Below are 46,737 nucleotides of genomic sequence, written 5' to 3' on the forward strand. Positions count from 1 at the left end.
ATATCTTTGTCCAGGTTAACCAGACGGCATTTATCGACGATCGTGTTGACGATCTGTACGCCGCGGCCGCTATCTTTCAGGGTTTGGTAGGAACCGATCAACTCGCTCAGTTCCTTTAACCCTTTATATAGCCCCGCGTTTTCCGCCGGGGGGGTGAGGTAGGAGATCGTTTCCGCGTAACTGCGGCGTTTGGCGATCGTCGCCTCGCTGGGGTTATTGGCGGCGTAGTAGTACAGGTTCGGGATCATGCCGATCAGGTTGTCGGGATAGCATTCCCCGGACATTCCCATCTGTTTACCCGGCATGAATTCTAGCGATCCGTGGGTTCCGAAGTGGAGGACGGCATCGGCTTTCCACACCTGGTTTAAATAGGTGTAGTACGCGGCGAAACCGTGGTGGGGACTGGCCGATCGGGAGAAGAGCAAGCGCATGGGGTCGCCCTCGTACCCGAAGGTGGGTTGTATCCCGATGAAGACGTTTCCGAAGGATTTCCCGTAGATTAAAAGGTTCTGTCCGTCGCTGTTTAAATGTCCCGGCGGCGGCCCCCAGTTTTCCTCTAAACGGGTGGAATAGGGCGTTAAACGCTCGTATTCTTCCACCGACATCCGATAGGCGATATTTAACTCGGGGCTGTGATACTGGGCCTGCGCGTCGTGGATGACGGCTTCCATGAGTTCTTTCGGGGTTTCGGGGAGGTCTTCCACCTCGTAGCCGTTGCCCTGTAAGGCTTTCATGACCTCGTGGATCGAGCCGAACACGTCGAGATAGGCGGCGGTTCCCACGTTGCCCTTGTCGGGGGGGAAACTGAAAACGGTGATGGCGACTTTTTTATTTAATTTCGGTTTTTTTCTTAAATTCGCCCATTTTAAGGCGCGTTGGGCGATCGCTTCCACGCGATCCTGGAGGGCGATCGCTTTCCCGGTCGCGCCGTCCCGTCCGGAGAGGATAATCGGTTCGATCGCCCCGTCGAGTTCGGGAATAGCGATCTGTAGCGCGACCTGGATCGGGTGCAGGCCGAGATCGCTTTCCTCCCATTCCTTGGTGGTTTGGAAAACGAGGGGAAGCGCGCACATATAGGGACGGTTGAGGCGTTTGAGGGCTTCGATCGCTTTCGGGTGATCCTGCCGCGCGGGGCCGCCGACGAGGGCGAATCCGGTTAGAGATACCACGGTATCGACGATCGGGACGGCTTCCACGCCTTTAATACTTTTATCCTGGAAATACGCGTCCACCGGTTTGGAGAAATCCAATCCGCCGGCGAACACGGGAATCACCCGAGCGCCCATCGCCTCGAATTCCTGCACGAGAGCGACATAGTGCGCGTCATCGCCGGTAACGAGGTGGGTTCTCTGTAAAATCAAACCCACGCAGGGCGCGAGGGGATCTTTGATGTCTTCGGGGATATCGGCGCGGCTGTTGTACCACGCGAAGTATTCTTTGGTATCCTCGAACATTTTCATCGATAACGGATGCCAGATGCCCATATCGGGATAAACGACGGGTTCTTTGTACACCACGCTGTCGTTTTTGTCGCCGAAGACGTATTTATCGGAGAGCATCAGCAGGAAGTTCTCTAGATTCTCCGAGGAACCGCCGAGCCAGTATTGAAAACTGAGCATGAAGTTCCGCGCGTCCTGGGCTTTTTCGATCGGCAGGAACTTCAGCACCTGGGGCAGGGTTCGCAGGAGTTTGAGCATCGCGTCCTGGAATCCCGCGCCGGAATTTTCCTTGCGCTTTTTCATGAACTGGGCGATCGCGCTCTTCGATTGTCCCAATTGCGCCATCGAGAAACTGCCCAGTTTGTTAAGGCGCATCACCTGCGGCATCGAGGGGAAGACGATCGCCGCGTCCAGTCGATCCCGATGGGGTTGCACCGCGGCGACGACTTTATCGGCGAGATCTTCGATAAAAATGAGCGAGGCGATGAAAATATTGGCCTCCGCCACGTCTTCCTGAAAATTGCGGTAGTTTTCGGGATCGCGGAGTTCCTCGATGAGATAGCCGCTGATCTCGATCGCCAGTTTCGGATTGTTGGCGTTGATCGCTTTTACGGCGGTACTCAGCGCGCTCTGGTACTGGGGTTCTAGCACGACATAGACCACCTTCACGAGCGATCGCCCATTCACCGAGTCCGGAACTATATGGCGGATGGTGGACTTGACGTGAGTGAACATATATTGCGTTTCTCCTTAAAATTGCTGGGTCTGTTATCGGTTTTTAAGTCCCGATCTCGACGTTGAACGAGTCAAGGCCGGTATGAATATCCCTTTTGTTTTGTATCAGAAAACGTTACCCGAATGAGCGTTCGCTCGTCGATCTGACACAATTCGATAAATATCTTGCAATCTCTTGTAACAAATGTTAAGAGATTGATTTAGCGATCGCTCAGGTATTTGTTTATAAAAATTAATATAAAAATATATTTATATATTGCCAAAAATATGATATATGGACTTGAGTTGTAGATCGATCGAGCGGAATCGACCTCTGTCCGAATTCATTTTCGGCGATCGCGAGGCTCGAACGTCAGGCTTTTCAGAATATAAATAGCTTTTTTATGGGGAATTTAGATAATTTACGCTTTATAGTTCGTTCCAGCTTCTAGAGCCGCGATATCTCTCGTTTTACAGGAGGCGGGAACTCGTGGAAAGCGGGGTGACGCTATCGGAACCCGATCGAAACAGGGAGCATTCACTAGCGATCCCGATCTCGACACTGGTTTCCGCGTTGGCTAACCGGTAGCCCCGATCGAGACAGGCAACGGAATCGGGGACGAGATCGAGGGGCAATCGGGTGACTCGGAAGGGTTTTATAGCGATGAGTACGGCGTGGCGATCGGGTTCGCGCTGGATGCCGAAGAGTCGATCGGGAAGGTCGGGATGGAGGGTTAGGTTGTGTAGGATGAAGGGGAACGTTACCCCGCGATAGAGATGTCCCCGACGGTTGACGATCGCTAGACGGGTGAAACGATTCGATCGGAAAACGGCTATGCCGTAGCGTCGATCGAGCGGGAAAATCTCGTTAGGGGCGAATTTTTCCGCGACTTTCCGCCATCTTTCATCCTCGTGGGTATCGATCGATTGTTCCCGCTCGATTTTCCCGGTACAGATAACGTGAGGGTGGTTAGAAAAACGGGATTTTTCGGGTAAATCCGCCATCGCTTCCAGTAAAGCTTGCCGCATTTCCCCCGCGGTCTCGAAACGCCGCTGGGGCAGTTTCCGAAGGGAGATCTCGACGATCGATCGCAGGGATTCGGGAATGGTGTCGGGGATCGTCACCGCTTTACTTAAATGCGCGCTCATCAACTCACCGGGTAAACCCGAAAACGGACGCTTTCCGGTGATCAACTCGAAAAGAATAATTCCCACGGCGTAAATATCCGAAGCGGGCGAGTATCTGCCGTAAAATCGCTCCGGGGCCATATACGCGGGCGATCCGGTATAGCCACCGCTCTGCCGTCGGTTTTCCGCTTCCGACATCAAGCGGGAGATCCCGAAATCGGAAACTTTCGCGCTACAGCCCTTCGCGGAGAAGTTCAGGAGAATATTTTCCGGTTTAATATCACAATGGACGATCCCCCGATCGTGCGCGTGAGCGAGCGCGTCTAGGGTCTCGACGATAAACTGGAGTCCCTGCCGTAGATCGGCGATCCCTCCCGATTCCAGGAGATCCCGCAAGGTTCCCCCGTTACAGTAGTCGAGAACGAGATAACGGCTCGATTTATGGTGTTCAAACCCTTGAAAAGAGACGATATTCGGGTGCTGTAAAGTGACGAGATAGGTGATCTCGCGCAAGAATTTGTTCGTCGGGTAACGCGAGAGTTCGAGATCTTTGAGCGCTACTAGAATGCCCCTCGATCGATCGATCCCGCAGAATACCCGTCCGAATTGACCTTGACCTACTTGCCCGAGAAGACGGTATCGAGAGTGGTGCATAGTTTTAGGGGAGCGATCGAATTCCCGAACATAAGCCCTGACAAACTCCCGCGAGAAAATCAAGGTCTAACGTGTCGATCGTGTCTCTAACACTATGATAGTGCGGATTTCGCATATTTGCCGTATCCGTGACCATTATCGCCCGATAGCCGCGACTCCAGAACGGAGAATGGTCACTGCGTCGGGCATCGGGGACGAGGTAGCCTTGGAGGGGAACGGGCAAAAACTCGCATTTTCCGTTATTTTCCAGCATTTTTCGATGGAGATGGCGGAGATCGCCCCACGTTCGCGGGGTTCCGATCAGCGCGATAAAATCACCCGTCGAGGGATAGAAATACTTGAGGAAAGCGGGATATTTCTGAGAATCGGGAGTTTTATCACAGTAACCGAGCATTTCTAGGGAAAGCATCAGTCTTAAATCCTGTTTCCGTTGTTTTAATTCTCTCGCGTAAGCGCTACTGCCCGAGAGTCCGTATTCTTCCAGATCGAAGGCGACCAGACGGATCGGGTAATTGGCACTTTCTCGGCTGAAATATCGTCCTAGTTCCAATAAAACCGCCAAAGCGGAGCCATTATCGTCCGCTCCCGGCGATCCGGGGACGGTATCGTAATGAGCGCCGATGAGGATCGGGGGTTTCTCGGCAAGTTCCCCGGACGCGGGAAGATCGAGAATTAGATTCTCGAACTGTTTACCTTTGAACTCGAAAAAATGGCTCGTTACTTCTCCGTATTGTTGGAATTCTTGGCGTAAATATTCCCGGACATAAAAGTGTCCCCCGGAGGAGAAAAAGGGATTTCTCTCCCGGACGATCTGTTCGAGGTGACGGGTTAATCGATCGAGCGGTGATTCAGCCATATTCGAGATTAAGAACGAGGGGAGCGTAAAGCCTGACCGAGACGGATTAACCCTTTCGAGCAGTCAAAGCGATCGAGATGGATTTCGAGTAAAGAAACCCGATCGAGATTGCCGATCGCCGTGTCGAGAGCCTTCTCTAATTCTCCCTCGGTTCGTACCTCGCGACTCCAGGTATTTTCACCGAACACCGCGGGCAGTTGATGGTATTTCCACGGTTGCAGGTCGTTGTATATATTATCTTTAATCACCCGCTCGATCGTGTAGCCATCGTTGTTAATCAGGAAAATAATCGGGTTCAGTTGATGACGGATAATCGTCGAGAGTTCTACCGCGGTCATTTGAAACGCGCCATCGCCCACGAAAACGATCGGGCGGGTATTCGGCGAGGCTTTTCCCACTCCTAAACAAGCGGGTATCGAATAGCCGATCGATAGGTAAAACGCCTGGCCGATAAAATCCGTTTCCTCGGGCATCAACAGATCGATCGTGGCGACGATCGAATCCCCGGTATCGGAAATGACGAAGAATTCCCCGGCGATAAAATGATTCATCCGCTCGTAAAAACGGGCGTTGGTTAACGGGCGATCGGGAACGGGTTGATATTCTAGGGTTTTCAGATAGGAAGCCGGTTGAATATCTAGGGCGCTCTCCGGTTTATGGCTCAATCGATCGATCAGACCGTCGATAAAACTCCCGAGAAAGATCGGTTTGTAGAAATGATGTTTGATTTTGACCTGATCGGAGTTAGCATTAATTAACTTATTCGGATCTAATTTAGCGGTGAATATCCCTAAATTCATGTCGGACATAATCGCGCCCAAACAGAGTACCCGATCGGCCGTTTCCACCCGTCGCGTCACGTATTCCCGACCGATCGCGCCCACGTAAGTCCCGATAAATCGCGGGTGCATTTCCGAAATACAGGACTTGCCGAGGAGGGTCGTGGCGATCGGGTAGCCGGTGACATCGAGCAATTTTAAGAGCTTATCTTGCAAGTGAAAGCGATCGAATTCGACTCCCGCTAGAATGACCGGTTTTTCGGAATTTTCTAATAGCGTGACGGCTTCCTCTACCGCTTCGGTTAACGCGTCGCGATCGGTCAGGTTAACCGGATCGTACAGCCTAATCCCGATCGGGGTACAGGGTTGATTGACGAGATCGCGGGGGATCTCGATGTAGACGGGGCGTTTATAGTAGAGACAGGCGGCGATGGTTCGAGCGATCTGATGCGGTGCTTGTTCCGCGTCGGTGAGGATAACCGCGGCCACGGTCGCTTTTTCCAGGATCGAGTATTGCAGGTTATAGTCGCCGGTGGTGTGGTGTAATAGGAGATGGTTCCGTCGCGCCGAGCGATCGAACGCGCCACTGATAACCACCAGCGGGACTCTCTCCGCGTAAGCGCCGACGACCGCGTTGACGAGGCTGAATCCTCCCACCCCGTAGGTCACGCAAACCGCACCCAACCCTTTTACCCGCGCGTAGGCATCGGCCGCGTATCCGGCGTTGAGTTCGTTACAGGTGCAGACCAATTCGATCGAACTATCGACGAACACATCCATTAAGTCGAGAACGTAATCTCCAGGCACTCCAAAGATGTGATCGACTCCGAATTCTTTGAGACAATGGACTAAATATTCACCTACGGTTATCATGGCGTTTTACCTCCGTTTTCGGGAAAGACGCTCATAACGATCCTAACAATTTTTTTTGCCGGAGCGCTAGGATTAAACGGTCTAGATTCTGTAGAACGAGGGAAAATGAGCCGGATTCTGACCTTACAAGTGAGCGATCGGGTCTATCGCGCCTTACAACAAAAAGCGGAGACCACCGGGATCTCGATCGTTGAATTAGCCGTGAATTTTTTGGAAGAGCGAGCCGATAACGGGAGCGATCGGGACAATCGATCGGAAACGGAAAAAGAAGCGGCTAGAAAACGCTTCCGTTCCCATATCGGCGCGATAAAGGGTTATCCACCTGGATCGGATAATGAAAGTATTGACGCGGGTTTAGCGCGCGAGTACGCCAACGATCACGAGGAGATAGAAAATCCGTGATACTTCTCGATACTTCCGGTCTACTCTGCTATGTCCATGAAAACGAACCCCAACATCGAGAAGCGGTTCAAATTTTGGACAATACGGGTCGGAGTTTGACGCGTAGTTATGTTTTATCGGAGTTTGTCGCTCTCGCTCAAGCGCGACATTATCCCCGCTTCCACTCGTTGAATTTTATTATCGCTCTACTAGAAAATCCCGATATCGATACCGTTTGGGTCGATGAATCATTGCATCGAGAGGCGATGGATCTATTACTCGCGAGACCGGATAAAACCTATTCGCTATGTGACGCGGTGAGTTTCGTGCTAATGCGTCAACGGGGGCTCGATGAAGCGTTGACTACCGATCGCCATTTCGAGCGAGAGGGATTTCGGCGTTTACTTTTTCCCGTATAATTAAAATTCTCTTCAGATTGAATCGTAATGATTTTCACCGAATTAATCCTCCAGAATTTCGGACCCTACGCGGGTAGCCACAAGATCGATCTCCGTCCGGGAACGGGAGAAAATGCCGCTCCGATCATCCTTTTCGGTGGGATGAACGGGGGAGGGAAAACCACGTTAATGGACGCGATTCGTCTGGCTTTATACGGGCAACGCGCGCGCTGTTCCACGCGCGGGAATTTCAGTTACGCTGAATTCCTCACCCAAGCGGTTAATAATCAAACATCGCCTATCGATTCGACGAGAATCGAACTCGCTTTCGAGCGGATCGTTGACGATCGCTGGCAACAATACCGCATCGTTCGTTATTGGACGAGAAATCCCAAGGATGGGAAAGATACGCTAGGAATTCTGGTAGAGGATTGGCCGGACACTTCTCTAGCGAGTACGTGGGATGAATATATCGAAACGATTTTACCGCAGGGAATTTCTAATCTCTTTTTATTCGACGGCGAACAGGTAAAAGAGTTAGCGGAACAGGATAACCCTCCGCCGGGAGTGGTCGAGGCGATTCAGTCTTTATTAGGATTGGAACTCGCGGAAAGATTACTGATCGATCTCGATATTCTCGCGGGTCGAAAACGGAAAGTTCTCGCCAAGGAAAATCAGTTAGAAAATCTGGAAGCGATCGAGAAAAGATTACAGCGGTATACCGCGGATTTGGAAGCGATGCGAGGGGAGATGGAAACCCTCCAAAAAGAAAAAGAAATCGCTAGAGAGAATTACGAGGTAGCGTCCGATCGATTTCGAGTGGAGGGAGGAAAGATCGCCTCGGAAAGAAGCGAGTTAGAGAAACGAAAAAAGGGAATCGAAGGCTCGATCGACGGGCAGAGAGAGTCTTTACAAAAGCTGGCGAGCGAGATGTTACCGTTAGTGGCGATCGTCCCCCTTCTCGAAGAAGCGAGAGTTCAAGGAGAGCGAGAATTACAAGCGGTTTCGACGAAAGTATCCCGCTCGGTTTTAGAACAGAGAGATCGAAAATTATTGGCATATTTACCGAATATATCTTTGACAGAAGAACAGATTCGTGAAATAGAAAAATTTCTATTTCAAGAGAATCAATCACTCGTGGAGGAAATGAACTCGCTCGCCGGAGGCGCGCCCTTGGCGACCGAGAGTTACTATCTCGACATGAACGAGGAAACGCTCAAACAATTAACCGCGGTACTCGAACACCATCTCCCCGCGCAAATCACCCTTTTGAATCAAATTCTCGAACGATTAAAAGGTTTAGAGAACGATCTGGATAATCTCGATCGGGAGTTAGCCGTGGCCGCGTCCCCGGAAGAGTACGAGGAGTTAAATAAAAATCTACAGAGCGCGCGAAAAACGTTTCTCGATCGGGAAGCGGCTTACGAACAGGGAAGAAAGAAATACGAGGAGATCAAGAAATCGATCGAGAAGACGAAAAAGGAACTAGCCACCTACAGCGAAAAGGCTCTAGAGTATCATGACGATGAACATATCGTGAGATCGATCGTCAAAGCGCAAGACACCTTACGACTGTTTAAAGAACGTTTAACTTTGAAAAAATTGACGAAATTAGAGGGAGAAGTGACCGAATGTTTTCGCTATCTCCTGCACAAATCCGATCTCGTCCATCGCGTGGCGATCGAGACGCGTAACTTTAGCCTTTCCCTTTACGGGCCGGACGGTCAGAGCGTGCCGAAACATCGTCTCTCCGCGGGAGAAAAACAACTCCTCTCGATCGCTTTTTTGTGGGGATTGGCGCGGGTATCGGGACGGGATTTACCGATAGCGATCGATACCCCGTTAGGGCGCTTGGATTCGTCCCACCGTCAGAATTTAGTCGAGCGTTATTTTCCCTCCGCTTCCCATCAGGTGATCCTTCTCTCCACCGATACCGAGATCGGCCAAAACGAGTTAAACTTATTGAAAGAACAGGGAGCGATCGCCAGAGAATATTTATTGCAATACGATTCGAGTAAACGTCAGACCACCGTACACCCCGATCGCTATTTCTGGTAAAGGCTCGAACTATTGTCGATCGATAATGATTTTCTCGCTCGTTTACTGGAGGCGAAACGATAAGTTATGGAATCCCCGATCGAACGCTTTAAACTCTCTCAAACCGGGAAAGATAATCTCGTAAAACTCAAACGTCAAACCAAGATCGATCAGTGGAATATCCTCTGTCGCTGGGGTTTCTGTCGGTCTCTCGCCGAACCGACGATTCCCTCTCCCGTCCCCATTCCCGCGGATAGTAATGTCGAGCTATCGTGGAAAATATTCGGCGGAGAGATGGCCGATATTTTACTCATCGCTCTCAAACAACGCTGTCAGAAAGATGGATTGGGAACCGATAAAGAAACCCTAACCCAACAATTCCGCCTCCACCTTCACCGCGGCATCGCCTATCTCGCCGGCGATCCCAAGTTAAAAAAAATCGAGGATCTGATCGAGTTAGGACTCAAAAAGCCCGGTCAGGATACGGAAGGTAAAATTTAACGTTTGTCGCTCCCGATAAGTCCGCTCGAATGAACGGGGAGGTTATCGCGATTCGAGGTACGGGGGGTGAAATCGCGATCGAACCGCGGGCGATCGATGGCTATTCCCCGGATAACCAAGCCCGCAAATCTTCTAAACCGGCGAAGTCTAATAGACTATCTCCGAGTTCATCCAATCGTGAAATCGGAAGGGATCGAATTCGATCGACAATATCAAGAGACAGCGCGCCGAAACGTCGGGTAAGAAGTCGGATAATCAGGGAGGCTTCCCCCTGTCGCGCTCCCTGTTGCAGACCTTCCGCGAGGATTTCTTGATACCACGGCGATTCTCGTAAAACGGTCATATCCCACCTCATGATTTCTTGAACGATCGGTATTTCCAGTACGAAGGACGCGAAGAAGGAAAGGAGGGGTTCTAGGTCTTGGAGTTGTTCGTCGGCTCTCAGTTCCCGTAGAGCGGCGCGAACTACTCCTTCTTCTCCCCCTCCTCTCAGTATAGGAACGAAGGGCAGAAGCGTGGAGATCCGTTCTCGAAAAACGAGATCGGCTTCTACTTCCGATAGATTAATGACGCGGTAATCTTGGGTCGCCTGTAGTCCCATGAAATTTGATTCGTAGCGGGTTGGAATCGAAATTCCGCCGCGAACGGGTAGGATATTGACGAGGACGGGGTAAACAGGGAGGTGGTAACGTTCTTCGGCGAGCGCGGCATAAGCCCGAATCCGTCGCGGCATTCGATCGCTGTAGCGTAATTGGATCTCGTTGAGAAGGAGAAAATGCCCGTATCGCGAGCTGTAGACTTTGAGAAGTACGTCGTTAGAACGGCTCACCCACTGGAATTCGGAAGAGAGGAATTCCTGTACGGACACGTCGGCCTGTCCGGTCAGCCACCGCGCCCAATTGTCGGGAGCGAGGCCGATCAAGCGTTTACTACCGATATCGGCTTTTTTCGTCATGGAATCCGGGAGGGCTTTTGTGATTTTATTGTCGATATCCTCGTGATCTATTCGGAGAGAGCGGCGCGAGCGTTTAACACATGGATGAAGTGATCTATCTAAATTTCATAGCATATCTGGTTAAAAACTGGAAAACTTTTGACGGAATCGCTAGAATGACTAAGCTTGACAATTGAAATCTTCCTAACCCAATACATTCTTTTAATTCTTTGGAATATTGTTTAATTTCTTTTCGATTATCGTTCCATTTACTATTCAAGAGAAAAATCTCGTAAGCTCGATAGGACAATTCTAGTTCTTGATAGACAGAAAAATAGGTTTCGGCGATCCTTACCCATGAAGCGGGTGTTACTTGGCGACTGTTAGATCCTAAATATTTACGCCAGATATAAATCGTATCCGAAATATAAAAATATTTACAGCCTGAAGCGAGCGCTCTAATCCAGAATTCCACGTCATGTAAATCATCGCTCTTGAAAGCGGGATCGTATCCATTGATAGATTTCCAAAGAGAACGTCGTAAGGGGGTAGTTCCTAATAACTTCCAATTGCTACTAAGAGACAATTTCTTGGCTTTCAACATGGAAGTTAGGGAAACGTCGCCGGGGTTGACTATCGTTCCTTTGCTATCGGGTTTATCCTGACGGCAATAGTTCCCGTAAACGAATCCCGCGTCGGGATATTTTTGAAAGGTATTACCGATCAAGTCCAAGGCATCGATCGGTAAAATATCGTCCGCGTCCAAGGGAACGATAATCTCTCCCGAGGCCCTTTCGATACCGTCGTTTCTGGCGATCGAGGGACCACCGTTTCTCTCTCTCCAAATTACTGTAATCATCGGATCTCGTTCTAGTTCGCGACAAACTTCGTTCGTGGAACGATCGATCGAGGCATCGTTAACCAGAATGATCTCTCTCGGTTGTCGGGTTTGATTTTTCACGCTCTCGATCGCTTCATAGATCAGCGCGCCTTCTCGAAAACAGGTAATCACCACCGTAATCCCTTCGTCTCTCATCGGTTTTCTCCTAAGAATCGCTTTTGATGTTTCTGAATTTCTTCCAGCATGGTTGCCGCTAATTTTTCCCTCGTGTATCGCTGGAGAACATTGCGATCGGGGTTGTAATCGGGGCGGATACCTTTTACTAAATCTCTCAAAAAATCGGCGATCGCTTTCGAGGAATTTCCTAAACAAACTCCGATTCCCGCTTCTTGAATCAATTGACTAGCGACAGTCCCTCGATCGGAGCCGAGCGCTAGAACTGGAACTCCAGAATACATATACTCGAAAATCTTGCCAGTTAAAATCCCTTCCGTGGTCGGGTCATTCCAATCTAGAAATAGTAAAAGATCGACCGTTTTTTGAATTTGTAGACAATCGATTCTATTGATAAAGCTATTAATTTGAACAACTCCGTGTAAATTGTACCGAGAGATTAAAGAATTTAGATAGTCGGATTCAAAAGTATAAAATAAAATCTCTAGACGATTTTTTTCGGTGCCTAGTTCTTGAATCGCCTGGAATAAAGGGGAAGGATCTTGTTTACCCGGATAGATAGATCCCGTGTAGGCTACTCTAATTTTACCGTTGTCGGGAAAAAGGTATCTCTCTTCGGGGAGTTCTTCTAGATCGAAACCGTTCTCGATCGAGCGGATCGGCTGTCGGAAACGTCGGGCTAGTTGAGCCGCTAAGGGTTCGGAAACCGTGGTAATCAAATCGGCTTTTCCAACATAGTAATTCTCCAGCCTATCTTCTATCCAAGCGAAAGGAAATTTAGCGCGAGTGTACGCGTTATCGTGCCAGAGATCTCGATAATCGGCTACCCAAAAAATATCGAATTTTCTTTTCAAAATTCCCGCGACGATCGGGGATGCGGGAGGACTATAGGTACTCACAACGACATCGAAGGGCTGTTGACGATGGAGTTCGATCGCTTTCCCAAGAGCGTTAAAAATCCATAAGTTACTACCGTAAAGTAGGGAACCCGCCCCTAAATTTTTCTGGAGAGCTATCAATCGCTCTCTTAGGTTCCCACGTTTAGCTTTTTTTTCAGTAGATAGATCTTTTTCTCCGGATAAGTTCTTCGCTCTCAGCACTGGCAGAGGGACTTCCTCGATGTGAACATTCGTCCAGGGATGCTTTTCTACTTCATCCCGATTTTTGGGAGTGGTTAGAATACAGATTTCATGTCCCGATCGATGCCAGTATTTCGCCCAGCTATACGGACGGAGAGAGGCCATTGTTGCGTAAGTTTCTGGGGGAAAATAATAAGCGATAATTAAAATTCGCATTTTTCCATTGCCTCCAAAAAACGAGAAACTACCGCCGCTTTAATAAATTGAGGTTTTACCTCGACAATCGTGATATATTTCATAACCGATCCACTTTTTAACTAAAATCGATCTGGTACTGTCGCGCCCATTGAATTAAATTCAGCCAACGCCAAACTCGGAAATTAAAAACCCCCCTCCCCTCTAAAAGCTCTTGCCATTCCTGTTGGATAACTTCTAAGTTAATCACCGGGATCTCGCGGGCGTACTCGCTATTGAGAACTTCTTGAACCCACGGATTTAGCAGGGTTAACCAATCGCGTTCGGGAGTCGCGAAACCGATTTTATCCCGTCGATCGAGAATCGGATCGGGAACGATCCCGCGCATGGCTTGGCGGAATACGGCCTTGGTCGTGCTTTGTCGATCGACGATATATTGTTCGGGCAAAGAAAAGAGAAAATTCACAAACTTGGGTGTTAGAAAAGGAACCCGGCTCTCGATCGAGTAAGCCATAGAGTTTCGATCCTCGTAACGCAGTAAGCCTAATAAACTGGTCTCTAAACTTTGTAGAAGTTGTTCTTTCAGCAGTTCGGTTCCCTGAAGTCGGGGGATGGAACTATTGTGAACCCCTCGATCGAGAAACCACTCTCGATTTAACCACGCAGGAAAAACCGGTTTACCGAAATAAGTTTTCACCCGCGCTTTCAGATCGATGGGTAAGAAAAGAGCTACGGCTTGTTTAAAGAAAGGATATTGACTCGCGCTGGGAAATTGACGGATTCGCTCGAAAAATTGTCGGGCTTGAATCCATTTGCCCTGACGGATTAACGAGGCTAGTCTCCCGGCTAGATAGGGATAATATCCCGCGAGAAGTTCATCGGCTCCCTGTCCGTCGAGCATGACTTTAATCCCGTGATCTCTAGCCAGTTGGAATACCCGATATTGCGCGTAAATACTGGTACTTCCAAAGGGTTCATCTTGGGTATAAACCAGTCGATCCAAGTCCCGAATCAGATCTCGCGGATCGGGTCGGGTTTTATGGGAGATGGCACCGGTCGCGGTCACGACGATATCGATCCAGGATTCCTCGTTAATCGCGGGATCTTCGGCGGCATAACTGAAGCTATGCAGTTCTAAGCTCGGGTTTAGATAACGCATCGCGGCGGCGATACTGGAAGAATCCACGCCACCGGAAAGCGCGACTCCCACGGGAACATCACTGCGTAAATGTAAACGGATATTGTCTAAAAATAGTTCTTGTAGGGTTCGGGCGGCATCGGTGAAGGAAAGATCTAGGGAAGGTTCTGGAGTGACTTGCCAGTATCTTCGAGGTTCGAGAGGGGGATCGGTTTCTAAAGGAATTTTCAGGGAATGGGCGGCGCGAAGTTGCCGGATGGATTTGAGAAGGGTGACATCGCCGCTATCGGTTAAACCGGAGGTTAAAAAATCGTAGAGTCTTTGGGAATCGAGTTGTCGATCGATCTCCGGGAGTTGTAATAAGGTTTTAATCTCGGAAGCGAAGGCGAACCCTCCTTCCCATCGGGTGTAATAGAGAGGTTTGATACCGAAAAAATCTCTCGCGAGAAAGATTTCTTGTTTTCGGGTATCAAGAATCGCGAAGGCGAACATCCCGACAAGACGCGTCAACATCGCTTGCCCCCAATGACGATAAGCGGTTAGTAAAACTTCCGTATCGGAATGGGAGTGAAAAGAGTAGCCGAGTTGTTTGAGTTCCTGTTGTAATTCTAGATAATTGTAGATTTCGCCGTTAAAGGTGATGGCGTAATTTCCGTCGGAACTAACCATCGGTTGCCATCCCGCTTCACTGAGATCGAGAATGGCGAGACGACGATGGATCAAGCCGATATGACCGGTGGGTAATCGATCGGGGTCGCGGGAGACGGTCAGAGGAGCGTCGGGGGAATACAGAAGAAAGCCCAGATCGTCCGGACCGCGATGGGAAAGTGTCTGGCTGAGAGTCTCTAGTAAACGGGGAGAGACCAGCCGGCGATCGAAGTGAATAATTCCAGCGATTCCACACATGAAAAATTCTCGACTACAACATAGATCGATCGCTCAAGCCACGCCGTTCCGCTAAAATAAGCTCGTATTCATGTTTCAGCCAAGAGGCTATTTTTCGCGGATCGTGCCATTTTTCCACATAAGCTCTGCTCTGATTTCCCCACTCGGTTAATCGAACCCGATCGAGTGTCAGGCATCGTTTGAGAATTTCATAGAGCGTGATGGGTGTGGCTCGAATTATCGGTAAATCCACGGCCATAGAGGGCGGGATAAATCGCAAGTCCTCTTCTCGAATATAACAGATAACGGGTTTACCCAAGGCCATCAGTTCCACGGCTAATCCACCGTACCAACCGGCAAGAAGTTGATCGATCAAGATGTCGGCTTTCTCGTACAACCGGCGCGCTTCCGCGTTCGGTAAGCCTTCGACTAACATAAATTCAAAATCGATCCCTTCCTCTCGTAAGCGATCGATCGCGTTCAAAACATGGCGGGTTCCTTTCGCTCCTTGATGGCTCGGCGCGTGAAGAACGACTGGTTTTCGATCTAAATTCGGTTGCCGAACCACTCGCCAATCATCGAGATCGATATGAGAATACGGAAGAAAACGCGTTCGAGAAGGTAGAACGTAACCTAAATCGGGGTTTAACGTGAAGATCCGATCCGCGTGGCGATCGACTTTCGCGATTCTCTTTCGTTTCATCCGATCGGAATCGGCGGAATAATATCCTGGTTCCACTTCCCGAGCGATACTAATCTCAAAATTCTGTAAACAATAATCTCCTTGTCTAGCATCATCACCTTGGTAGGTAAAGACAATTCCTTTACCACTTTTTTTGAGAAGAGGTAAATCGATAAGTTCTAAGAATCGAGCGTATTTGTGATAAAGTATACCGACCCACCTCGCGTATTTTCGAGCGTTACTAGAATTGTCCAAGACAAAATCTTGAGGCATAATTGAACGTCCGAAGTTAAAATGAATGATATCGAAGTCTTTGATCACCCTAGCTAAAAATCTCCAGCGTTTCAGTTCTAATTCTAATCGATTCTTAGAAGATTCTAATAAAACTTCATCGGTATCGTATTGAAACTCATTTAGCTCGAAAACGATCGCGTGACTCGCCAATCCTAATTGACGTTCGGCTCTCGCCAGACCTTGCGGGTTGCCACCGATCCCGCAGGGACAATGTAATACCCTAATTGGTTTCCGATCGGACGACATCTTTAATTCCTTCTAAAAAATTAATTTCGGGATCGTGCAGTAACTTTTTCATTCGGGAATTATCTCCAAGAATATTTTGTGGGGTCTTATCCATTTGTACCTCGAAAATAGGTTCTTTCTTGACTGTGGTAGCGATCGTTTCCCCGATTTGACGTAGGCTCAAGATTTCCGATCCCGCGATATTAATTGTATAAGATCCCTTCAAACTTAGGGAACGAACAATCGCTTTTGCCGCGTCGGAAACATGAATCGGATTGACTCGAATGCCATCCGAACCCTGTAAAATAATTGGTTGCTCCTGTAAAACGGATCTCACGAGACGAGGGATTAACATCGTTTTTCTTTGCCCTCGACCGTAGACAAAGAAAAAGCGTAAGATAACAATATCTATCAAGCTCTTATAATTGTTTACGAGAATTTCAGAACAGAGTTTCGTACTCGCATAAAAACCGAGATTACTAGCGGAGTTAATCGACGTATCTTCTCCGAAAGGTTCGTCACCAAAACCGTATACTCCTCCGGTGGAAGCCAGGACGAATACTTTGGCGTTAGCCTGTATCGCGCGATCGATCAGTTGGAGAGTGGTCGAGGTATTTACTTGAAAAATATGCTCGGATTTTTGAGGGAATTCTCGAAAATGCTCGGATTGGGCTAAATGAATAACCGCATCGATTTTTTCGGGTAAAATGTCACGACTCCAAGGTTTAGACAGATCGATATCTATCGTTTTAACCGTGGGATAGCTAGGGATAGAATTCCTCGAAAGAGCGACAATAGACCAATTTTGATTTAGGTATTCTAGCAGTTGAGAACCGATCAATCCAGTCGCTCCTGTAATTAGACATTTTTTCATGGTATTCCCCCTTTGATTCCGCTAAAGATTCGGCGGTGATAAACTCGGAAAAATTTCTATAGATCGGTTAATCGAGGAAAATACTTTACCGATCGATTCTAAAGAATGATGGGTGAGAACAAATTCTCTAGAACGTTTCTTAATCGCGGATAATCGTTCGGGATGGTTAATCAAATTGCGGATCTGTTCTTTAACGGTTAGGGGAGCACAATTAATAATCGGAATCTCGTCCGGTTTCACCAAACCCGCCGTGATATACAGTTCTTTCAAGTCATCCCGTAAATAGCAGAGAACCGGTTTTTCCATCGCCATCGCTTCCAACGCGAACATCGCGTACCATCCGACCACGAGTTGATCCGCGACTACATCCACCGTGGCCATCATTTTTTGAATCTCCTGATTGGGAACCTTTTCCATCAAAATCAACTCTACGTTGAATCCTTCGGCTTGAAGTTGCTCGACGGCATCGATAAAATATCGCGTTCCCTTAATCGCTCGATGATTGGGCGCGTGGAGAATTTTAAAGGTTTTAGAGCCGGTTTCGATTTCGGGGGTAGGTATCGGCCGCCATCTCTCGGTATCGATCGAAAAATGAGCTAACATCAAGGTATCCCAATGATACATATAATCTACCCACTCGCAACCGGAAATAACATGATCCGCGTATCTTGTCCAGAGATCGATTTTTCGAGCGATTTTCTGGCGAAGTCGTCCGTGCAAGGGATAATCGATTCCCATGACGTGTTTGAACAACAAATTCGGGGATCTCGACATATCTTGCACGTCGCCACCATAGGCCATAACGACAATTTTAACTCCCGCTAACTTGTATAACAAGGGTTCGATCGACCACAAAAAGCGAGTTCTTCCTAATGCTCCCCCGTTAAAGTAGATATAAATTACTTTATATTTAAAAATTGACATTACAAATAAATAATAGTTTTTGAAAAATCGAAAAGGTCGTTGAAATATTAAATCCCCTCTAATATCGAATTCGTCCGTTATAAAATAAACCTCATCCACAAAAGTTTCCGCGCGATATCCCTGTAATGATAAAGCCTTTTTATGATAAATGTTATTGATAAGAGGGTCGGGCCCGATCCCGATATCGAACGCTTTTCTCGTAAATCTTGAAACCAAGCATAAAAGCAATAAGATTGGAAAAAATACTAGGTCTAACACGATAGACAGAAAATAGTTTTTGAAACGAATCAGAATTTGTTTTAACATAAATAAATCTTTGTTTGTTTTTAGAAGAAATCATATCACACAAGAGAGGACGCGTGCAAGATCATTTTATTTTTTCGATAATTGCGCTCGCTCGCGACCATAAAAAATTAACATCTTCATTCTTAATTCCCTGGAATAAAATAATTAGAATAACATAAATCAGGCAGTAAATAGATTTTATGATTAGATTTATAATAAAAGAAGAATCGGGCAAAAACGGAATCATTACAGTCCCTATCACCGTAATCACTGTTATTTTCAATAATTGAGAAGTTTCGTATTGTATTTTAATCAAATTTTTGGATTTTATTCCATAACATATAGTTAAGAAAATATAAGAAAAAGCAGTAGCCCAACTCGCTCCTAACATACCGAAAGAAGGAACTAGCAAAATATTTAACGCTAAATTCAAAAGCGCAGAAATCCACGAAAAAAGAACGAAATAATAAGTTTGATTACTCAAGGTAATTCCGAGGGCGGTAACTTGAGTGGAAGCGAAAGCGACAAACCCTAAAGAGAGCGGGCCGACCGCTATCGCGGCGGGATAAAAATCGACGGTAGACAGGATTTTAATTAAATCCAGAGAGAAAGTAGACAACCCCAAACACAATAGCCCGAAAAATGCTACGATATACGTGAGACACTTTCCTAGTAATAAACCTGAAGTTTCTCTATTTTCCTCGTGGTGTTTGATCGCGTATGGTGAAAAGGCTTGTCCTAAAGCACTATTTAAAAAGCCTAAAATATTGCTAATATTATTAGCAACAGAATAAAGACCTAACTGATCGAAGGTTGAAAGCTTGCCGATAATCAGGCGATCGGAACTAACAAATACCCAATAAGCTATAGACATGGGAATCAAAGGAATTCCATACACCATCAGCGACTTCAATATCTGCCAACTCCAAAATAGAATAATCGATTCTTTTATCAGCCAGTATCGGATCGGTATCATGCCAATATTAACGACTAAATTCGCCAGAAAAAAACCGAGAATACCTTGTTTATAAACTAAAATAAAAAGAAGAGATAGACCGATCCCCAAAAACGAGCTTGTTGTATTTAATATTGCGAATAATTTCGCTTTAAATTGATTTCTCAAGATCTGGCTGGTAAAACCATTGATTAAGGCGAGAGAGGTCGCGAACAAGGATAGGATTAATAAAGGATTATATTTTTCTGTTTGAAAAAACCATCGAGAGAATATTCCCGCAAAAGGAATCATACAACCAGCGGCAACGATCGACCAAATTGTAATAAAAAACAAAGCGGTTGATGTCACTTTCTGTCGCTCGTACAACGACTCGGCTTGAAAATAAAATCGAGCGAAAGCCGAATTGATACCTAGTTCTATGACTTGAGAAAATAAAGCGGAGAAAGTTACTATTGACGTAAGAATCCCAAAATCTTCCGGGGAAAAAATTCGCGTGTATATCGGTAGGGTGATAATGCTAAACATTTTTAGCAGAACGTCACCCAAACCATAGATCGCCATGTCTTTGAAGAGGCTAGAAAATTTCATGCTCGGATCATTTTTGTCGGTATTATTGATGGAAAATTGAGAATTTATCCCTCGATCGAGGGAACGATGATTAGAGAAATTGTTCGCACCAATTTTCTACGTTTAACAGCGACCAAATGAGTAATCGTTTATTTTGCTTGCCCTCTAAATGTTCTTGAACTAGATTTTGGATCGTTTGTCGATCGAGAAAATCATAGATCTTGGCATCTCGCTTCAATAATAGCCTTCGCACGTAATCGATACTCTCCCCTTTAAACCAACTGGCATCCGGTCCGGAAAAACCTTGCTTGATTCCTTCGGCGATTTCTTCGGGAATGTACTTTTTCATCATTTTCCTGAGCGCGAGTTTGCCATCCCGTGTTTTTTCAAAATATTTTAACGATTTCGGTCCCGGCTCGTTTTCGTTGAGTCTTACTATCTCCCCGAGATTCCCTAATTTCAGTCGAACGGGTAAAGTCATCGCGAAATCGACTAGATCGTTATCGAGAAAAGGGACTCTCGTTTCTAATCCATGCGCCATACTTAATTTATCCTCGACGATTAACAGGCCGTGCAAAAACGTTTTCGCTTCTAAATAGAGGGAGTGATTAATATAATCTTCGGGTCGATTTAACCTCGATCGCTTGACCCTAAATACGTCTCGAAAAATGTCCCTAGTCCACACCCCCTCGATCTCCGATCGAATGGGTTGAAAAACCTGCCGGATCGATTGATTCGGTAGGAGACGTTGCCAGAAAGTATAGTATTTATCGATGTACTGCTCGAAATCGGTATTAATAACCGCTCGATAATAACGCCAGGGATACCCCCCGAATAATTCATCGCCTCCCGTTCCCGCTAACACGACTTTCACGAATTTACTCGCGAGTTGTGCCATATAGTAATTGGGATAGCTTTGTCCGACTCTAGGTTCTTCTAAATGCCAGGTTAATTTCGGTAAAACCCGTTCCATATCCCCCGATTTTAAAATCATCTCGTAATGTTCTGTCTTGAACAAATACGACATATATTCCGCTTTTTCTCGCTCATCGTAGTTCACTTCTATCCCGGATGCCGAACGCAGATCGAAACCGCAGGTAAAACTTTTTAAATACGGTAAGGAAGTGGCGGCGATCGCGGTTATCGAACCGGAATCCATGCCACCACTCAGGTAAGTTCCTAAATCCACATCACAGAGCAATTGACGGTTTACCGCCTGTCGGAATAACCGATCGAGTTCTTCGAGATACTCGCTCTCGTCTCGCGGATGTTCCGGTTCGGTAAACTGATAATCCCAGTATCGCTCGATCGAGAAGTTCGCGGGAGAGTCGATCGTCACGCGCGCGTAACTTCCCGCGGGAAATAATTTCACTCCCTCGAACAAAGTTCGATCGGTAAAAAAGTTCTGGAAAGTAAAATACTCGACTAGCGCTTCTTTATCCATCCTCGCGCGGTAATCGGGATGCTGGAGAATCGCTTTGATTTCCGAGGCGAAATAGAAATTTTCCCCGCGTTGTAGGTAGTAAAGCGGTTTGATGCCATAACGATCTCTCGCTAAAAACAAAACGCGCTCCACGCGATCCCAGATAGCGAAAGCGAACATTCCGTTCAATCTTTCCAGCACCCCTACTCCCCACTCCGCGTACCCGTACAGTAATACCTCGGTATCGGTTCCCGATCGAAAAGTGTAGCCGAGAGATAGTAAAAGCGCGCGTAATTCTTGAAAATTATAGATCTCCCCGTTAAACGTCAAAATGTATCGCTCGTCTTGACTGAGCATCGGTTGGTGTCCGGCGGAGGAAAGATCGACGATCGCCAAGCGTCGATGTCCTAACCCGACCGCGCCATCGATATAAATTCCCTCGCCGTCCGGGCCGCGATGGGCGATCGAGTCGATCATCGATCGCAAAATCACCGCGGATACCGGGTCGTGATTCCCGTTGACAATACCAGCAATCCCACACATAGCTCTCTCGATCGTGAACGATACCGGTCGATTTATCGATTCTCCGCTTTTTGCCGAGATAACTCGACAATTTCTTGATGTTGTTTCCGCCAATAGATCAGCTTTTCTAAGCCATCCCTTAAATTTACCCGCGCCTGAAAACTAAGCTCGCGTTCCGCCTTCCGGGGGCAACCGACCCGGTTTTTGACAAACGTTTGACCGCCTTTCTCGTACTGAATTTCCTGATTCGATCCCGTGATCTCTAGGATTAGTTCGACCAATTCTCGCAGGGTCGTTTTTACTCCCGTACCTACATTGTAGAAAGCGTCGGTCGCTTCGGCTTGCATCGCCCGAACATTCGCCAGAGCGCAATCCCCGACATACACGAAATCATAAGCTTGGGAACCATCGCCATAGATCACGGGAGGTAATCCCCGATCTAATCGATCGAGAATTTTCATAATTACCGCGATATACGCTCCTTGATAATCTTGCCTCGGCCCGTAAACATTCATGTAACGCAAACCCACGTAATCGAACGCCCGATCGGTTGACTTGTAACGGTGATAGAGCGATCGACACATATGTTCGCCCGCGATTTTCGTCGCCCCGTAAAAGGTAAGATTATTATACGGGTGATCTTCGGTCATCGGTTCCTCGATCGCGTCGCCGTATACGGAAGCCGAAGAAGAATAGACCAAGCGTTTCACACCCTGATTAATACAGGCTTCTAAAACATTAAAAGTTCCCGCTGTATTGACCTCGAAGGCGGAACGGGGATAGTCATGACAATGGAGTAACCATAACGCGGCGAAGTGGAAAACTCCATCGATTCCTTCCATCGCTTTATTCAAGATATCCCGATGTAATAACTCTCCTCCCAGGGGGAAAATATTGACTCGGGGATCTTTTAATGCGAGTGCTAGATTATCCCGCGTTCCCCGGCTAAAATTGTCGTAAATACGAATTTCGGCTACCTCTTCTCGTAAGAGTTCGTCAACCGTGTGAGACCCGATCAATCCCGCTCCACCGATCACTAGAAAACGCTTGCCTCGAATATCCATGAATCCCTCTCGCTTGTCGCTACTCTATTCTTCAGTATTCCCCTATCCATCCCTTTTTATAGCACCCCAAAATCGATCCGTGATTAGTAAAATTTATAGCATGGGCGATCGAACATAAACTATTCTCTCGATATAAAGCAAGGTCATGATTGTAGGAAAAACTATTGTCTCGATCGCTCTATTTCTACGGCGACATTGGAGTTTTACGAAATTATATCACCGGATCGCCTCACACCGAGAACGCTAAAAAATTCTCTTTTTCTAGACGACCTACTTTATCGGATCGAAACCATTTTCAATCGTAGCGAAAAATTAAAATAAATAACGATCGCTTGACATTTTGTAGCCGAGAAATATCCCGACGGTAGTGAATCAATTTTCGGCCGAGTCACGATCGAATTCAAAACTCGGCATCCCATCAATTCTGGAGATTCACGATACGATCGAGAGATTTTTCCTTCCGCTCCAAGATATTCCCTCTAGAGAATTCCGAAAAGTCAAGTGGTATCGATCGAACCTAGCTTAGTATGCCCCCGATTCCCGCGATCCTATCATCCCGGAAAAATCTCGGGCGGTTGCTCGTTTCGCGGGCGGGAGTGGGCAAGCTAGGGATAACAGCGACTCTGTTCGCGCGACCCCCGCGCCATCGGGAGTTGGCGAACTCACTACAGGGGCTTACAGCTATGCTCGAATCAGCTAAAGAGAGCGAACCCGTCGCTCTCCGAGAATTGGAAGACAAGATCGCCCGACGCGCCGCGGTCGTGGGCGTGATCGGTCTCGGCTACGTGGGGCTACCCTTCGCCGTCGAGAAAGGCAAAGTCGGTTTCAAAGTCATCGGCATCGAACAGAACCCCGTCCGGGCCGAGAAAATTAACCGGGGGATCAACTATATTCCCGATGTCAACGACGAAGAGTTAAGCCACCTCGTCGCGACCGGCCATCTAGAAGCGGTCACGAACTTCGATCGGGTCCCGGAGATGGATGTCCTGGTCATCTGTGTCCCCACCCCCCTGACGGAAAATCTCACCCCCGATCTCAGTTACGTCCAGAGTGTCACCGAGGCGATCGCCCGCCATCTCCGGCCGGGCCAGTTGATCAGTCTGGAATCGACCACCTATCCGGGAACGACCGATGACGTGATGCGACCGATCCTCGAAAACGTTAGCGGTCTCGAACAGGGAAAAGACTTCTTTCTCGCCCACTCTCCCGAACGCGTCGATCCGGGAAACCAACGCTATACCACCAAAAACACCAATAAAGTCGTCGGTGCTTCCGATCCCGCCTCCCTGCGAGTCGCCACCTTCTTCTATCAACAGACGATCGATCACGTCGTCCCCGTCAGTAGCGCGAAAGCGGCCGAACTGGTCAAAGTTTTCGAGAACACCTTCCGCGCGGTCAATATCGCCCTCGTCAACGAATTAACCCTGCTGTGCGATCGCATGGGGCTGAATATCTGGGAGGTTCTCGACGCGGCGAACACCAAACCCTTCGGGATCATGCCCTTCTATCCGGGGCCCGGAGTGGGGGGTCACTGTATCCCGATCGATCCCCACTACCTCGAATGGAAAGCGAAAGAATATAACTTCGAGACCCACTTTATCTCGCTCGCGGGGGAAGTCAACCGCCGGATGCCGGAATTCGTGGTCGGAAAAGCGCGGCGAGTCCTCAATCAACTCGGCATCGCCCCCTCCCGCGCGCGGATTCTCGTTTTAGGAGTCGCTTACAAAAAAGATCTCGGCGACTGTCGCGAATCTCCCGCCCTCACCATCCTGAAACAGTTCCTAGCCGATGGGGTCAAACTGTCTTACCACGATCCCCACGTTCCCCAGATCGCGATCGATCGCTCTCTCTTCTCCTCCATCCCCCTAACCGATGAAGCCATCCGAGAAGCCGATCTCGTCGTCATCACCACCGACCATAGCCATATCGATTACCGTAACGTGGTCGAACAGGCCAAGGCCGTTTTAGACACGCGGGGAATCACCCGTCATCTCGACTGTAACCAGGAAAAGGTAACTTTATTGTGAATCAGGTAATTGTGGTCGGCGCGGGCAATTGGGGGCAGAATCTCGCGCGTCAGTTCGATCGATTAGAGGCCCTCGCCGGCGTGGTCGAGATCGATCCCGAAAAACGGGAAGCTATCCACCAACTTTACCCGAATATCCCCGTCTATTCCCAATACGAGGAGGCTTTAGCCACCGAGGGAACGGCGATCGCCATCGCCACCCCCCCCTTCTCCCACTACTCCCTCGCCAAAAGCGCCTTGAGCGCCGGGAAAGACGTATTTATCGAGAAACCGATGACCGTCAGCGTCACGGAAGCGCGGGAATTAGCCGTTTACGCCGACGAACACTCGCGAATTCTCATGGTGGGGCATCTGCTGTTATACCAACCCGCGATCCGCTGGATGGCGGACTATATCGCGCGCGGCGAGATCGGCCGGGTGTATCACGTTTCCACCACCCGCGTCAAACTCGGCAAAGCGCGACGGGAGGAAGATGTCTGGTGGTCTTTCGCCCCCCACGATATTTCCGTGATTCTCGACCTACTCGGCAATCCTTCCCTACAATCCGTCCAGGCGATCGGTCAGGCGATTTTACAGCCCGATATCGTCGATAATATTCATGTCGATCTCGTGTTTCCCGAGGGGAAAACCGCTCACGTTCACTGTTCCTGGTTCTGGCCGGTTTTACAGCGCGAAACGATCGTCCTCGGCGAGAAACAGATGCTCGTGTACGACGAGGCCCGAAAAACCGTCACCGTTCACGATAAAGGCATCGACGGGAATTTAAATAATCGCGTCGGCGAAAGCTGGCAACCGGTTCTCGACGAGACCGAACCATTGGCGATCGAGTGCCGGCACTTTCTCGATCGATTGCTCGATCGACAACCACCCCTCTCCAACGGATGGAACGGGGTCGCGGTCGTCGAAATTCTAGAAAAAGCGCGAGAGGTACTGAATGCGGGATTATTTCGTTCATGAATCCGCCTACGTGGACGACGGGGCGATCGTCGGTAAAGACACGAAAATCTGGCACTTCTGCCATATTAGCGGCGGGGCGACGATCGGCGATCGCTGTTCCTTCGGGCAGAACGTTTTCGTCGCCAACCGGGTCATCATCGGCAACGGCTGTAAAATTCAAAACAACGTCTCTCTTTACGAGGGAGTGATTCTAGAAGACTACGTTTTCTGCGGGCCGAGCATGGTTTTCACCAATATCAAAACCCCCCGTTGCGAGTTCCCCCGCAATACCAGCGATGACTATTTGAAAACCCTCGTCAAACGTGGGGCGAGTATCGGGGCCAACGCCACCATCGTCTGCGGCATCACCCTACACGAACACGCTTTCGTCGCCGCCGGAGCAGTCGTTACCAAAGATGTCCCCGCCTATAACATGGTCGCCGGAGTCCCCGCGCGCTCGATCGGTTGGATGAGCGCCTACGGGGATATCCTGCACTTCGACGCGGACGGGTACGCGACCGACTCCACCGGAGCCACCTACCGCCAGATCTCCCCCGAGGAAGTCATCCGTATTCACTAATTCCCCTTACCCTCGCGACATCACGATGGATACCATTCCCATTCTCGACCTGAAACCCCAATACGAGCGGATCAAAGACGAAATTCAAGCCGCCATCCAAGAAGTGCTAGATTCCGGCGCTTTTATCATGGGAGCGGCGGTTAAAGAGTTCGAGCGGGAGGTGGCGGCGTATTTAGGCGTAAAACACGCGATCGGGGTCAATTCCGGCACGGATGCCCTAGTGATCGGCTTGCGCGCTCTCGGGATCGGGCCGGGGGACGAGGTGATCACCACTCCCTTTTCTTTTTTCGCGACCGCGGAATCGATCGGTAATGTCGGCGCGACCCCCGTTTTCGCCGATATCCACGCCGATACCTACAATATCGACCCGTTAGCGATCGCCGCGAAAATTACCCCCCGCACGAAAGCGATCCTACCGGTTCACCTGTACGGGCGACCGGCCGCGATGGCCCGAATTCTCGATCTCGCGCGCGCTCACGGATTAAAAATTATCGAGGATTGCGCGCAATCTTTCGGGGCTAGATATTACGGGAACTGTCGCGAATGCGGCGACGGATGTTCGGATTCCTCCCGTCCGTCGATCGAGGGAAAATTCACGGGATCGATCGGCGATGTCGGCGCGTTTTCTTTCTTTCCCTCGAAAAATTTAGGCGCTTACGGGGACGGGGGATTAATCGTCACCGATAATGACGAAATAGCCGAACTCGCGCGAATGTTACGGGTACACGGCGCGCGGAAAAAATACTATAACGAGGTTTTAGGGTACAATTCCCGACTAGATACCATACAAGCGGCGATTTTACGGGTTAAATTGAAATATATCGAGGATTGGAATCAAAAACGACGCGAGGTAGCCAAGACCTATAACGATTTCTTCGCGGGTACCGAGACGGTGATCGCGCCGGGATCGATCGAGGGTCACGTTTTCCATCAATACACCATCCGGATTACCGATGGTCGTCGGGACGAACTCGTGAAACAGTTAAGCGCCAGAGGCATCAACACGGTCGTCTACTATCCGGTTCCCCAGGATAGATTACCCGTCTACCAAGAAAAATATCCCCCCAATCCGGTCAGCGATCTGATGTCCACCCAAGTGGTCAGTCTACCGATCTGGCCGGAAATGGAATTTTCTCTCATCGAGAGAGTCGCCACGGAAATCAAGGGTTTTTTGGGGTCGAATTGACCGATAAGGTTTCAAAATAGCCTATTCTGTCAGCCAAGGCTCGAAGGGTAAAAGAATAGGAGGGGACGGAAAAAGGTTAGGACACCGGCGAAGTTGTCAACGACGCTTCTTTTCTGTCCGTCTTCGGTCTTTCGCTCTCTTCCAGATAAAGCTCGTTACACAATGTTACAACAGCCCGCGGGAGTGTAAAGTTTTTTTCGTCCCCGGCCTCGGGTTTCCTCGATCGTGATACCTTCTATAAAAGTTACGCGAATCGTCCCGCATCAGTCTAAGAGGACATTTCTAGATAGCCTATGTCTTACGCGACCCGAACCGAAACCCGTGAAGATATCCGCGAGTACGTGGCCCAACTACAGCTTCACATGACGTTACAAGCTCGGAAACTCGTTCCTGACCTCGCCATCGCCAACGACAGCCGCGAGAAATTCCTCCAGGATACCCAAGCGACGATCGAGAAAATCGTGTCGAGAAATTTTTAACGATTTCAGGATTTGAACCGGCGAAAGCTTTCCGTAAGATGGGGGTCGATCGAATAGTCGGGCCGATCCGGGAGATTTTCCCCTCTTTTGCCGATCGAAAGAGTCTACGGTGCCAGCCTAACTGCCTTGACCCTCGAATAATCGATAGCCGCTCGGGATCGTGGCGATTTTGCCAGAATCCGAGCGGTTATCGAGCTTTTGACGGGGTGAAGCCCTCGCGCCCCGTCTCCTTGTAAAAGACTTTATCTAGCTCGCTCCCGATTAATCTTCTCTAATTGGTCAGTAGCCGAAACCAATGGTTCAGGCGATCGCCCAGGGTATTTCGGGTATAAAAATTATACGCGTTACTATGATAATTTTTGATAAACGATCGATGAATATAAAAATGATCCAGGCCCGGGACTACTTTCACACAAAGATAACCGTTCGTTTGAAGAACTTCTTGTAACTCCGGGCTAGGTAGCTCGACCGTCATACAGGTAAATTGATATTCATCGAAGGGGAAATCGCCCAAAATCCTAGTCTCCGCTCCTTCCACATCGATCGATAAATAATCGATAACCCGAGGAGCGTTCGCTTGCTTCAGTAAATCGACTAGGGGGATAGCCTCTAGCGAGATCGTCCGTTCGGCGAGCGCTCGTGTTTGTCCGGATACACTTTGATTATAATGATGGGATTCTAAAATTCCCCCGTGCAGTTTATCCAAGACAAATTCAACTTTACCGAAATCTCGATCCACACAAACATTAAAACAAGTCGCGGTTCTAACTTTTTGTAAAAGAGCGAAATATTCGGGATTCGGCTCCACACAAATTCCCGTCCAGCCGTAAACTTTTTCTAAAAGATAGGTATTGTTAATCGAGATACCATCCGCGGAACCTATTTCAACAAAATATCCATTTCTCTTACCGTGAAAAACCTCATTAATCACCCAATAATCCTGTCCTTGCTGTGACAAGCTTTTTTGAGTGAACAGATCGTACTTATGGTAGATTTCGTAAAAAGGAGTTTTTTTAAGAAAGTTCAGTAACATCGCGGTAGGCTCTGAGAGATTAGTTTTGGGGTATGTAACGAAAGGTAAAATACCCACGGTGAATTGAATGATCGGGTGGAAATCCGCTCGGAAGATAGAGAACTCTAATCGTTCCCGGTCGATCGAGACCGATTCGGTTCGATCGCCAAAATTCTACCACGATCGAGGTAAATTGGAAACTTTTCCGATCGATCCCCGAAACCGAAAATCCGACGGGCGGTTGTCGCTAGTAGAAAGTAACGCTCGATCGCCCCGCCCCATCCCCATCGAGAAGATAACGGGGCGGGATCGACAACCTCCCGAAATCCCGAACCGATGTCTAGAGAGAGCGCGCGATCACCGGTTCCTTCTCCTGTAAAAGCGCTTCCTGACGTTGGAATTCGGCCAGTTGTTTCTCGATCTCGTCGCGGACGATCTGCCGGTATTCCAGAAAATGCTCGTTATGAGCGCAGACGGTGATGTAATGTTCCGCGTTCGCCGGGTTGTGGCGGAGAATGCCGAATAAATTTTTCCAGAACTTCCAGCGCGTGGAACGTTTCACCCCCTGCCGCCAGATAATCACCGCCAGGGCGTAGAGATCGGCCCGACGGGGCCATTTAAAGGCCGGTTTCGCTTTCGGCGCGCCGAGTTTCCGGAAACAGCGATAGGTTCGATCGAGAAACACTTCCGGATCGTACAATGTCCAGAACGCCTCGATATATTCTTTGGCGATATCCTCGATCGGGCGGGTGGGAACGAAATTCATCAGACTACTCTGGTTAATATCCTGTTTTCCCGTCAGTCGCAATCGTCCTTCTTTTTCCAAGCGATTCCAGAGGGCGGTATTGGGAAGGGCTTGCAACATTCCGAACAGGGCCGTAGGGATGGCCGCCTCCTCGACAAAGCGGATAATGCGATCGGCCGCCCCCTTCTTCTCCCCGTCGAAACCGATGATAAATCCCGCCATCGGGCGCAATCCCGCTTCAATAATCTTATCGACCGTCTCCGTCAACGAACTCCGGGTATTCTGGAACTTTTTGGTTAACTGTAAGCTATCCTCGTCCGGGGTTTCGATACCGAGAAACACCGCGTCGAAATAACACTCGACCATCAGTTCCATCAATTCGGGATCGGCGGCGATGTCCACGGAAGCCTCGGTATTAAAGCGGAAGGGATAACCGTGTTCTTTCTGCCAGACCTTCAATTCTTGCAGTAATAACTTCACGTTCCGCTTATTCCCGATGAAATTATCATCGACCATGAACACGCCTCGCCGCCAACCTAACTCGTAGAGATAATCGAGTTCCGCGAGCAGTTGCGCGGGGGTTTTCGTGCGCGGTTTGCGACCGTAGAGAACGATAATATCGCAGAACTCGCACTGAAACGGACATCCCCGCGAGAATTGCACCGACATGGAATCGTAAGCCTCGAAATCGAGGAGATCGTAACGCGGGATCGGCGTGGTGGTGACATCCGGTTTCTCGGTAGTCCGGAAGACCCCTTTCGTCTCCCCTCTCTCCAGCGCCTCGACGAACATCGGTAGGGTGATTTCCCCCTCGTCGAGAATGAGAAAATCCGCTTCGGTAAACTCTTCGGGGACGGAAGTGGGATAGGGGCCGCCGACGGCGACCGGTTTGCCCCGTTTTTTCGCCTCTCGGATCTGTTCCTGTAAATCCTGACGCTGGACGATCATGCCGGAGAGAATGACGATTTCCGCCCAATCCCACTCTTCCTCGGTGACGGCGCGGATATTGCGATCGACCAGCTTGAACTCCCACTCTCGCGGTAATATCGCCGCCACGGTAATCATCCCGAGGGGAGGGAGTAGCACTTTGCGATCGACCAGTTCGAGTATCTTGTTATACGACCAGAACGTGGGAGGGAAAACGGGATAGATCAGTAAGGCGCGCATTTTTTATTCCTCCGAGAGATGGCGATCGATAAACCTTTCGCTAGATTGTAGTCCGTTTCGGTGGGCGTTGACCGGCTCCCCCCGGCCGACGGAAACCGGGAAAGCGAGAATTCCCGTTTTCCAACATTCTAGGCCGTGAAAATCTTGATTGACCGCTACGGGATATTTTCTTGACAGCGCACCGATTCTAGATAGGTCTCGATCGCGTCCTTAGAGTTACCGGAGAACTTTAAATGACCTTTATTCAACCAGATCGCCCGCTCGCAAGACTCGGCGATCAACTCCAGATCGTGGGAAACCACCAAGATCGTCGCGTCGGAGTTCCAGAACTTTTTCAAGCGTCGCTTACATTTATTTTTAAAACTCTCGTCTCCCACCGATAACACTTCATCGAGGATCAAGATATCGGGATGGACTTCGGTGGCGATGGCGAATCCTAAGCGGGCGACCATCCCCGAAGAGAGAGACTTGACCGGCGTGGCGATATAATCTTCTAGTTCGGCAAAATCGAGAATATCCTTGGTTTTCGCTTTCATTTCCTGTCGGGAAAAGCCTAACATCACCCCGTAGAGAATGATATTGTCCTGTACGGGAAGATCCAGATCGAATCCCGCGCCGAGTTCGATCAGCGAGGCGATCTGTCCCTTCACCCGAACGGTTCCCTCGGTCGGTTCCAAAATCCCGCAGATAACTTTTAATAACGTCGATTTTCCCGCCCCGTTCGCCCCGATAATCCCCACTTTCTCGCCCGATCGGATCACGAGATCGATTTCATCCAGTACCAGTTTCTTGGCGGGTTTCCGATATTTTCCCTCGACGATCGAGAGGATCGTTTTCTTGAGATCGTAGGAAAACTCCTCCTGAGTTCGCCGTAATAAAGAAACCCGATCGAGCCGAATTACTTCTGTCATTTACAATAAATCCATAAATAAATGCCGCCAAGCTCGAAAACAACTCCAGCCGATCCCGAGGATCACGATCCCGCCCAATAGAGACCGACCGATCAGACCGAAGTCGGGAAGGCCCGGCGAAAGAGATAACTGGCGGATACTTTCAATAATCGGGAATAAAGGATTCAAGAACAGGAACGGTTGAACGGCGGGCGGGACGATCTCCACGGGATAGAAAATCGGGCTACTAATCCAGAGAACGAAACAGACAATCTCGTAAAAATACGGCAGATCTCGGAAAAAGACGTACAGGGTACTGACGAGAAAGCCGACCCCGATGCAAACCAGAGCCAGCGAGATTAGGGGAAAAACTAATAAGACAACGTTGAGAGGACTGCCCGACCTCCAGAGGGTGACGATCACCAACAGTGGCAGAACGCTCACCGACAGTTGAAAGACATTCGCCAGCACCATCGAGACCGGAAAAATACTCACCGGGAGACGGATCTTGTTGAGAATACTTCCGTTCGAGACGATACTCGGGAGAGCTTGGTTAGTCGCCGCGTTGAAGAAATTGATCACCACCAAACCGGTGAAAGCGGCTAGAATATAGTTTACTTTGGAGTTATCGAAATAAGAGGCGAAAACGGTCCCGAAAATCGCCGTGTATAATGCGGTCATGATGACCGGGTTGAGCAGAGACCAGAAAACTCCCAAAATGGAGCCTCGGTAACGCCCTTTGAGATTGCGCTCGACTAAAACATTCAGCAATTCGCAATATCGCTGGATCGCTGACCATCTAGTTTGTTTTTTGAGAGTGGTCGCCGAGAGAATTGTCATGGCGATAAAGAATCGTGACTGCCCGATATTCAGTGGTTCATTCTAAACGATGCCCGTTAACTTTGTCTATCGATCGAGTTCCCGATCGGCACTGACAGGCGCCGGAAACCGGATTCGATACGGTCGAGAGCGATCGTTTCGGATCTATTGAAGCGATCGGGCGGCGAAAGTTCCGTATTTCCCCGGTACTCGCGAGAAGCTCGTTCGATCCGCGCGAACCTCGCCGACACGACCGCTCGACCCCCTTCCCCCGTGCTACACTAGGACAAAAACCCCATGGAAACTCGCTCGCTCGGCAAAACGGACATTCAGATCACCCCCATTCTCGTCGGCACCTGGCAGGCCGGAAAACGGATGTGGACGGGGATCGACGACGGCGAAAGTGTTCGAGCGATCCGGGCCGCTTTCGATGCCGGCATCACGACGGTGGACACGGCGGAAGTGTACGGCGAGGGACATTCGGAACAGATCGTCGCCCGCGCGCTGTCGGACGTTCGCGATCGGGCGGTGTACTGTACTAAGGTTTTCGCCAATCACCTGCAATACTCACAGGCGATCGAGGCCTGCGATCGCTCTTTACAAAACCTGAACACCGATTATATCGATCTCTACCAGATTCACTGGCCCTCGGGAACCTGGAACACGCAGATCGTGCCGATCGAGGAGACGATGCGCGCGCTAACCGATCTCAAGGAACAGGGCAAAATCCGGGCGATCGGTGTCTCCAATTTCTCCCGCGCCCAACTCGAAGAAGCGTCCCGCTACGGACGGATCGAGTCGGTACAGCCCCCCTATTCCCTCTTCTGGCGCTGGGCCGAAAAAGAATTAACCCCCTACTGTATCGAGAACGAGATTTCTATTCTCGCCTATTCCCCGCTCGCGCAGGGATTGTTAACGGGGAAATTCCGCGAGGGATTCCAACTGAAAGAGGGCGATCACCGCTCGAAAAATAAGCTGTTTACCGGCGAGAATTTCCGACGGGTACAGAAAGCGTTAATCGAACTCCAACCGATCGCCGAACGGAAAAACTGTACCCTGGCACAACTCGCACTCGCGTGGCTGATCCGACAACCGCGAACCCACGTCATCGCCGGGGTTCGGAACGCCGCTCAGGCGATCAATAATGCCAAGGCGATCGCGGTCGAATTATCGGCGGGGGATTTGACGGCGATCGACTCGATCGGGCGACAGGTAACGGATTACCTGGACGATAACCCGGTCATGTGGGAGTTTTAAGATAAATGAAACGAAAATAACACGATCGTGAGAGAACTATGAAAGTTCGATCGGGCGAGATCCGATAGAATCGTCTTATCCCGCTGAAAATTTGACCGAAAATCGAGCTTTCCCGGCGGGGATCGCGATAGCGATCGATTCTCCGGGCGAATTTTTGCCCGTTCTCCCATCCCTAAAAATCCGATCGAGGTTTATGTTCATCGAGGTATTGTTATTTTCTTTAGTATTAAGTATCGATTCATTTTCCGCCGCGGTCGCGTTGGGATTCCGTCATTTTTCCCCTAGACGAGCCTTGTTTTTCGCGTTAAGTTCTGGTTTTTCGGAAGGGATCGCGACGGCGCTCGGTTTTCTCTTAGGAAATATTTCCCGTAATTTAATCATCGATTACGATCACTGGGTCGCCTTTTTCTTACTCGTGCTGGTCGGCGGACATATGTGCTATCAAGCCTACCTAGAGATGAAATCGAAAAAACACGAAGAAGACGATATCAAGGTACATGGTTGGCTCAAGATCCTATTCGTTTCCACGGTAACGAGTATCGATTCATTAGGGGTAGGGGTATCGCTCGGGATCGTGAATAAACCGATCGTGACTTATTCTTTAGCGATCGGGATCGGGGCTTTTATCTCGACCTATGTGGGGCTGTTCCTCGCGAAAAGAATTTCGGGACGTTTCGGCAGTCAGGTAGAACTTTTCGGCGGGGCCGTACTGATCGTTCTCGGCATCAAAATGTTATCGATTTAAGTTGTTTAGCGAACGCGTAAACCGACTCGGTTTCTATTTTCTAGTTATCTATCCAACCCGGTAAAGATGTTTGGTGCCGATCCGAATGAAAAACACCCGATGCAGGGATTCCCTCGAATCTGCTTCATCAAAAATACCGTAACGAACCCGAATATAATTATCGGCGATTACACCTATTATGATGATCCCGTCGATTCGGAGAATTTCGAGAGAAATGTTCTCTATCATTACCCGTTTATGGGGGATAAATTAATCATCGGTAAGTTCTGCGCCCTGGCGACCGGGGTAAAATTTATCATGAACGGCGCGAATCATTCGATAGCGGGTTTTTCCACCTATCCCTTTTATATTTTCGGTAATGGTTGGGAAAAAATAGCTCCGGAGATAGAGGACGGGGAAACGAAAGGCGATACGGTGGTGGGAAACGATGTTTGGATCGGTTACGAGTCTTTAATTATGCCGGGGATTCACATCGGCGATGGCGCGATTATCGCCACCCGATCGATCGTCACCACGGACGTTCCCCCCTACTCGATCGTCGGGGGAAATCCCGCGAGAGTCATCCGGAAACGCTTTCCCGACGAGGCGATCGAGGCTTTACTATCGATCGCCTGGTGGAATTGGGATAGAGAAAAAATCACCCGAAATCTAACGGCGATCGTCGGCGCGGATATCGAGGTTTTACGAACCTGTCAGTGATCGAGCGATCGACGGCGTTTATGACGTTTATATAGTAAAGCTTTCCGCAGTTCCTCCGCGCCGAGAACGATCGGCGGGCAAATTAATAAAAATAACCACTGCCAGGGCGCTAACGGCGCGGTCGAGAAAACCCCCCGTAAAAACTCGTTTCTAGTGATCGATAGCACGAGAATCCATTCCACCGCGATACCGAGCCAGATCGCGGGATTGGAAAAGAATCCCAGTCGGAAAATCGAAACCCGTTCCGATCGACAGGCGAAAACGTTCCCATCCTGACCGGCCACGATCGTCGCCAGCATCATCGTGGTCGCCCGCACGTAAATCGCCAGAACCGCCGCATCCGCCGATCGAGAGAGAATAGTCGGCGTTACCGCCTGTAATTCCCGAATCCCGTAGCCGTAACTCCACCAGACGAGAAAAAACGCCCCCATTCCCAGTACCGCCTCTAACAATCCCAAAAAACCGTAGGCCCGCAGGAGTAAAGATCGATCGAGGAGCGCTTTCGTCCGCGGTCGGGGCGGTTGTTGTAAAGTTCCCGCTTCCGCCCGCTCCGCCCCCAACGCCAGAGCCGGGATTAGATCCGTTCCGAGATCGATCGCCAGGATCTGCATAATTCCCAGCGCCGGCGGGATTTTCAGCGCCACCATCAGCAAAAAAGGCACCACTTCCGCCACGTTAGAAGCCAGAATATACGTCATAAATTTACGGATATTCGCGTACACGGCCCGTCCCTGCTCGACCGCGCTGACGATCGTGGCGAAATTGTCGTCCGTCAACACGATATCCGCGGCCTCCCGCGCCACATCGGTTCCGTTGCGGCCCATCGCGATGCCGATATGAGCGGCCCGCAGTGCCGGGGCATCGTTCACCCCGTCTCCCGTAACCGCCACCACTTCCCCGTTATCCTGATAGGCTTGCACCAGTCTCAGCTTATGTTCCGGGGACATCCGGGCGAAAACCAACCCCGATCGATCTTGTAAGATCTGCCGTAATTGCGCGTCGGATAAATGCCCCATCGCCTCCCCCGTGACGACGCGGGCTTTCTCTCTCACCAAACCGATCTGACGGGCGATCGCTTCCGCCGTTAACCCGTAATCCCCCGTCACCATCGTCACCCCGATTCCGGCCCCGTGACAACGGGCGATCGCGTCCGGCACTTCCGGCCGGGGAGGATCGAACATCGCCACTAACCCGATAAACGTGAGATCCTGTTCCAATTCCCCCGCGCCCGCCTCCAACAATGCCTTCCCCCCTTTCCGGGCCGCCAATCCCAGCACCCGAAAACCCCGACCGGCCAATTCATCGTTCGCGGCCGCCACTTCGGATCGATCGACCGTCCCGATCTCCTCGATCGCCCCGTCCCGGAGAATATACTGACAGTGACGCAAGACTTCCAACGGCGCGCCCTTGGTAAAAGCCAGATAGGGATCTTCCCCCGGCCAGATGTCGGCCGCTCGCCAATCTAGTAAGACCGTCATCAGCCTCCGCCGGGAATCGAAAGGAATCTCGCGAAGTCGGGGATATTTTTGCTTCAATACCTCCAAATTCAAACCCGCTTTCGCCGTGACCACCAATAAAGCGGCCTCGGTAGGGTCGCCGATTTCCTGCCAACGGCTCGGGGCGGTGAGATGGATCAAACGGGCGTTAGAACAGAGCGCGGCGCCGGCCAGCAGGAGATCGACCCGCCAGCGAGACGGGAAACCCTCGGGAATATTCACCTGACCGACGGTGGGATCGTAGCCGGCCCCCGTCACCTCTATCGCTCCCGGGCCGACGGGATTCGGGGGAAACCAGAGGGAACGAACCGTCATCTCGTTCGCGGTCAGCGTTCCCGTCTTATCGGTACAGATCACCGTCGTCGCGCTGAGGGTTTCCACCGCGGAAAGACGACGGGTGAGCGCGCCGAGCCGGGCCATCCGCCGCACCCCGATCGCCAGCGAGAGAGTCACGGTAGGCAGTAATCCCTCGGGAACTAAAGCGACGATAATCCCGATGGCGAAAAGAAAGCTTTCTTTCACTTCCATGCCCACTAGCAGGGAAGTGAGCGAGAAAACGAGAATTCCCGTCCCGACAGCGATCGCCGTGATCGTCCGCACGATCTTGGCGACCTGTACCTCTAGGGTACTGGTTTCCCGCTGTACGTTCGTGGTCAGACGCGCCACCTGACCGAATTCCGTCCGCGATCCGGTGGCGTAAACCACCGCGGTTCCCCGTCCCGCCGCGATCGTCGCGCCCGCCAGCACGAGATTGGCGATTTCCGAGGGATTTACCTTTTCCTGTAGGGGATGTTCCCCTGGATGGGTCAGAGTTTTACCGCCCCGGACGGGAAGGACTTCCCGCGCCCGAACCGGGTGAGCCTCGCGGGCTACGGGAAGCGATTCGCCACTCAACACGGAAACATCGAGATACAGGCTTTCCGCGGACACCAGACGGGCATCGGCGGACACGCGATCGCCCTCTTCGAGTTGGATCGTGTCCCCCGGCACCAACTCCCGCGCCGGAACCTGTTTCAATTCCCCGTCCCGATAAACGGTCACGCGCGCGGGTAGAACGTTTTTTAGAGCCAAGAGCGCCCGTTCCGCCTGAAATTCCTGCCAGAAACTAAAAATCGCGTTAATCCAGATTACCGCCCAGATCGCCCAGCCCAGTTGGGGAGTACCGGAAATGAAGGCGAGAATGCCCGCGACCCACAACAGGAGCGCCATGAAATGCGTGAGTCGATCGCTGAAACGTAACCAGAGGGGACGGCGTGGCGGTTCCGGTAATTCGTTCGGCCCGAATCGTTCTAATCTTCCGGCGGCCTCGTCTTCCGATAACCCCCGATCGCTAGTGCGAAGAGATTCGTAGACATCCGGGATGTTTAATGTCCAGATCGGCTGATGGAAGACCGCCATATCGTTTTCCTCTCGTATCCCGATCGATTTTACGCGGTCGCGCCCGCGGGAGAATCTGTCGCGAAGGGAATTTTTCCCGGCCGTGACCGGAAAAGCGATCGTTCGGGGCGCGCGGGGAGTGGCGGATCGAGAGTTTTATGCCGATTTTCAATATTTTTAACTGAATTCGCGGTTTTTATCCGATCCGGGAATCAAAAATTATTTTCTCGATCGTTCTTTGGGTCCCCCGCTATACAAGCCGACCTCTCGCAAGATTCATTTTTGAAAGTCTAAAAACTTCAAAAACTGGAATTATAAAAGATAAATCGCTATTTTTTGAAATTTTTAGCCATAATATTCTTTCTTCTTCCTCCTGACTCCTGACCCCCTAACCACACGACAATTTTTCAATTCCGTGCCTAGGTCAAGCAAAAATCCCCCTAGCGAGCTAGAGGGATTCCTGTAAAGTCGGGAGATGACGGATCTAGAAATAGATCGTGCCGCCCCAGCGTTCGTCGAGTCGGGGAGCGACGAGCATATAGGCCGCGACATCGTAGACATCATCTTCCGTCAGGTTCCGCAGTTCGGGGAAAATATCCGGACGGCTGACGTTGGGATGGAACTCGCTCAGATCGTCTACCCCGTCATAGCTGGTGGGATTCTCCAGATAGTCTACTAGAGCGAGTAGGTTGTCTCTGGGGGGTTCCGCTTTCGCCAGATCTTTCAAGCCTAAACTCACGTTATTATTGGTTTTCGTTTTTCCCTGAAGATGGCACTTGGTACAGTTTTGGATAAAAAGTTGTTGGCCTTGAGTGACCTGCTCCGAACTCAGCGTTACCTGTTCACCCGCGTCATTGAGGGGGATGGTTCGGGTACTCTCGTCGAGTTCGAGAGCGTTGGCCGGGCTGATATTCACCTGCCAGAGCAGGAAGACGAAAGCGATCGCCGTCAAAATCAAACGTTTTACCATTGTTCTCCTCTGAGCAATTTTTTCAATAGGGGGGTAACAAGGTCATCTGTGGTTCTCGATCGAAAATCGGTTCGATCGGGCCGCGGACACGAGAAGATAGCTAGGGGGATAAAGTCAAGAGGAAATTCCCCGATCTTTAGCGGGTACTTCCGATCGTTCGGACAAAATCAATGAGATAATAGCTTTAGCATCTTCTAGGGCCAGATTCGTCTGCCGATCTTTGTAGACGATCCCTAAACGATGGCATAGAGCGAACACGTCCGAATCGGTGAGGTCGTATTCCGCCGCGATATCGGCGATCGATAGATCGGCAAAACCCATAGTCCGATAACCCCGACAAAGATAGAGAATCCTTAGCGATGACCATTAACTATCATCCCATCACGGGGGACATTCGTGACAGACAACCGGACGCGAGGCACGGGGAATCGCTCCCGGCCTTCCCGTCTCTCTACCTTTCGATAGAGACTCGTGTAAATAAATTTAATTAAAAACGCAAAAAACCTGAAAAAATACTAAAATGTGATTAAGAATGTTACTTTTAGCGTTGTAAGGCTAAATCTTTCTCGATAACATTGAGATCGTAATCTCCGCACTCTCAGTACAAACGGCCACGCCTTTGTTAACCTATGGATATCCAACTCATCAATATCGGTTTCGGTAATATCGTCTCTGCCAATCGGGTTATCGCCATCGTTAGCCCCGAATCGGCCCCCATCAAACGGATTATCAGCGACGCGCGCGATCGGGGCAACCTGATCGATGCCACCTACGGGCGACGCACCCGCGCCGTGATCATCACCGATTCCAGTCACGTTGTCCTATCTGCCATTCAGCCCGAAACGGTCGCCCACCGCTTCGTGGTGAATAAAGAATCCCCCGTCAACAGTAGTAATTAATCTCCCGTCATCATGCAACCCGGTCGATTAACGGTTATAACCGGCCCTAGCGGCGTGGGCAAAGGTACGCTGGTCCAGCGGCTACTCGCCCGTCATCCCGACCTCTACCTGTCCGTATCCGCGACCACGCGCTCGCCCCGACCGGGAGAGGTGAACGGAAAAGATTATTACTTTCTCCCCCGAAGTGACTTCGAGGAAAAGATCGCGGCCGGCCAATTTCTCGAATGGGCCGAATTCGCGGGGAACTATTACGGGACTCCCCGCGACCCGATCGAGACGAAACTAGCCGAGGGACAGACGGTACTTCTGGAGATCGAACTCCAAGGGGCGCGCCAGATCCGGCAGACCTTCCCCTCGGCAACCCGTATCTTTCTCCTCCCCCCCGATCGAACCGAACTCGAACGTCGTCTTCGCGGCCGGGGACAGGATACGGAAGAGGCCATCGCCCGCCGTCTCGATCGGGCGATCGAAGAACTCGCCGCCAGTTCCGAATTCGATTACCAGATCGTCAACGACGACCTGGAAACCGCCCTCGCCCGCGTCGAGTCGATCGTCTTCGGGCGATCGGAACCGGGGAAAGATGGGGGAAACGAAGGAGACGGGGAAAACGGGGAAGATAGAAAAGAAATTATATAGTATGGATTTTCTCCCTCATCTCCCTCACCTCCCTCACCTCCCCGCTCCCCGTGAGCTACAATCGAAGAACCCTTTCTCGGAAGCAGTAAAAAATAGATGATTCCTACCGTTATTGAAACGACCGGTCGGGGCGAACGCGCCTTCGATATCTACTCCCGACTTTTACGGGAGAGAATTGTCTTTTTAGGTCAGGAAGTGACCGACGACCTCGCTAATCTGATCGTCGCGCAATTGCTGTTTCTGGAAGCGGAAGACCCCGAAAAAGATATCTATCTCTACATCAACTCCCCCGGCGGTTCCGTCACCGCGGGAATGGGGATCTTCGACACCATGAATCAGATCCGTCCCGATGTCAGCACCATCTGTATCGGACTCGCGGCCAGTATGGGAGCCTTTCTGTTAAGCTCGGGACAACAGGGCAAACGGATGAGCCTTCCCAACTCGCGGATCATGATCCACCAACCCCTCGGTGGCGCGCAGGGACAGGCCACCGATATCGAGATCCAGGCCCGGGAGATCCTCCATCACAAACAAACGCTCAACGAACATCTCGCCCGACAAACCGGCAAACCGATCGAGACGATCGCCGAGGACACCGAACGCGATTTCTTCATGTCCGCCGAGGAAGCGCGAGACTACGGACTGCTCGATCGGGTGATCGCCCGTAGCCCTTCCTCCTCCCATCCCCCCGAGTGAACGGGAAAATTTTCCCCGCGGTAGGGTGTGACAGCGATCGCCCTACCCGCGTTTTCCCGACGATACATTCCGTATCCGATCGAGAATTGAAGTTAACAATCGATCGCTATCCGTAATCTTAAAAAATAGTGAAAAACTCCATCGGAGTACGTTAAGATCGAGGCGTGACCGGAAAATACCATCCGAGGAAATTCAGTGGAAGCCCCCCGATCGCGCGGGGTAGTTAACAGAAATTTGCAACGGCGATCTTCTATGAACTATCATTCTCCTTCCCATTCTTTGCCCGCGCCCTGTATCATCGATTCGGGCGTGATCGTTGGCAAAGACGATATGCGCCGCCTTCTCGACGATCTTGGCAGAGTCCGCTACCTACACACCCTAGAGGGAGTCTTACAAAGTGAAGGGGAGGGATGGATCGTGGAAGTCTTCTCCGACAGTCAACAAAGTACCCTCGTCGCTAACTATAGTCTCTATCTCAACGTCTGTAGTTTCGACTATCTCCGCTTAACCCGATCGCCCGACGGCGAGACCTATTTCGATCTCGTCCAAGACAATCGGCAATTACGCCTCATTCCCCTGAGCAATCCCCTACAAGATCCCGATATCAAACGCCGTCTCGATGCCGATACGCTAGAAGCGATGGTCACTCGGGTACTCTCCGCCAAGTGGGACGTGCAATTCGAGGATGAAGAGGACGGTGACGGGGACTGTCCGTTTTAAACAGCTATTAGCTTTCCGCTAAAAATACAGGGTTTTCCGGGCGATCGACGGATGACCGAACTCGATTCGCTATTTTAAGTATATATACGGATAAATATCGGTGGGATTTTTTTGGGAATTGGTGGCGAAATGTCCCCGGACGGGGGCCCGTGCCGGTATTTGGCACACTCCCCACGGTCGGGTAGAAACGCCGCGTTTTATGCCGGTGGGAACGGTGGGGACGGTGAAGGGATTGACCCCCGCGCAGGTGGAAACGACGGGGGCGCAGATGATCCTCGCTAATACCTATCACCTGCATCTACAGCCGGGGGAGAGTATCGTCGAGAAGGCGGGGGGATTACACGGTTTTATGGCGTGGAATCAGCCGATTTTAACCGATTCGGGTGGATTTCAAGTATTTAGCCTGAGTGAACTGCGGCAGATTACCGAAACGGGGGTCAAATTCCGATCGCCGAGAGACGGACGGTTAATCGAGATCACGCCGGAGAGATCGATCGAGATTCAAAACGCCCTCGGCGCGGACGTGATCATGGCCTTCGATGAGTGTCCCCCTCCCGGAATGGGTTACGAGGCGGTGAAAGCCTCCACGGAACGAACCTATCGCTGGTTAGAACGCTGTATCACGGCCCATCAACGGCCGGACGAGCAGGCCCTGTTCGGCATCGTGCAGGGGGGAATTTACGAGGATCTGCGATCGAACGCCGCCCGCTCTCTGGTCGCGCTCGATCTGCCGGGATACGCCATCGGGGGGGTGAGTGTCGGCGAAGAAACCGCACTGATCCATCGCGTGGTCGAGGTAACAGCCCCGTTACTGCCGGAACACAAACCCCGCTATTTGATGGGGGTGGGAACCTACCGGGAAATGGCCAAAGCGATCGCGGCTGGAATCGATTTGTTCGATTGCGTCATCCCGACGCGTTTCGGGCGACACGGGGCGGCGTTAGTGCGGGGGGAACGCTGGAACTTGAAAAACGCCCGTTTTAAGGAGGATTTCACCCCCCTCGACGAGACCTGTTCCTGTTATACCTGCGCCCATTTCACCCGAGCTTACTTGAATCATCTGGTGAAATCCGGGGAAATGCTGGGATATATCGCGCTTTCCCTGCATAATATCGCCGAATTGGTGCGCTTCACCACCGATATTCGCCGATCGATTCTCGATGGGTCTTTTGCCGATGATTACGCCCTCTGGCTAGAGGACGCGGTGGATGTAACCCGATCGTGATAAGATTTCAGAAATCGTTTGAAAAATCTTTTGGAAAGGTAGATAGAGAGATGGTAGCAGGACTCTTGTTAGCGAAATTACCCGAAGCGTACCAAATTTTCGATCCGTTAGTGGATGTTCTTCCGCTAATTCCCTTATTCTTCCTCCTGCTCGCTTTCGTGTGGCAGGCATCGGTCGGATTTAAATAAGACGGAAAGCGCCGGGAAGAAGAGAGCCGGGAAAAGCCGGTCATCGATCGCTTTTATCCCTCTCGCTCTCTCTATCCCGATAACTGACTGTTATTTAGAATCACATCGATCGATTCGATCGGTGTGGTTTTTTATCGTTTCTCGATCGCTATAGGCTGGGTTACGGTGAGAATTCCGACGACCGAAATCGCGGGAATATTCCCGAAGAGAGATAACCCTTGTAACCGAATCGAGACGGTCAAATAGCAAGCTCTGTATAATTGGGAAAGCATCCACCGATTACAAGACCATGCCTCTGATCAAGATTCAAACTTCCGTCCCTTCTCCCGCCGACGAGACCGTGGATGAACTGCTCAAAACGCTCTCGTCTAAATTAGCCAAACATCTGGGAAAACCGGAATCCTACGTGATGACGGCCTTGGAATCGGACGCGAGGATGACGTTCGGGGGAACCTTCGATCCCGTCTGTTATATCGAGGTGAAGAATATCGGTCGCATGACCCCCGAACAAACCCAGATCATGAGTAATGATTTTTGTCAAGAAATTCAATCGCGTCTCGGGGTACCGAAAAATCGCGTGTATATCGAGTTCGCCGACGCGGAACGTCATCTCTGGGGATGGAACGGGGGAACCTTCGCCTAGTTTCCCGTCCAAGGTTCCGAGGGAATCCCGTGGGTGACGGGATCGATCGAGTGGTGGTACACTCGCTCTAGCATGGCGGGAGTGAGTAGTTTTTCCCCGTGATAGTAGAGACGACGGTTGAGACAGCCGATCGATTTCACGTAGGTGGACATCGCCCCGACATCGTGGGAGATCATCAGAATGGTGATGAATTGGTTCAACTCTTGCAGGAGAGAGAAGATACTGTTGCGGATCTGCGGATCTACGCTCGCGGTCGGTTCGTCGAGGATGAGGATTTTCGGTTCCACGGCTAACGCGCGCGCGATATAGACTCGCTGGCGTTGTCCCCCGGAAAGTTCGCCGATCGAGCGGTTTTGGTAGCCTAACATTCCCACGCTATCGAGGGCTTCCGTTACCTTCTCGTCATCTCGTTTACTGAAAGAACGGAATAACTTCCGCTTACCCAGGCGCCCCATTCTCACCACGTCGCGTACCCGGATGGGGAAGGCTCGATCGTGTTCCAGCAATTGCGGCACGTATCCCACGAATTCTCGACTTTTTCGGGGAGATTTTCCGAAAATTCGTACATCCCCCCGCGACGGTTCCAGAAGACCGAGTAAAACTTTTAATAGCGTGGTTTTCCCTCCCCCGTTCGGCCCGATAATGCCGACGAAATCGAGTTCGCGAACGGCGAGGTTAATATCTTCTAAAATCGTCTCTCGATCGTAGCCCGCCCAGAGATCGCGGATCGCGATAATTTCTTCCATATTTCAATTACCTATCAGAAGATTAAAGGGAGATGGGGGAGTTTTTGGGGAAAAGGGGAAGGGGGAAAGGGAAAAAGTTTATTTTTAATCTTTTCTCGAATTATTCGGCTTTTTCCTCCTGCTCCTTGTTTTTGGGTGGATTAGCGAAGCGTAAACCACCCTACGGTGTACCTTATTGGTTTAAAACTTCCGCTATTGTTTTAGCGACCCGGCGTAGATTTTCGCTCCAATTTTCATCGAAGGCACTAATCGTGACGACCCGTCCGCCGATCTCGTTGGCGATCGTGTCGGCACTTTTACGACTGAATTCCGGCTGCGCGAAAATAACTTTTATATGGTTCTTTTTGGCCTCGGTGATGATATCTTTTAATTGGGCCGGGCCGGGTTCGTTGCCATCCACCTCGATCGAGAGCATTTCCAATCCGTAATCTTCGGCGAAATAGCCCCACTCCGGATGGAAAACCAAGAATTTTCTATTTTTCACCCCCGATAACGTCTGGCGGATTTCCCGGTCTAACGAGTCGAGATCGCCGATAAACTTCCCGAGATTCGTTTGATAAAAGGCTTGGTTAGCGGGATCGAGTTTGGCGAGAGCGCGATAAATACTCTCGGCCTGTAGCTTGACTCTTTTCGGGGATAACCAGATATGGGGATCGAGGTTTTCTTTTTCCCCGCGATGTTCTTTCTCGTGGTCGTGACCGTGGTCGTGTTCCGCGGTTAGGGGCAGTTTTTCAATTCCCTGACTAGTATCGATCGCCAGGAGTCGATCGTTCACGCTGGATAGCCGATCTTTCCAGGAGTTTTCTAGAGAGACACCGATTTTAAAATAGGCTTTCGAGTCCGCGAGGGTTTTGAGATCTTCGGGTTTCGGTTCGTAGGTATGCGGATCGACTCCAGGACGGATCAGCGCGTTGACCGCGACCTTATCCCCCCCGACGCGCTGAACGAAATACTTTTGCGGGACGATACTCACCGTTACCGGTAGCGGTTGATTTACCTCGGTTTCGGGAGACGACGCGCGAGAACCGCATCCCGTCAGGGTCGCCATTAACAACACCCAACCGATCGCCGTTATCCGTAAAGCCTTGGTCATCTCTAGACGAGTATGATAATGATTCTCACATTATACACGAGAGTGAGAATCGTTATCATCGGCCTTCGGGATGGGGAAGATGGGGGAAGAAATAAGGGAGCGAAACTCCCGGACGCGGGAGGACGGACACGGTGAGAGATTGTTAAAAAAAAGAACTATCCCCGATCCCGGTCAATTCTTCGGGGGTCGGGGACGGTAGAGCGGGTGGATAGAGTTTAGGACTTACGCATTGACAATCAAGAGTTTTTATGGTAGGTAATTCGGACAGGCACTCGTTAAATTATTAACTATATATTCACGGATCACCGAGGTAAATAGATTTCTTTGCACTTCATACCAATTAGAAATCATGGCTTCAGCGCGCATTTTTTCTAAGCGAATAAACGCCGTTAGCGAGCAGAATATATGATTTCTTATTGCCTGACTTTCTCTCACCATAAATCGCCCGACACCACACACCTGCTTGATAGCTCGATGAAAACTTTCGATCCCCCAATGATAGTCGTGGACTGACTCGAATTCTCTTCTCGTGATTCCCGCGAGCGCTTTCAGTTCTGGTAGATACATAAGGTAGTGTCTAGAGTCTCCTTTTTTGAAGTCTTTCCTAAACAACTTAATCTGTCCGAATCCTTTTACAGCCTTTCTCAGATAGATGAGGTACAGTAGCAACAGTGTGCGAACCAATT

At 50.2% G+C, this 46,737-nt stretch carries 42 protein-coding genes and 1 pseudogene (1 of these 43 cut by a window edge); 19 read left to right on the plus strand and 24 right to left on the minus strand.

What is annotated here, in order from left to right:
- The 4 genes from V0288_RS03585 to V0288_RS03600 form a co-directional block, all read right to left on the minus strand.
- Nucleotides 1–2,174 carry the 5' portion of a magnesium chelatase subunit H gene (locus V0288_RS03585; RefSeq protein ID WP_332863653.1) on the minus strand. Its footprint begins 1,813 nt before the window's first position, so only the first 2,174 of its 3,987 coding nucleotides appear in the window; it begins with the start codon at nucleotides 2,172–2,174; its stop codon lies off the left edge, out of view.
- A 450-nt stretch (nucleotides 2,175–2,624) separates the two neighbouring features.
- The gene (locus tag V0288_RS03590; RefSeq protein WP_332863654.1) at nucleotides 2,625–3,935 is read right to left on the minus strand and encodes a serine/threonine-protein kinase; all 1,311 of its coding nucleotides are present in this window, start codon (nucleotides 3,933–3,935) and stop codon (nucleotides 2,625–2,627) included.
- Nucleotides 3,936–3,939: 4 nt separating this feature from the next.
- On the minus strand, nucleotides 3,940–4,791 hold the full coding sequence (locus V0288_RS03595; protein WP_332863655.1) for a M28 family metallopeptidase: 852 nt from the start codon (nucleotides 4,789–4,791) through the stop codon (nucleotides 3,940–3,942).
- Between the two features lie 8 nt (nucleotides 4,792–4,799).
- Nucleotides 4,800–6,443 carry an alpha-keto acid decarboxylase family protein gene (locus V0288_RS03600; RefSeq protein WP_332863656.1) on the minus strand — a complete coding sequence of 548 codons (1,644 nt, stop codon included), beginning with the start codon at nucleotides 6,441–6,443 and terminating at the stop codon, nucleotides 4,800–4,802.
- Nucleotides 6,444–6,548: 105 nt separating this feature from the next.
- Here V0288_RS03600 and V0288_RS03605 point away from each other — a divergent pair, with 105 nt between their 5' ends.
- The 4 genes from V0288_RS03605 to dndE all read left to right on the plus strand — a co-directional run bounded on the left by V0288_RS03605 (nucleotide 6,549) and on the right by dndE (nucleotide 9,760).
- A complete protein-coding gene (locus tag V0288_RS03605; RefSeq protein ID WP_332863657.1) occupies nucleotides 6,549–6,845 on the plus strand; it encodes a hypothetical protein in 297 nt (98 codons plus the stop codon).
- A complete protein-coding gene (locus V0288_RS03610) occupies nucleotides 6,842–7,243 on the plus strand; it encodes a type II toxin-antitoxin system VapC family toxin (protein ID WP_332863658.1) in 402 nt (133 codons plus the stop codon). Before V0288_RS03605 ends, V0288_RS03610 begins: the two co-directional genes overlap by 4 nt.
- A gap of 27 nt (nucleotides 7,244–7,270) precedes the next feature.
- On the plus strand, nucleotides 7,271–9,280 hold the full coding sequence (gene dndD, locus V0288_RS03615) for a DNA sulfur modification protein DndD (RefSeq protein WP_332863659.1): 2,010 nt from the start codon (nucleotides 7,271–7,273) through the stop codon (nucleotides 9,278–9,280).
- A gap of 66 nt (nucleotides 9,281–9,346) precedes the next feature.
- Nucleotides 9,347–9,760, plus strand: coding sequence for a DNA sulfur modification protein DndE (gene dndE, locus V0288_RS03620; RefSeq protein ID WP_332863660.1), 414 nt, complete (start codon nucleotides 9,347–9,349; stop codon nucleotides 9,758–9,760).
- A 100-nt stretch (nucleotides 9,761–9,860) separates the two neighbouring features.
- Here the strand turns inward: dndE and V0288_RS03625 are convergent, their stop codons facing one another.
- The 10 genes from V0288_RS03625 to V0288_RS03670 form a co-directional block, all read right to left on the minus strand.
- Entirely contained in the window at nucleotides 9,861–10,715 is an 855-nt protein-coding gene (locus tag V0288_RS03625; RefSeq protein WP_332863661.1) for a DUF4351 domain-containing protein, read from the minus strand.
- 94 nt (nucleotides 10,716–10,809) lie between these two features.
- Nucleotides 10,810–11,730 (minus strand): glycosyltransferase family 2 protein, encoded by a 921-nt coding sequence (locus V0288_RS03630; RefSeq protein WP_332863662.1) that lies wholly within the window; start codon nucleotides 11,728–11,730, stop codon nucleotides 10,810–10,812.
- The gene (locus V0288_RS03635; RefSeq protein WP_332863663.1) at nucleotides 11,727–13,004 is read right to left on the minus strand and encodes a glycosyltransferase; all 1,278 of its coding nucleotides are present in this window, start codon (nucleotides 13,002–13,004) and stop codon (nucleotides 11,727–11,729) included. The genes V0288_RS03630 and V0288_RS03635 overlap by 4 nt, the downstream gene beginning before the upstream one ends.
- A gap of 97 nt (nucleotides 13,005–13,101) precedes the next feature.
- Nucleotides 13,102–15,027 carry an asparagine synthase (glutamine-hydrolyzing) gene (gene asnB / locus V0288_RS03640; RefSeq protein WP_332863664.1) on the minus strand — a complete coding sequence of 642 codons (1,926 nt, stop codon included), beginning with the start codon at nucleotides 15,025–15,027 and terminating at the stop codon, nucleotides 13,102–13,104.
- Between the two features lie 13 nt (nucleotides 15,028–15,040).
- On the minus strand, nucleotides 15,041–16,228 hold the full coding sequence (locus tag V0288_RS03645; protein WP_332863665.1) for a glycosyltransferase: 1,188 nt from the start codon (nucleotides 16,226–16,228) through the stop codon (nucleotides 15,041–15,043).
- Entirely contained in the window at nucleotides 16,203–17,081 is an 879-nt protein-coding gene (locus tag V0288_RS03650) for an NAD-dependent epimerase/dehydratase family protein (protein WP_332863666.1), read from the minus strand. The genes V0288_RS03645 and V0288_RS03650 overlap by 26 nt, the downstream gene beginning before the upstream one ends.
- Before the next feature lie 21 nt (nucleotides 17,082–17,102).
- A complete protein-coding gene (locus V0288_RS03655) occupies nucleotides 17,103–18,005 on the minus strand; it encodes a glycosyltransferase family protein (RefSeq protein WP_332863667.1) in 903 nt (300 codons plus the stop codon).
- 367 nt (nucleotides 18,006–18,372) lie between these two features.
- Nucleotides 18,373–19,833, minus strand: a complete 1,461-nt coding sequence (locus V0288_RS03660) for a lipopolysaccharide biosynthesis protein (protein WP_332863668.1) — start codon at nucleotides 19,831–19,833, stop codon at nucleotides 18,373–18,375.
- 70 nt (nucleotides 19,834–19,903) lie between these two features.
- Nucleotides 19,904–21,778, minus strand: a complete 1,875-nt coding sequence (gene asnB, locus V0288_RS03665; protein ID WP_332863669.1) for an asparagine synthase (glutamine-hydrolyzing) — start codon at nucleotides 21,776–21,778, stop codon at nucleotides 19,904–19,906.
- Between the two features lie 32 nt (nucleotides 21,779–21,810).
- Nucleotides 21,811–22,821: an NAD-dependent epimerase/dehydratase family protein gene (locus V0288_RS03670; protein ID WP_332863670.1), complete on the minus strand. Its 1,011-nt coding sequence runs from the start codon at nucleotides 22,819–22,821 to the stop codon at nucleotides 21,811–21,813.
- 683 nt (nucleotides 22,822–23,504) lie between these two features.
- Between V0288_RS03670 and V0288_RS03675 the strand changes: the two genes are divergently transcribed.
- The 5 genes from V0288_RS03675 (at nucleotide 23,505) to V0288_RS03695 (ending at nucleotide 28,028) form a co-directional block, all read left to right on the plus strand.
- A complete protein-coding gene (locus V0288_RS03675; RefSeq protein WP_332863671.1) occupies nucleotides 23,505–24,848 on the plus strand; it encodes a nucleotide sugar dehydrogenase in 1,344 nt (447 codons plus the stop codon).
- Entirely contained in the window at nucleotides 24,845–25,804 is a 960-nt protein-coding gene (locus V0288_RS03680; RefSeq protein ID WP_332863672.1) for a Gfo/Idh/MocA family protein, read from the plus strand. Before V0288_RS03675 ends, V0288_RS03680 begins: the two co-directional genes overlap by 4 nt.
- Nucleotides 25,782–26,363 (plus strand): acyltransferase, encoded by a 582-nt coding sequence (locus tag V0288_RS03685; protein ID WP_332863673.1) that lies wholly within the window; start codon nucleotides 25,782–25,784, stop codon nucleotides 26,361–26,363. Before V0288_RS03680 ends, V0288_RS03685 begins: the two co-directional genes overlap by 23 nt.
- Before the next feature lie 25 nt (nucleotides 26,364–26,388).
- Nucleotides 26,389–27,549: a DegT/DnrJ/EryC1/StrS family aminotransferase gene (locus V0288_RS03690; protein ID WP_332863674.1), complete on the plus strand. Its 1,161-nt coding sequence runs from the start codon at nucleotides 26,389–26,391 to the stop codon at nucleotides 27,547–27,549.
- 293 nt (nucleotides 27,550–27,842) lie between these two features.
- Nucleotides 27,843–28,028, plus strand: coding sequence for a hypothetical protein (locus tag V0288_RS03695; protein ID WP_332863675.1), 186 nt, complete (start codon nucleotides 27,843–27,845; stop codon nucleotides 28,026–28,028).
- 271 nt (nucleotides 28,029–28,299) lie between these two features.
- On the opposite strand, the gene V0288_RS03700 is transcribed toward V0288_RS03695, so the two are convergent.
- The 4 genes from V0288_RS03700 to V0288_RS03715 all read right to left on the minus strand — a co-directional run bounded on the left by V0288_RS03700 (nucleotide 28,300) and on the right by V0288_RS03715 (nucleotide 32,682).
- On the minus strand, nucleotides 28,300–28,986 hold the full coding sequence (locus V0288_RS03700) for an FkbM family methyltransferase (protein WP_332863676.1): 687 nt from the start codon (nucleotides 28,984–28,986) through the stop codon (nucleotides 28,300–28,302).
- A gap of 394 nt (nucleotides 28,987–29,380) precedes the next feature.
- Entirely contained in the window at nucleotides 29,381–30,952 is a 1,572-nt protein-coding gene (locus V0288_RS03705) for a B12-binding domain-containing radical SAM protein (protein WP_332863677.1), read from the minus strand.
- Between the two features lie 155 nt (nucleotides 30,953–31,107).
- Nucleotides 31,108–31,863, minus strand: coding sequence for an ABC transporter ATP-binding protein (locus V0288_RS03710; protein ID WP_332863678.1), 756 nt, complete (start codon nucleotides 31,861–31,863; stop codon nucleotides 31,108–31,110).
- On the minus strand, nucleotides 31,864–32,682 hold the full coding sequence (locus V0288_RS03715) for an ABC transporter permease (RefSeq protein ID WP_332863679.1): 819 nt from the start codon (nucleotides 32,680–32,682) through the stop codon (nucleotides 31,864–31,866).
- 276 nt (nucleotides 32,683–32,958) lie between these two features.
- Between V0288_RS03715 and V0288_RS03720 the strand changes: the two genes are divergently transcribed.
- The 3 genes from V0288_RS03720 to V0288_RS03730 all read left to right on the plus strand — a co-directional run bounded on the left by V0288_RS03720 (nucleotide 32,959) and on the right by V0288_RS03730 (nucleotide 35,362).
- On the plus strand, nucleotides 32,959–33,918 hold the full coding sequence (locus tag V0288_RS03720) for an aldo/keto reductase (RefSeq protein WP_332863680.1): 960 nt from the start codon (nucleotides 32,959–32,961) through the stop codon (nucleotides 33,916–33,918).
- 193 nt (nucleotides 33,919–34,111) lie between these two features.
- The gene (locus tag V0288_RS03725; protein WP_332863681.1) at nucleotides 34,112–34,663 is read left to right on the plus strand and encodes a manganese efflux pump MntP; all 552 of its coding nucleotides are present in this window, start codon (nucleotides 34,112–34,114) and stop codon (nucleotides 34,661–34,663) included.
- Between the two features lie 66 nt (nucleotides 34,664–34,729).
- Entirely contained in the window at nucleotides 34,730–35,362 is a 633-nt protein-coding gene (locus V0288_RS03730) for a Vat family streptogramin A O-acetyltransferase (RefSeq protein ID WP_332863682.1), read from the plus strand.
- Here V0288_RS03730 and V0288_RS03735 read toward each other — a convergent pair.
- From V0288_RS03735 to V0288_RS03745, 3 genes are all read right to left on the minus strand, one after another.
- Nucleotides 35,356–38,256, minus strand: a complete 2,901-nt coding sequence (locus tag V0288_RS03735) for a cation-translocating P-type ATPase (protein WP_332863683.1) — start codon at nucleotides 38,254–38,256, stop codon at nucleotides 35,356–35,358. The genes V0288_RS03730 and V0288_RS03735 overlap by 7 nt on opposite strands.
- Before the next feature lie 463 nt (nucleotides 38,257–38,719).
- Nucleotides 38,720–39,205: a photosystem II cytochrome c-550 gene (psbV, locus tag V0288_RS03740; RefSeq protein WP_332863684.1), complete on the minus strand. Its 486-nt coding sequence runs from the start codon at nucleotides 39,203–39,205 to the stop codon at nucleotides 38,720–38,722.
- Between the two features lie 114 nt (nucleotides 39,206–39,319).
- Nucleotides 39,320–39,526, minus strand: a complete 207-nt coding sequence (locus tag V0288_RS03745) for a translation initiation factor IF-2 (protein WP_332863685.1) — start codon at nucleotides 39,524–39,526, stop codon at nucleotides 39,320–39,322.
- A gap of 308 nt (nucleotides 39,527–39,834) precedes the next feature.
- On the opposite strand from V0288_RS03745, the gene remA reads away from it, so the two are divergent.
- From remA to V0288_RS03780, 7 genes are all read left to right on the plus strand, one after another.
- On the plus strand, nucleotides 39,835–40,104 hold the full coding sequence (remA, locus tag V0288_RS03750) for an extracellular matrix/biofilm regulator RemA (protein WP_332863686.1): 270 nt from the start codon (nucleotides 39,835–39,837) through the stop codon (nucleotides 40,102–40,104).
- 12 nt (nucleotides 40,105–40,116) lie between these two features.
- A complete protein-coding gene (gene gmk, locus V0288_RS03755; RefSeq protein WP_422661883.1) occupies nucleotides 40,117–40,740 on the plus strand; it encodes a guanylate kinase in 624 nt (207 codons plus the stop codon).
- Nucleotides 40,741–40,836: 96 nt separating this feature from the next.
- Nucleotides 40,837–41,436, plus strand: a complete 600-nt coding sequence (clpP, locus tag V0288_RS03760; protein WP_332863687.1) for an ATP-dependent Clp endopeptidase proteolytic subunit ClpP — start codon at nucleotides 40,837–40,839, stop codon at nucleotides 41,434–41,436.
- A 252-nt stretch (nucleotides 41,437–41,688) separates the two neighbouring features.
- Nucleotides 41,689–42,156, plus strand: a complete 468-nt coding sequence (locus V0288_RS03765; protein ID WP_332863688.1) for a hypothetical protein — start codon at nucleotides 41,689–41,691, stop codon at nucleotides 42,154–42,156.
- A 100-nt stretch (nucleotides 42,157–42,256) separates the two neighbouring features.
- The gene (tgt, locus tag V0288_RS03770; protein WP_422661884.1) at nucleotides 42,257–43,381 is read left to right on the plus strand and encodes a tRNA guanosine(34) transglycosylase Tgt; all 1,125 of its coding nucleotides are present in this window, start codon (nucleotides 42,257–42,259) and stop codon (nucleotides 43,379–43,381) included.
- Nucleotides 43,382–43,431: 50 nt separating this feature from the next.
- The gene (locus V0288_RS03775) at nucleotides 43,432–43,569 is read left to right on the plus strand and encodes a photosystem II reaction center protein K (RefSeq protein ID WP_332863689.1); all 138 of its coding nucleotides are present in this window, start codon (nucleotides 43,432–43,434) and stop codon (nucleotides 43,567–43,569) included.
- A gap of 289 nt (nucleotides 43,570–43,858) precedes the next feature.
- Entirely contained in the window at nucleotides 43,859–44,212 is a 354-nt protein-coding gene (locus V0288_RS03780) for a phenylpyruvate tautomerase MIF-related protein (protein ID WP_332863690.1), read from the plus strand.
- Here V0288_RS03780 and V0288_RS03785 read toward each other — a convergent pair.
- From V0288_RS03785 to V0288_RS03795, 3 genes and pseudogenes are all read right to left on the minus strand, one after another.
- Nucleotides 44,209–44,958: a metal ABC transporter ATP-binding protein gene (locus V0288_RS03785; protein WP_332863691.1), complete on the minus strand. Its 750-nt coding sequence runs from the start codon at nucleotides 44,956–44,958 to the stop codon at nucleotides 44,209–44,211. The genes V0288_RS03780 and V0288_RS03785 overlap by 4 nt on opposite strands.
- A gap of 172 nt (nucleotides 44,959–45,130) precedes the next feature.
- Nucleotides 45,131–46,051, minus strand: coding sequence for a metal ABC transporter solute-binding protein, Zn/Mn family (locus V0288_RS03790; protein WP_332863692.1), 921 nt, complete (start codon nucleotides 46,049–46,051; stop codon nucleotides 45,131–45,133).
- A 246-nt stretch (nucleotides 46,052–46,297) separates the two neighbouring features.
- Nucleotides 46,298–46,737, minus strand: a pseudogene (locus V0288_RS03795) (hypothetical protein); the annotation flags it as partial.

It is taken from the genome of Pannus brasiliensis CCIBt3594, assembly GCF_036688125.1.
Classification (GTDB): domain Bacteria; phylum Cyanobacteriota; class Cyanobacteriia; order Cyanobacteriales; family Microcystaceae; genus Pannus; species Pannus brasiliensis.

Bases quoted from the DNA above. Each gene is read 5' to 3' on its own strand.
- V0288_RS03660 (WP_332863668.1), bottom strand. From the start codon at position 19,833: ATGAAATTTTCTAGCCTCTTCAAAGACATGGCGATCTATGGTTTGGGT.
- V0288_RS03605 (WP_332863657.1), top strand. From the start codon at position 6,549: ATGAGCCGGATTCTGACCTTACAAGTGAGCGATCGGGTCTATCGCGCC.
- clpP (WP_332863687.1), top strand. From the start codon at position 40,837: ATGATTCCTACCGTTATTGAAACGACCGGTCGGGGCGAACGCGCCTTC.
- V0288_RS03635 (WP_332863663.1), bottom strand. From the start codon at position 13,004: ATGCGAATTTTAATTATCGCTTATTATTTTCCCCCAGAAACTTACGCA.
- V0288_RS03710 (WP_332863678.1), bottom strand. From the start codon at position 31,863: ATGACAGAAGTAATTCGGCTCGATCGGGTTTCTTTATTACGGCGAACT.
- V0288_RS03705 (WP_332863677.1), bottom strand. From the start codon at position 30,952: ATGCGCGCCTTACTGATCTATCCCGTTTTCCCTCCCACGTTCTGGTCG.
- asnB (WP_332863664.1), bottom strand. From the start codon at position 15,027: ATGTGTGGAATCGCTGGAATTATTCACTTCGATCGCCGGCTGGTCTCT.
- V0288_RS03720 (WP_332863680.1), top strand. From the start codon at position 32,959: ATGGAAACTCGCTCGCTCGGCAAAACGGACATTCAGATCACCCCCATT.
- V0288_RS03745 (WP_332863685.1), bottom strand. From the start codon at position 39,526: ATGGGTTTTGCCGATCTATCGATCGCCGATATCGCGGCGGAATACGAC.
- V0288_RS03625 (WP_332863661.1), bottom strand. From the start codon at position 10,715: ATGACGAAAAAAGCCGATATCGGTAGTAAACGCTTGATCGGCCTCGCT.
- V0288_RS03785 (WP_332863691.1), bottom strand. From the start codon at position 44,958: ATGGAAGAAATTATCGCGATCCGCGATCTCTGGGCGGGCTACGATCGA.
- V0288_RS03630 (WP_332863662.1), bottom strand. From the start codon at position 11,730: ATGAGAGACGAAGGGATTACGGTGGTGATTACCTGTTTTCGAGAAGGC.
- V0288_RS03790 (WP_332863692.1), bottom strand. From the start codon at position 46,051: ATGACCAAGGCTTTACGGATAACGGCGATCGGTTGGGTGTTGTTAATG.
- V0288_RS03780 (WP_332863690.1), top strand. From the start codon at position 43,859: ATGCCTCTGATCAAGATTCAAACTTCCGTCCCTTCTCCCGCCGACGAG.
- V0288_RS03775 (WP_332863689.1), top strand. From the start codon at position 43,432: ATGGTAGCAGGACTCTTGTTAGCGAAATTACCCGAAGCGTACCAAATT.
- V0288_RS03645 (WP_332863665.1), bottom strand. From the start codon at position 16,228: ATGTCGTCCGATCGGAAACCAATTAGGGTATTACATTGTCCCTGCGGG.
- V0288_RS03655 (WP_332863667.1), bottom strand. From the start codon at position 18,005: ATGTCAATTTTTAAATATAAAGTAATTTATATCTACTTTAACGGGGGA.
- V0288_RS03735 (WP_332863683.1), bottom strand. From the start codon at position 38,256: ATGGCGGTCTTCCATCAGCCGATCTGGACATTAAACATCCCGGATGTC.
- remA (WP_332863686.1), top strand. From the start codon at position 39,835: ATGGATATCCAACTCATCAATATCGGTTTCGGTAATATCGTCTCTGCC.
- V0288_RS03685 (WP_332863673.1), top strand. From the start codon at position 25,782: ATGCGGGATTATTTCGTTCATGAATCCGCCTACGTGGACGACGGGGCG.
- V0288_RS03690 (WP_332863674.1), top strand. From the start codon at position 26,389: ATGGATACCATTCCCATTCTCGACCTGAAACCCCAATACGAGCGGATC.
- V0288_RS03670 (WP_332863670.1), bottom strand. From the start codon at position 22,821: ATGGATATTCGAGGCAAGCGTTTTCTAGTGATCGGTGGAGCGGGATTG.
- V0288_RS03725 (WP_332863681.1), top strand. From the start codon at position 34,112: ATGTTCATCGAGGTATTGTTATTTTCTTTAGTATTAAGTATCGATTCA.
- V0288_RS03595 (WP_332863655.1), bottom strand. From the start codon at position 4,791: ATGGCTGAATCACCGCTCGATCGATTAACCCGTCACCTCGAACAGATC.
- asnB (WP_332863669.1), bottom strand. From the start codon at position 21,778: ATGTGTGGGATTGCTGGTATTGTCAACGGGAATCACGACCCGGTATCC.
- dndE (WP_332863660.1), top strand. From the start codon at position 9,347: ATGGAATCCCCGATCGAACGCTTTAAACTCTCTCAAACCGGGAAAGAT.
- V0288_RS03715 (WP_332863679.1), bottom strand. From the start codon at position 32,682: ATGACAATTCTCTCGGCGACCACTCTCAAAAAACAAACTAGATGGTCA.
- V0288_RS03695 (WP_332863675.1), top strand. From the start codon at position 27,843: ATGTCTTACGCGACCCGAACCGAAACCCGTGAAGATATCCGCGAGTAC.
- V0288_RS03730 (WP_332863682.1), top strand. From the start codon at position 34,730: ATGTTTGGTGCCGATCCGAATGAAAAACACCCGATGCAGGGATTCCCT.
- dndD (WP_332863659.1), top strand. From the start codon at position 7,271: ATGATTTTCACCGAATTAATCCTCCAGAATTTCGGACCCTACGCGGGT.
- V0288_RS03650 (WP_332863666.1), bottom strand. From the start codon at position 17,081: ATGAAAAAATGTCTAATTACAGGAGCGACTGGATTGATCGGTTCTCAA.
- gmk (WP_422661883.1), top strand. From the start codon at position 40,117: ATGCAACCCGGTCGATTAACGGTTATAACCGGCCCTAGCGGCGTGGGC.
- psbV (WP_332863684.1), bottom strand. From the start codon at position 39,205: ATGGTAAAACGTTTGATTTTGACGGCGATCGCTTTCGTCTTCCTGCTC.
- V0288_RS03590 (WP_332863654.1), bottom strand. From the start codon at position 3,935: ATGCACCACTCTCGATACCGTCTTCTCGGGCAAGTAGGTCAAGGTCAA.
- V0288_RS03600 (WP_332863656.1), bottom strand. From the start codon at position 6,443: ATGATAACCGTAGGTGAATATTTAGTCCATTGTCTCAAAGAATTCGGA.
- V0288_RS03765 (WP_332863688.1), top strand. From the start codon at position 41,689: ATGAACTATCATTCTCCTTCCCATTCTTTGCCCGCGCCCTGTATCATC.
- V0288_RS03675 (WP_332863671.1), top strand. From the start codon at position 23,505: ATGCTCGAATCAGCTAAAGAGAGCGAACCCGTCGCTCTCCGAGAATTG.